Genomic DNA, 55,703 nt, shown 5'->3' with positions numbered 1-55,703 from the left:
AGGTGTTATTCCATTCCTAAAGCACTTCCAGACGGCGGTGAAATCCTGCTCTCAGGGCGGTGTTCGCGGCGGCGCTGCTACAGCGTTCTATCCGATCTGGCATCTGGAAGTTGAAAGTCTGCTGGTGCTGAAAAACAACCGTGGCATTGAAGAGAACCGCGTTCGTCATCTCGACTATGGCGTGATGATTAACCGTCTGATGTATCGCCGCCTGGTGCGCAACGAAAACATTACGCTGTTCAGCCCACACGATGTGCCGGGACTGTACGACGCGTTCTTTGTTGATCAGGACAAGTTCGAAGAGCTGTACCTGAAGTACGAGGCCGACGAGAGCATCCGTAAGAAATCTATCCCGGCCGTCGACCTGTTCTCTACGCTGATGCAGGAGCGTGCCTCCACTGGTCGTGTTTACATTGCCAACGTCGACCACATGAACGATCACGGCGCATTCGTTCCGGAAATTGCACCGGTACACCAGTCCAATCTCTGCATGGAGATCACGCTACCGACCAAGCCACTGGCGTTCACTGACGATCCGAACGGGGAAATCGCGCTTTGCACCCTGTCTGCGTTCAACCTGGGCGCGATCCGCACGCTGGACTCACTGAAAGACGTGGCGTTTTACGCTGTGGCGGCACTGGACTCTCTGCTCGACTATCAGGACTACCCGATGGCTGCTGCAGAAATCCCGGCTAAAGCTCGTCGTAGTCTGGGTATTGGCGTGACCAACTTTGCCTACTATCTGGCGAAGAACGGCTTTAACTACTCTGACGCTGCGGGCAACCAGTTGGTACATGAGACCTTCGAAGCCATTCAGTACTACCTGCTCGATGCGAGCTGCCGACTGGCCGAAGCGAAAGGTGCATGTGACTGGTTCTCCCACACCAAATATGCACAGGGCCAGCTGCCAGTCGACCACTATCGCAAAACGCTGGATACCAACCCGGAGACCTCTTTCGAGCTGAAAATGCCGTGGGAAGAACTGCGTGGCCGTATCCGTGAGCATGGTCTGCGTAACTCCACTCTGACCGCTCAAATGCCGTGTGAGACGTCCAGCCAGATCACCAACTCCACCAATGGTATTGAGCCGCCCCGCGGCCCGGTGTCCGTGAAGTCTTCCAAAGACGGCATCGTGAAGATGGTCGTTCCGGACTTCGCGCAACTGAAAGACCAGTACGAGTACCTGTGGGATATGCCTGATAACCGCGGCTATCTGACTAAGGTGGCCATCATTCAGAAGTTCTTCGATCAGGCCATCTCTGCGAACACCAACTACGACCCGACTCGCTTCCCTGGCGACAAGGTTCCAATGATGAAGCTGCTGGAGGATCTGCTGTTTGCGTATCAGCAAGGTGTGAAGACGCTTTATTACCACAACACGCGTGATGGCGCAGGTAAGCGTGATGACGACGATCAGGTGTCAGAACCTTCCGCTGCGGAGGTTGTTGAGCCAGAAGATGAGTGCGATGGCGCGTGCAAAATCTGATGAGCGTGGGGAGAAATCCCCACCTTTTCATTGAGTTGAGCACCTTATTTAAACCAATAAGATAACAATTTGTTTAAAGCCACTCGATAACATTCAGAGGGAAACACATGACTTATTCTACTTTCCGTTTGGGCGCTAACGACGCAACGAAGGAACCTATGTTCCTCGGCCAGTCTGTCAACGTAGCACGCTACGATCAGCAAAAGTACCGTGACTTCGAAAAGCTGATTGAGAAACAACTCTCGTTCTTCTGGCGCCCTGAAGAAGTCGACATTACCACTGACCGCATCGACTTCAATACCAAGCTGCAAGAGCACGAACGCCATATTTTTCTGAGCAACCTGCGTTACCAGACGCTGTTGGATTCCGTTCAGGGTCGCAGTCCAAACGCAACACTACTGCCGCTGATCTCCATTCCTGAGCTGGAGACATGGGTTGAGACCTGGTCGTTCTCTGAGACGATTCACAGCCGCAGCTATACCCACATTATCCGCGGTATGGTGGATGACCCGAGCATCGTTTTCGACGGCATCGTCACGGACGAAGAGATCATCAGCCGGGCTGTAAGCATCTCAAGCGAATATGACAGACTGTACGAAATGACCTGCGCTCGCCAGCATCTTGGCGAAGACGAATTTGAACGGCTGTATGTCAGCGAGTTTGATGGCAAGCCCTACCCTCTCCAGCGCCAGCTGTTCCGCACACTGGTGTCAGTGAATGCACTGGAGGCGATTCGCTTCTACGTGAGCTTTGCATGTACGTTCGCCTTTGGTGAGCGGAAGCTGCTGGAGGGCAACACGAAGATCATGCGCTTCATCGCGCGCGACGAGGCTCTGCATTGCGAAGGTACTGAACGCATGATCCGCTTTATGCGTACCGGTCGTGAAGGTCTGATGTGGAAGATGATTGCCGCAGAAGAAGAGAGCTTCATCTATCAGACCATGATGGACGTGGCCGGGCAGGAAATGCGCTGGGCTGACTATCTGTTTAAAGACGGCGCAATGATTGGCTTGAATGCCGACATCCTCAAAAGCTATGTGAAATACCGCACCAACCTGGCAATGCGTCGTCTTGGGCTGCGACCGCTGTTCCCGGAAATCAAAGACGATCCACTGGTATGGATGAACAAATGGCTGCTGTCAGACACCCTGCAGATCGCTCCGCAGGAAGCTGAACAAAGCAACTACCTCGTTGGCCAGATTGACTCCGCTGTCGATCGCTCCGGCCTGAGCCAGTTCGCAGACCTTTAAGCCGAGTTTAACCACTTTGTGGCCTGGCGCTGCTGGGTCACAATTGACGTATCAAATGAAGTCCAAAGGAAAGAAAGAAGACATGAAATTTACGAAACTGACCGATCATCTGAAACTTGCCGCAGACAAACTCGTGGGATTTAAGCCAGAGCCTTACGAGTTGAATCCTGGTTTTGGCAAGGCAACGGAAAGCATCTACCTGATGGTTGACCAGTTCCACACACTGTTTCAGCACCCACGCCGTGCCATTCCAGATCCGGCATTACTGCGTCTGCGTGCCAAGCTGATCCACGAAGAAGCTGTTACCGAGGGCATCCCGGCAGCCAAAAATGGGGATATGACGGCACTGCTGGACGCGATGGCTGACTTCCTTTACGTGGGCGTCGGCACAATGGTGGCCATCAAAGGCGGAATCTCTACGGGCATGAGCTACTACACCCAAGAGCAGAGTGTTGATCGCTTCATCCACACCATCATGGTTCCGGGCAACACGGTCTTTGACGATATGGCCATCCCGTTTGAAGAAGCAAAAGAAGCTGCATTAATGCTGAATGCGCTGGCTGACAAACTAGAAGCGAAGCCGATAAGCGATTCCGAATTGGTGCAGGAGCTGCGCCGCGTGATGAACAAAATCTACGTTGCCTGCATGATGACCTACCGCCTGGCTGATTTTCTCGGTATCGATATTGTTGAGCTGGTGGCAGAAATCCATCGCTCCAACATGACCAAGCTGTGGCCGGCTGACGCCGAAGAGCGTCGTGTGGCGGTAGAGAATTGCAAATACGACAAGGAAGACCTGGGCTTCCGCCATGCTGAAGGGACTGACATGATGATTGGCTTCAGAATTTCTGATGGCAAGATCCTCAAATCCCCGACCTACAGCGATGTGGATCTGACTCGCTTTGTTGAGAAGGCGAAATCATCATCTCTTTACGAGATGGTAAAAAAATAATTGTAAGTATCTACTTATCATTATATATTGCCTTGGCGTGTTTTATTGTCCAAGTTCTTAATTGCTCATTGCAATGGTGGCCTAAGAGCCACCATTTTTTTTACTCCCCTCCTAGCCTTACACACTTCTGACAGATAAACTTGTATAAAATAATGTGTATGTACTTACTTATCTTGTGTGAGGTTGATTTTGTCTATCCTACTGAATCGAGACTTTACGAACGGTCAGTTTGCCAGTGGTTCGTATGCCAAAGTGGTTGAAACGGTGCTCAACACTGGCGTTCACGCTGGTGATCGCACCGGAACCGGCACAAAAAGCGTTTCATATGTCCCTTCCTACTACATGCTGACGGGCGGCTCTGTTCCACTTATCTCCGGAAAAGCCGTCAATCTGAAGCCGTTACTGGTTGAGCTGGAGTGGTATCTCAAAGGAACGGGCAACATCCAGTTCCTGAAAGACAATGGCGTCAAAATCTGGGATGCCTGGGCTGATGAAAATGGCGATTTAGGCCCGGTCTATGGCAAGCAATGGCGTCGGTGGGAAGACACCCGCATCGTGAGCCATAGCGAGTATTTGAGCAAAATCGACACGTTCCGTGAGCGCGGGTACAAGGTCGAGGGGTATCTGGGCGTAAGCGAAGATCGCGTTGTGTTGTCCCGTGAAATCGACCAGCTACAGCGTATCGTTCACACGCTTCGCACCAACCCGACAGATCGTCGCATCCTGCTGAATGCCTGGAATGTTGGCGAACTGGAAGATATGAAGCTGCCGCCATGCCATTTCGTGTTTTCACTGTGGAGTCGCGAGCTGGACTTTGAGACCCGACTGACGATGGCCACCGATATTGGCATTCAGCACAACCGCCACGGCCACGAGTCCATTTACACCCAGATGCTGTGTCTTCTGGAAAGAGATGGCGGCATTACTGAGAACATGCTGGACGAGCTGGGCATCCCGAAACGCATTCTGAACTCATGCCTGGTGCAGCGCAGCGTCGATACCTTTGTTGGTATGCCGTTCAACATCGCCGGTTACGGCATTCTCACCCACTTCCTCGCGAAGATCACCGGCCACATGGCTGGCGCATTCGTGCATTTTGGCTTTGACGTTCATCTCTACGACAACCACATGGAAGGCGTTGAGGAACTGATGAAGCGCGAGCCGCCCAAAGAGTCCGACCCGGTTGTCATCTTCCCGCATGAATGGGCCGAACTGGACGACTTCAAATGGGAAGGTGTGCAGGTGTGCGGCTACAGCCCTCTTCCGTGGATCAAGGTTCCAGTGGCGGTGTGATATGGCCAGAGGGATGTATGTGTTGTGTGAAATTGAAGGTGTGCTGGCGAGAGCCAGCCATCGCAAAGCAGTGCCTGATGCGGATGCAGGCGCTCTCATTGCCGGTGATGAACTCATCTTTCCCACCAGCCGCATGTTGCGTGGTTTTGCTCGCTCCGGTGCTGAAGTGGTGCTTATCAGTAGTCGTCCGGAAGCGCTCGAAGGCCCAACCAAACGCTGGCTGAAGGACTTCGGCATTGATTATGACTGGCTCCACCTGGTTCCGCGCGGTGTCAGTTTTGAAACCCATATCAAGCGCACGCTGGCAGAGCACAAAGGCGACTTACTTATCGCCGCACTGGTTCACGATCCGCGTCTGCGTTCTGCGCTGGCAGATTCTCACCAGCGACCAACCATCTATGAGGTAAGCCAATGAAGATGATTGCAGCTGTCGGCCGCAACTATGAAATCGGCATTGGCAACGAACTTCCCTGGCGTTGCCCGACCGATCTGAAACTGTTCAAACAACTCACCAAAAACGCCACTGTCGTGATGGGACGTAAGACGATGGAAAGTCTTAAACGCCCGCTGCCAGAGCGCCATAACCTCGTTTTGACGCGCTCTCGTGGCTATATCCCCAATGGGTTCTACCCCGCTGGCATCGATGACGTTTTGAGACTACCAGATCCGGTCTGGGTGATTGGTGGCGGGCAGATTTACTCGCTCTTTATGCCACACGTAGAAGAGATCTGGCTGTCGCATATTGGCGTGGATGTGCCGGGCGCGGATGCGTTCTTCCCGGCGCCAATGATGCGTTCTTTAGGGTTCGTACCAGTCGAAACGGCTTATACCCAACGTGCAAATGAGGATGAGTCTGGCTTTTTGCAGATCGTATACAGAAGGTCGTAATGGATTACCGGATTGGAATCACTGGCGCACAGGGCAGTGGAAAAACAACCCTGGCAAGGTACATCGATGCGCATTATGGCATTCCGTATGTGGATGCCGGCGTTGGCAAGCTGATGAGCAGTCTGGGGGTGAAGGTTGGCGAGCGTTTGCCCCTTTACGAACGTCTTCAGGTTCAGATGGAGATTGCCAGACACATCGAGATGATCACCCGCGGCGTTGAAGGTTTTGTTATCGACCGCACGCCAGCCGATGTCATGGCTTATACGCTTGACCTGGTCGGCCAGACCAACGAAGACCGCTGCATCGAGCTGGCTCTCGACATTGAGCAGTTTTGCCACAAAGCGGCCATTTCCAACTTCAATGCTATCGCGGGTCTTCGCCCGGGCGTTGAGCTTTCCAGCAAAGATCTCGCGCGTCCCCAGCGAGGATCGCTTGACCGTCTCTATGTTGCTCGCATCGATGCACTTATGTGCGGTGAGCTGACGAAAATCAACACGCTTCCCCAAACCGGCGATCTGCAGGTGTTCGTTATTTCTGAAAAGTGCCGCACGGTTGAAGCGCGAGCCAGATCGGTATTGCGAGTGCTGGACAGAGCCGCTGAAAACATCGAGCGCCGTATAACAGGACGAGTGACCTTCCACTGAATGTTGCTCCCCTGTTGGGCAGTGTGACAATAAGACACGCGAAATGAATCGAGGAAAAACAGAATGATAGACGAACTTCCCCTCTCGGATGAATTAGATCGTAAAGCGATTGAAGCACTGATCCGCATTGCTGACGAACAATCCCGCTCTTTGATGAGTGAACGTGAAGCACGTCTGGCTATCCGCGCAGTGTTTGAGTCCGTTCAAGGGCTTGTTGGGGAAGAGGTTGGCGAAGCCATCAATGTGGCGATGTCGCAGTTCAATGGCGGCACCAAGCGCCCTCTGTTTCCTATGCACCTCAAACTCTCAGGCGGTACGGTTCTGTACGTGTCCGTTTGCCTGGAGACCAACCAAATCCAGATCCTCAACACATCAACGGGCGAATGGCGCGAGCCGGTCGTCTGCGAAAGTGGCGAGGACGCACTGAAAAAGGCTGCTCAGTTTGTGCGTGGCGCACTGCTGAAAGGCGCGAAGAAGCTGTAAGGAGTACGAATGACCACGATTGTCGGTGGCGTCGATATTGAGTCCACAGGGCTGGACTTCACATCCGGCCACAAAATTATCGAAATCGCGATAACCCGTTATGAACTGGAAACCCAGAAGCACATCGACAGCCTTGAGATGCGCTTCAACCCGCGTCGAAGCATAGATCCGAAGGCGCAGGCAGTGCATGGCATTTCACTGGAAGATCTGGCGACGGAACCGCTACTGGCTGACCACGCAGGCAAGATTGCTGCGTACATGGGCGCATGTAGCGCGTTAGTCGCCCATAACGGAGAGGCTTTTGACCTTCCGTTCATTCGCCACGAGTTCGGTAGCTATGGGGTGAAATTGCCAGATATCCCTCTGGTTGACTCCATGCTGGATGGCTTGTGGGCTACCGAGGATGGGAAGCGCCCACGCCTGGAAGAGCTGGCGTTCTCACTTGGGTTCACTTACGACCGTGAGAAGGCCCACAGCGCTCTCTACGATACTGACCTGATGATGCAGTGTTTCTTCAAAGCCCGAGAGAAATACGGCTTCTTCAAACTCCCATTCGAAAGCGCCTGATGGCGCTTTTTCTTTGCCTTCAGTTCTTCTAACTGCCTGTAATTATGACTTTTCCGCCTGATAGGTTTTGCCAAAATACGCTCAACCAAAACGCGGAAACGCACCAACGAAAACATAAGGAGTTAAAAATGAGCGCAGTTACAAACACTGTTAAAAACGATGACCTGGACGAACTGACTGCAATGCTGCAATCTCTCGACGAACCAGTTCAGAAAGCTGCGAAAATGAGCGGGGTCGACGAGATAGACGATCTTCTCTCTGGTCTGGATGATGCAATCGCAAAACCAGTCGAGGCGGTGGCGGATGAAGTCATGAATGCCAGCTCTACCGGCGATCTGAGTAGCGTTCTGGAAGAACTTGAGATTGAGCACGAATCGGTGAAGGTCGAGGAACCAGAGCGTGACCTTGTTGCGGAGATAGTGAACGAGACAGCGCCTGAACTTGACGCTCGAAGTACTGAGACTACCGGTACAGATCCAACCCCTTTACCTTCAGTGGCGTCAGAGCCTAAACCTGAAGAAGAGCAGCCAAAACGCCAGAAGGCAAAATCAGAGCGTACACCGGCCAAACCTCGCTTCACGCTGGAAGGTAAGGACGAATCGTTCTATGCGACAGCCGGTCTGGAAAGTGAGAGCTTTACTGCCGCATTCGAAGGGGCGCCAGTCAAAGCGAAAGACAAGATCTTAAACCTTTTGAACTGGTTTAGTGGTGGGCCGGAAATCAGCGTCTACACGGTAATCGCAATGCGCCATATCCTTGACGCGAACACGGCGACCAGCAATAGCATTAAACTGGCGCTAATGAGCAACCCGGAAAAACCATATCCGCTCAACACCGCTTCGACTCAGGCTGGCCAGATGATGGCTGTGTTTCCAGCTACTGGCATTGCCACCAGGGAAGGTGGAAATCTAACCCTTAATAAAGAGTCGCCGATCGTCAAAAAATTCATAGCGGAGTATTCCATTGGATGATGTTCCCCTACCCGATCTAAAGCCCCCTGAGAGCTTTAGGACGCTGGGTAAGCTAATCGCATACCCAGCATCGATAAAACGCGCCAGAGAGCTTCCCGTTTGCGGATCTGGCGCGTTCTTCTTTGTTTGCTATCCGTTGGATTAAATGAAAAAATAGGTAAGTGTTTACCTATCAGAACAAAGTAATGATCGCAGCCGAAAAAATCAAAAAGCGAGAGCGTGATGCCTCTCTTCGCGACCTTTGGCGCACACCGCAGTGGTTGTTTGTCGCCATCCAACGTTACATAGGCGTAAAGTTCGATGTGGACGTCGCCTGCAACAAAGATAATGCCCTCCTGCCGAACTTTATCGGTGTTGAGCGTGATGCGCTCAAGTGCAGCTGGGGAGAACCTGGCACTGTGGCGTTCCTTAACCCGCCCTACTCCAAAATCACCCCCTGGATAGACGCAGCCATTCGCGAGCAGGCGCGTGGAGTGACGACAGTCATGTTGATACCACAATCCCTCGATACGCAGTGGTACGAGCGTGCGGCTGAATGCGCCAACGAAACCGTCATCTTGTCTGGCGGCCGCGTGGCGTTCGTTGAGCCGGATGTTGAACTTGGGCTGGTGGAGGTGAACATCAACCCTGGTGGTAGCATGTTGCTTATCTTCCGTGGCTACTGTCAGGAAGCTGGGCACACCATCAGCAAGATACCGCTGGCGGTGATGAAAAAGCTGGGTGGTTATGATCCTGCCAATGTTGTCAGGAAGAAGAGACCACGTAAAAAGGCAGCGTAAACACCAGTCTGGGAGTTAGTTTGAGAACCTGCTTCCGTATATATAAATAACTAAGTACTAATTATTAATATATACAGACGCAGGCTTTTTAAGACGTGATTTCCAAACAACTCCCAGACCGTTTTACACCTCCAGAACCCACTGGAACCCCTCTCCAGACGCTCTAGAATCGATTTTATGAACCACAGTAAGGAAAACTATCATGGTATACCCGACGAACGTCGTAGCGCTCGTTGAGAGCGATTTTCTGACCAAAGTACGCGACATGATGAAAGATCGCGATAAGGCTTTCAGTCTCTACGAATGGTCGCTCAAGTGCCTTCACTCAGGTGAGCACAAAGAGCTGGTCGAGCAGCTGTTAGGGGAACTCATCAATGAGGTGTTTGCCCTGAACGTCCAGCTTCATGGTCGAGAAAATAATCAATCGAAATAATCGGTAAGTACTTACCATTTAAAACGCAGATCGCCAGTGATAAAATCTACCGGTAATCCCCCCGAAAAGCCGGTGTGTTCATAAGTAGAATTTTCTCGTAATCTGAACCGGGAGATTTCTATGAAAAAATCACGTTTTACCGACAGCCAGATCATGGCCATCCTCAAGCAAGCAGAAGCAGGAACGCCGGTGGCTGAATTGTGCCGCGAGCATGGCATGAGTAGCGCCAGTTTCTATAAGTGGCGCTCACGCTTTGGCGGGATGGATGCCTCCATGATGGCCCGTCTGAAAGAGCTGGAAGATGAAAACCGCCGCCTTAAAAAGATGTATGCCGAAGAACGACTAAAAGCCGAGATCATTCAGGAGGCTATGGCAAAAAAGTGGTGAAGCCATCGCATCGAAAGCAGATGGCACAGGACGCAGTCAGGAGTCGAAGCGTCAGCATACATTTTGCCTGCCAGTTGTTTGCTGTCAGCGAAAGTTGCTATCGCTATCAGCCTCAGTTGAATGAAGAAAATGTCATTATTGCCGACTGGTTGCTCCGCATCACTGGCAATCAGCGCAACTGGGGATTTGGCCTGTGCTTTTTGTATCTGCGTAACGTAAAAGGCTTTAAGTTCAACCACAAAAGGGTGTACCGAATTTACTGCGAGTTATCGCTGAACATGCGAATAAAGCCGAAAAAACGACTGAAACGGGATAAGCCCGAACCGCTGACGGTACCTAAAAACAGTAATGAATGCTGGTCGATGGACTTCATGCACGATCAATTATCAGATGGTCGCTCAGTCCGTCTGCTGAATATTATCGATGATTTTAACCGTGAGGCACTGGCAATAGAGGTCGATTTTTCTCTGCCGGCAAACCGAGTTGTGCGAACGCTGGAACAGCTCATTGAATGGAAAGGTAAACCCATAGCAATACGATGTGATAATGGACCAGAATATACCAGTAACACGTTGATATCATGGGCTAATGACAGGGGCATCCAGATTAACTTTATTCAGCCCGGCAATCCGCAGCAAAATGCCTATATTGAGCGTTACAACCGTACGGTACGCTATGATTGGCTGGGGCAACACCTGTTTACATCACTGGATGAATTGCAGAACTATGCCACGCAGTGGCAATGGTTTTATAATCATGAACGACCAAATATGGCGTTGAATGGTTTCACGCCGATGCAACATATTCAACGCATGGCCTGATTCTACTTATCACCTCCGTCAAAAATGGGGGTATTACCAACAGCCGAAAGGAACGGTTGCAGTTTATCCGAAGAAGATTGGCTATGTTGAATATATTGATATGGAGAAACTCAGCAAGCTGCTGGCCAATGATCCTCGTCATGTATACCTTGTGGCGCAACCAGGCAGTTTCATTCATCCGTCCATGCCAGCTTTGTACCTGAGTCAGGGCCAGGAGTCATCAATCTGCGCCGATTTACTTGAGACGATCATTGTCTCGGATGTGCGTTCATTTGCTCAGGATCCCCGATTTTGTCTTAGCGTCATGGCCGAAATAGCCTGCAGAGCCCTTTCACCCGCAGTGAACGATCCTGGAACCGCAATCGATGTCATTGGCAGAGGTGTTCGTATACTTTCTGCTTACGCGCAGAATAAGTCTCATGAAATTGAAGTGACCTATCCTTCAGTACACGTTGCGCCACTTCAGAACAACGATCTCCTGGAAGACTTTTTCTCACCTGTCGCACGCGATGGTGCCAGTATGAGAGAGATTCAGATAAGAGTGCTCAAAGGGCTATCTATGCTGAGTACGGGTTGGCCTGAGATGTTTGCTGATGCCGCGCACACTCTGGCAATTGAAACATTAGAGCATGCAAATCGCGCTGACCATATAGACTCCGATAGAGAATTCATAAAATCAATTTATTTTGATTTGTTTTTTGATGAAAACGCTAATAAGCAATCATAGTTGTGGAGCAAGCGATTTGGTTGCTAGCGAGACAAGAACAAAGCGTCTGCATGAGAATGGGCGTCTGCTTTGTATTAGAAGAGAACATACTGAGTCTTCATCACTTTTGCAGCAGGCTTTATCTCTACGTAAGACATCGCCTACAATCAAATATTTCGGTTTAATACCAGGAGAACACTAAATGTAGAAATTATGTCTACTCAGTTCGGAACAGACTACTGTTTTTTTATTCCGTAGCTGAGACCATCATATTTCCTCCAGCAAAGGAGATAAAAATGGAAAAATTATTTACCCCGTTTCAGACCGGTGATACTGACCTGGTAAACCGCGTCGTTATGGCCCCCATGACCCGCTCACGGGCAATGACTAGTGATACCGCTGATGAACTGACCGCAAAATATTATCAGCTGCGTGAATCCGTATGGGGCAAACCGGAGGTCGTCCGTGACGGGCTCAGGGATCTGGTTCGCCGCACGGGCGCAGATGAAATTATGGTGAACTCATGGCAAGGCACTCGTCTTTGCCGCTCTTCAGAAATAATGCTGAGTATTCTACCGGAAAGGCAAAAGGATCATTTACCAAAGATAATGACGAGAAAGTCATTGACGAAGCGGGGAAGGGGTTAAGTCATCAATCCATATCAAAATATCAGACGCCTGTTTACGCTATGCGGGCGTCCGCTTTTCGCTCAGAGCGGACCTTCTGCCCAATGAGCTAGTCCGCTACGCGCCATAAGCGGACAGGCTGTAGTACTAACTGCATTGTAGCTGCGAGATTTCACCATCGATGGCTTCTATAACCTGTTTATAGCGCAGCATGACCTCTTCATGAATCATCATTAATCCGCGGCCGTACTCTGTGGCTAGGATTGTGTATCTTTTCAGGTGTGCAAGATGCTCTTTGTTGCCAGTAATGTCACTGGCAACCTGCGTGGAGTCCAGCCTTTCGATAAGGGCATTATTACCGCGATAGGAATCAATTAGGCTTCTTGCGCTTGTATAAAAAGCCACAATTTTTGATAGTGTTTCTCTATGAACTTCAGGTAGAGATGCCGAGTTAGCTTCATAGAAAGTGAAGTAGTTTTGAGTAATGGGGAAAATGTTATCGAACGGTGAGTTCCGGTCGTATTGTTTGATTTCCTCTTCAATTCTGGCCTTATACAACTTAATCAGTGAGTCTATTTCCTCTCTGACACCCAATAGCGTTGTTATACGCTTCTCTCTGGCCGCTGTTGCCTGCTGTTTTGCCTGCTGTTTCACCTGAGCTGTCACTCCTTTCATCGTGAAACAGCCACCTAAAAGAGCCGCTAAAAATGCGGAGATGAGATCTGAATATTCGTGCCAGAAGGTTAGCATGGCTAAAATTCCATTGGGTTAAATTGTGTCTATTTAACCACATCATGATACGAAGATACCTTCCAAAATGTTGCCATGAACTCGTCTGTTGTCGTCTTGGGTATTAGCACCGTGCTCTCTCGTTATCTAGGGCTTGGTCCAATCCTCTCTCAAAGCAGATCTATTGAACGGCCTGCTCTGATCGCCGCCTACTCCGCAGCCGATATGCCTCACAAGCGTGACATTGGATTTTTGTCACAAAATGATAGGTAAGTATTTACCTATCATTTTAAATCAGGTATCTTACCGTTCGTCAGGATGACGAAGTACCGGTTAGGTACTGTTCTAGGATGGAACGCCAAAAGGCGGCTGGCTTGGCCAGCCGCAACTCTTTCTGACACTGAATGGAATCCAAATGGCACGTCAAACGCCTTTCACTTCTTTCAATAAACGTCCCCGTTCAATTCGCCTGGTTCTGGCCGAGCTGTTTAGCGGTTGTGTTTCTGCACGCCTTGCGGAACTGGAAGAACGAGTGTTTGAGCTGGAGAAGCGCATTGATGCGCAAGCTACCGCCATAGCAAATCTGGGCGCGACAGTAGGCATGGAGAAGGTGCGTGATTCCGTCGCCTCTCGTGTGTTGCGTGAATCCCAGGCACACAAGGACAGTTCTCATGGAAAATTTTCAACGAAATCGACTGAAGCCAATGGCCTACGGAGTAATTTTAGCAACCCTGGCAGCGGTAGCCGTACCAGCCGGTCAGAGTCTGTTGATACCGGACACAACTACTTCCACTACAACCCTGCAGACGACACCACTGCCAGAACGACCCCCTGTCTCTCTGGATGGGATGCTGCTGGACACGATTCCAGCTCGACCTGCAACTCCGGATCTTCCTTCTGCTGTGACTGAGGCTATTGCATGAAATGGAGCTTCCAGAAAGTCATCGAGATGATTGTTGGCTTCGCCATTTTTCTGCTTGGTGGCTGGATCATGAATCTGGTGAAACTCGTGAACGGTGGCGATCTTCAGTTTGATGCCGGAATGACACTTGCGCGTGTCGTGGGAATTTTCGTTGTTCCGGTGGGTAGCATTCTCGGATTTTTTTAACAATGAAGACCTTCAGCGTGGGCGTCCGCCTTTACGTAGCGTTTGCCCACCTTTTCAGTCACGCCATAATAACGCCATCTAGAAAACAACTTGTTTAAAAACATAAGGAAAAAACACATGTGCGAAAAATGCAAAAAAACTAATGCCAAAGTTGAAAGCGTGATTAAAAAAGTTGGTGCGGCCGAACTGGTTGAGATCATGGGTCTTGTGGTTGGTCACGAAGACTACGCCTCCCCTATCGACCGCCTTTTCAGCGCTCTCAAGTTCTCTAGCATGATTGATGATCCTATTGAAATTGTGATGCTGGCGCGTCATTTCGGCGAAGCGTATCTGGAAGAGAAAGAACGCGCCGACAAACTTCAGGCAACTCTGGAAATGGTAAGCAAGCCGAAGTGCTCACCGGATTCAGTCAAGGCAGATGAAACCAACGCCAGCAAAGATCGTGAAATCGCCGGGTTGAAGTCTTCTCTGGCGATGTTGCTGGCCGCTTTCAAACTGATGTCTTCACAGTCTGGGTTCAAAATGCCTGAGCTGAACAGCGACGATCCGATGGCCGTTCGCCAGCTGCTGGGGGCAATGGCCGACCAGCTTGACGACACCAAGAGTCGTCTTGAAGACATGATGCGCGAGCTTACGCATCGCCACGACCTGAACAAACAGCCGCACAAAACGCAGCACGTACACCACTAATTTCTCACCTGCCGACAGGGGGCGAAAGCCCCCCATTTTTACGCCTTAAATCAGCTGCAACGCCTGTGAATGCTGCTTTTACGCCTTTTCTAGTTTGGGAAAATAACACCAACAAGAAAACAATTTGTTTAATGGTGCAATCATGAATACAGCTCTTTCTATCATTGACGCTATCACCCCAAACACTGATATCGACTACCGGCAGGAAATGAACGTCATCCACGAAATTGTGGCCGAGTGCGAGAAAGAGATCGCATTCATGCATCAGGTTCACGACTTCATTTATGGCGACGAACGCCACAACATGATTAACCGCCTACTGCGACTCAACCACCGGCCGGATGACGAGCGCACACGCTTTAACAGAGCCTGGCTGGACAAGGTCGACCTTGAATGGGTGAAACAGAATATCTGGGCCGAGTACTGGAAGAAGGTCACGGATATGACAAACGTTCTGCTGATCATGCCAGCTTCCCGCCGCGACGAGTGGCGTGAGCAGTTCATCGAAGGCAAACAGGAAACCATCAGGACTGACAGAACCGGCTACCAGATGAAGGTTAAGGAGTTCGTTGGCGTGCCGGAGTTCAAAGCAGAAACGGTCATCCCCACGATGCTCAATCTGCTGAATGACAGGCACAAATATCTCTCTGAGCGCGTGTATGGCTTGTTTAAGGCGCTGAGTCCTGCCCACAAGACCAATAAGACGAACGGCTTTAGCGAGCGTCTGATCATCGCCAACTTCATTTCCGAGTTCTGGCGGGACAGCGTGAGCGTGAACTACCGGAAAGAGGACTACATCGACGACCTGCGCGTCATGCTTCATTTCTTCGCGCACAAAGAGTTCATCACCATCAACCGCACAACTGAGATGCTATCAGCTGCGTACCGGGCAAACGACTGCCAGACCGGTGACTGGATGAATGTCGACGGAAACCTGATGCGCGTGAAGATGTTCAAGAACGGCAACGTTCACTTTGAAATACATCCTGACGTGGCCTGGAAGCTGAATGAGGTGCTGGCTTACAGTATGCCTGCAGCAATCCCGGCGCCATGCCGTACTGCACCCAAAACACCGGCACCAAAAGAGTTCGGGTTAATCCAGAAGACGATCTCCGAGCCGGTTCGTACCGCGCTGCGCGACGGGCGATTCAGCAAAGACAAAGGCGTCTGGTACTTCTCTGATTCCAACCTACAGAAGTCACAGGTGGAAGAGCTTGAGCGCACACTGAACTTCATTGGCGGTGTGCAGGAGAAAAAGCACTGGCAGTTCCCGTATGAGATCGGTCATACGCTAAATACGATTGTGGCCACTGGCTTAATACCGGATACAAAATCACACCAGTTCTACCCTACCCCGCGTTTGATAGCGGAGTACGTTGCCAGAGCCATCGAGCTGAAGTCAGGTGAGAAGCTGCTGGAGCCTGAAGCCGGGCGCGGAGATCTGTTGGCCTGCATCGACGCCAATCCGGAAGACGTTACCTGCATAGAAGTCGCACCTCTCTTCGCTGATATCCTGATTGGCAAGGGGTACACAAATACGGTCTGCTGCGACTTCATGAAGTGGTCTGAGGACAACGCAGGCTATCAGTTCGACAAAATCGTCATGAACCCGCCCTACTCTCTTGGCCGTCACAGAGAGCATACGCTGACCGCGCTGGAGCATCTTAAAGTCGGCGGGCGACTGGTGGCAGTACTGCCGGGTGATGCGCCAGCTCTGAACTGGATGACGCTGGATAATTACGTTTATGCCAAAGGGAAGTCGTTTACTGACGAGTTTGAAGACACCGGAATCACTGTAAGCGTATACGTTTTCAAACGCGTAAAATGATAGGTAAATACTTACCTAATTTATGTAAGAATAGAGCCACTTTATCAGAGGTGAACACATGAGCGAAAAATCGAGAATTACATTCGCCAGCGTTAATCAGGCGAAGCTGCCATTTAATTTAGTGCTACAGGGGAACGAAGGAACGCCTGCCGGAACCATCAAAATCGACAAGGAGCTTGTGACGTTCGAAGGTAACTTTGATGAATCGGCGCAGGTTTTTATCGAACATCTGGCACGCCGTTGGAGCCAGCAGTGGAGAGACCTTGAGAAACGCGCCAATGAGTTCGACCGGTTCATGGACGCAATGGACACAGCAAAAGAGGCTCTGTCTGCCGGCACTCCGTTAGCTCTGGAGTCGCTTTTCAAAGGAGAGATGGCCTCTGCGATGTTCGCCACCATGTTCGCAGGTGAGTTCGTCCGCAGCGGCGCCAGAAATTACCTGGAGCTGGGATACAACGTTCCTGAAATGGGCGAGTTTACCGTCACCATCCAGCGCAAAGAAGGCAAGACGCCAGGCGAACGTATCGCTGAACTTGAGGCCGTTGTTGATCAGCGTAACGGCGAGTGTGTTCGTTTGATCAACGAACGTGATGCGCTGCGCGAAGAGCAGCTAAACAAAGGCTCGAACACACGCGCGGCCGCAGACATCTACTTCCAGTTAGTTGAGGAATGCCAGGTCCCACCAGGCGGCTCTTTGGTCGAGTATGTCCGCGAATTGCAGGATAAAGCAGAGAGGTGCGCGGCATGAATGATCTGCCTGTCGAGCGCGTCTCCGCTTTTGTTAAGTCCCCGCTGGATAATCCCCTCACCCGCGGTGAGCAGATGGAGCTGGCAAGGTGGTTTCTGCATATCCATGAGCAGATGGAAGTTTTTAAACAGTTGCCGGATCTGCCCATTACAGACGGCCATGTTCAGCAGGTGATTAACAGCCACGAAAAAGGCTGGGCGATGATTGTGCCGTGCAAAATTACCTACGAGCTGGCTAAGGAAGTGCAGGCTAACAGAGCAAGGAGTAAGGAAGAGTAACTATGAAGTTGGGTAATGCCGTTTCGCTGTTTTTTACAGCATTACTGGAAGGTTTCAATTATCGCTTTTGTCCGGTCTGGGATAAGGCGCTGGATACGCTTATTGAGGAAGGAACGCTGCTTGAGGTGCGAAATGGGATCGCTCTGTTTGAGCGCGATGCCCAGCTATATGAAGTGTTCGTCGGGGCTGGCTTCAACCACTTCGGGCATCTTATTAGCTTGAATACCAAAGCCATCGACGAGAGCGTCATGCGCCGTCCGTCGTTCCGCGTAATGGATAAGCTGCAACGTCATGTAAATGCCGAATTACTCCGTGTAGCCAAAGAAAAAGAACGAGAGCTACAGGCGATGATTGGATCGCTTATCGCAGAGTAAATGAAGGCCACAGTAGTGGCCTTAAACAATTTGTTTTCTAGATTATTAAATTAATGGAATCCCAGGCGAACTAAATCCATTGGGCAGAACAGACCCTCCACACCTTCGATAGACACGCAGTCAGAACGGCGTAATTGTTCTTCTGATTTGCCTTCTCCGCAGATTTCCTTGATGACTCCCGTTGCACCATTCGTTGCCACCATCACTCGGCTGCCGGTAGTGATAGCGTTACGGTTGCGATCATAGGTCTTCATCGTTTCCTCCTTTCACTTGGGTCAAATCAGGTTTCAAAAATTGCCGCTTTTCATGTATGTGCGGTTTGCAAAATCTCAAGTGCCGAAACAAATTGTTTTCACCACCTTGTTATTCCCTTAACCCGCAAAGTTGACCGGTATAGTAATAAATACTACTGTTTGTATATACAGTATTGAGGGCGAAAAAATGGGACTCAAAGACTCAAACTATCAGATCGTTTATAGGGGCGAGACTCTTCAAAATTTCAAACCGGGGCAGTACGTTTTCTTTCAACGATTGAAGGAGTATGGCGGCGGATACTGGTTAGGCAGGACTCATGAAGATGGGTTCGAGTTTTTGCTGGAAGAACCAACCTCGCTTGGAAGGGGTCTTGAGTTTCTGATAACGCACTCAAGCGTGGAGGCCAGATTTATGGAGTTCGTCGACGATGCGGACGACTTCAAACTCACCTAATCATCCCTTAAACATCTTGTTTTCTGCCTTTTGTTATTTTAGATAATAACGCCAACAAGAAAACAAGTTGTTTAAGGAGTTAATCATGTTCGGAACCGCAAAAGACATCATCGAAAAGCTGGAGAACTACCCAGAAGACGAGCCGCTGCTGATGGTAATGTGGCACAAGGAAGATGTAGGTGAAGTGCGACCAGATCTGACTGACAAACAGTGCGTTCAGGTTTTGCGAAAAATCAAAGAGTGCCATGACGCCAGCGTCGGTGTGAATTGGGATGTCATTTCTGACACGGCCGACATTCTGTTTCCAAAGGAGAAGGCATGATGCTGAAAATCACCGAATCGTATAAGACGGCGGTGATCAGCACCGCCCACGTTACACAGCATGACTCTGAGTGTCTGCCTAATATCTGTTTCGACCCACTAACAGATCGTGGACTGAATTGGGTACACGGCACGGAGTACGGATGGATTGTCCGCGCAGGTATGCGTGGCAACGACTGGAAAGAAGAGCTACGTGATTACGGCGTCACATGGCAAACCATCGAGAACATTCAGAAGGTACTGGATGCCGGCTATGACGCGGTTCACTTCGATTGCGACGCCGAGATGGTGGATGGGCTGCCTGCATGGGATTGGTGATCGCCCACCCGTTGAGTAATCAGGTTATATAAGCGAGGAAAATTGGTAACATATGACCACTGTTTTAATCTGATGGAATGGATGTGATGGAAACCCAGAACCAACAAACAAAACCTCTGAAAAATATTTATGCGTGGATATTAGCGTTCCTGCCTCTCTTCTTTGGCGTACCGCCAGACGAGTACTTCAATTACGCAATGGTCATTGGCGGTGTTGCCGTCATCGGTTTGCTGGTGGCCGACAGAATGGCACTCTCAGAAGCAGGCTATGAACCACCGGCCATTTTGTGGGGCGTACTCTTCCTGCCGGTCTATCTCTGGAAGCGTGCGACCATCACAAAAGGGAGTCGGATTCCGTTTATCGTCATTGTCGCTTCGCTGGCTTGCATCATCTTTATCGGCATCCCGCACCAGGAAGAGGTTGCTCTTGAAGAAGCGGCTTGTCCTCTCGTAACGACCATTCTGAAAGAGAATAACGGAACCACAGCGCCGAAATGTATGAAGGTGACAATTCAGGACAAGGTGACGGACAAGTTCTATAAAGCGACGGCTACGCTGGATAACGGCAATGACATTAACGTTACTCTGGAACTGACCGGCGACAGAAACTTTTATGTCCGCGTTCCTGATGCCTATCTGAACAACTAGCGGCTGCAACTCGTTGACATTGGCGGTCACAAATTGAGGATTTCTATAAGAGTCCGTTGATCGCCACTTTCCCCACCCCTCCAACCTGCCCCAGCCCAGGCGTGACAAGGCATTTAAGCCAATTACACCCATAAGAAAACAAATAAATAACACATCAACGAAAAGTCAACGCTTTCCCTTGATTTGGTCTAAAAAGTTGACGTTTTCGCAAGCCATCTCTTATACCCAAAATCCTACGCACCAGAATCCATCTCCCTGCGACCAAAACGTCAAAAACGACTCGTGATACCACCCAAAAACAGACACGCTCAGAAGCGCTCCCGTTGCGTTATATTGGACATCTAAACAAGTTGTTTTCAGGCACAAGAAAACAAGTTAACCACACCCACAGGAAAACCAGAGACGCCATTACCCACAATCCCGGAAACACCCACCTCTTCCTGTCAGGCTACCGAAAAGACCCACCTCTTTGCCCCAGGCTACAGACCACCCACCTAATCTCCCCAGGCAACCGAGAACGCAGCTCGCGCACGCAAACCCCTACACGCCATTACCCAATACACGGAGAAGAACAGCCAGAACGAAACCCCGGACAAACCCAGACCAGAACAGGAACCGTCGCAATCTCGTTTACCCACCATTACCCCGAAAGGGAGCGCAAATTCCTGAATAGCAGGGAACGCCATTACTTCATATGCGGAGAACAACAAAAGCGCCCTACTGCCATTACCCACACTTCCATCTCTTCACGTAAACGAAGAGAGAAGCGCACATGCCATTACTCTATACACGGAGAAGAACACTCACCAAAACGACGAGAACAACCCAGACGAAAACACAGAGAAGAACCACCTCAAGAACAACGAAACCACATACGCCGGTAGAGAGAACAAACCACCCATTTCACCCAAAGGAATACTCGCCGTATAGAGCGTTATCAGGGGGAAGGTTTACACGTCCACAGGAGAGAAAATCCGTAGAGATTTAACTGGAGGTATAAGTGGGAAGGGGAAGAGGGGTATCGCTACTTTCTCCGTAGAAATTCAAGCCATAGTTTTCATCCCCCGTAACGTCCCTATCCACCCCTTCGGTCAGCCTTCGGGCCATCTAGGGAAAAGGCCATGTTCCTTTTCAGGAACGGGGGCATCGCCGCAGGGAAAAGGCTGGCTGCCGGTCGGGAAACGGGTACATCCCAGTTCAGAGCGAGGGACGGCTGCGGGAGTATGCCTTTTCCTCATTCACCTGAATAGTGCGGGAATTGGTGAATCCCGCAGTTGAGCATTGAGACCAGATCAGCTTCGCACGCTCATATCGGGAAGCCAGATCTAGTGTAAAGGGTTACGGGTTTTGGTGGTGAAATCGCCGAGGACGTTTATTCGAAAATCTCACTGCCCTGATTCGCATCGTCCCTGTTGTCCCACAAATCATCGAGCGCCTCTTCTCTTGTCCCGAAGGGGCCGGAGACGACAGGTGCGCTTGAACTGGTATCGTCCAGCTCTGTGTAAATCTGACCGTTAACCAAAATGACGCGTCCGACAGTGATGCCGCCATGTAGCAACTCGCCTCTCTCGGCGTCGATGCTGAAGTACCCGTCTGTGTAGTCTTTAGTGCTCATCACATTCCCTCTGAGTTAGCCAGATACATACATAGCAATAAATCGGCACAAGCACATCAGCCTTTAAGGAATTCTTTTTCCCCGTTTTCTTATTGCGATAATAACACCAACAAGAAAACAACGTGTTTAGACAAAGGAGAAACACATGTACAAGCATCTGAATATCAGCATCACCCTCTGTGGCGAGGAAGAGTCCTCCGAGTGTGAGATCTCCCTCGATGACGTTATCCGTTCCCAGGATGTTGCTGGTCGCGTGGCGACGCTCATCTCTGAAGGATATAGAGAAGGGACGTTTGATTTCCATATCGAGGACAACCCAATGTCCGTCGCGTGGAACTGCACGACGTCAGAAACGAAGTGAGGGTGAAGAGATGATTAAGATGCCTGTGATGGTTGAGGTGTGGAGCGAGGATTCCTTGGCTGAGTGCCTGGATGCTGTGGGGCCGGAGTTGTACCGCAAGTTGTGGTCGTTCGTCCCGGCTGAAGGGGAATCACCCAAAGGGAAGGATATCTGGCATCTGCTCAGTGAAGATGAACAGCGGGAGCTGGTGGACGCGGTACACATCGAGTTCCCGGACGACGAAGATTAAGAGTGAGACCACCAGCACGGTGGCTTTTTGCTGTTTGCAACCTCCGGGGCAGCGCAGCACCGTAACGCTATGCTTTGTAGCCGTTTTCTCGCTGGTATTATTTACACCAACAAGAAAACAAGTTGTTTACGGAGTGAATTATGAAAAACGCGATGATCACCAAACTGAGCGCGGGCCAGCCACGTAAAGAAAAACCAACCGTAATGAGCCAGCTGACCCTGCTCGATATCATCGCCAACGGCACTGCTATTCGCCTGTTCAAAGAGACGCTGGTCTCGTTCGACAATGGTTCCCGCACGCGTTACGTAATGAGTGTGCGTCGCCAGAGTGGAAGAGGGTGGATGGCAAAACAGATCATCTGGCCGGAAGGAGAGCTGGAACAGGCGCTACTGGAAGCGAACAAAGTAGCCCAGCAAGAAATCCAGCGTGCCTCTCTCCTGGCGACAGCCTGACATGTGCAAAAGCGATTAGTCGTCCCTACGACAGCCCCGTCCATCCTTCGGGGCTTTTTTGCTTACCTGTATTGTAAGTGCTTACCTACGACAATAATATAATCAGGTCAACAACAGGGAGACCAAAAATGACTGTAATTCGTGAAAACCTGGTTCTTGATTTGTACTATGCGTCAGAAACAACCTCAGGCGGAAAAGTTGCAAAACTGACCGCTATTCTGCGTGACAGCACGAACGGGACTGAAGTGCTCACCACCACCCTGATCCGCACCGGGACAGAAGAGGATGGGGTGTACACCGTAGGCTTCCAGAGCATCAGCAACGCATCCGAACCAATGCTGCTGAAACTGGAAACGTATTTCCGCGGCGTAAACAAAGAGATGTTTGAGAAGATGATGGTGAAAGCAGACGAGCTGTACACCTCCTACTTGAACCCGAGCAACACCTGGCTTGGACAATACGGTCTGCGCATCGTGTCCAACGAACCGGTTGAAAACTACATCCCGGAAAGCGTATTCGCTTAATCCCTCCAATGGCGCGTACCCCGCGCCATTTTCTTATTCCCGATAACAAAATGTTTTTTGCCTTATCCACATTGCGATAATTACACCAACAAGAAAACAAGATGTTTACGCATGGAGGATATGCACATGACCGATTTCACCATCTCCCCTAAAGCTGAAAACGTATGGCTGGAATCCTGGCTCGACCTGTCGCCGGAAGAGCAGCAGGAAATGGATCACGTTGAACAGGACGAACAATGTGATGCCCGTTTCTTCCGCTTTGAGGACAGCGTTTATGACATTGCCGACTTCATGCGCGATGACCGCTTCCCGGACTGGCACGCAGGCTACCCACTAAATGCCTTCGCCATGCTGATGATCCGCGTGGATGGCTCCGGCGATACCATCGACGTCGGTTTGCTCCACTAAGAGAACGAGGCCACCCACGCTGGTGGCCTTAAATGACCATCCTGTTTCCCGCAGGCTAAAAACACCCACCTCTTGCCGCCAGGCTACCGAACAACTCTCCGACTCCCTGCCGGCCACCAGCTGCCGGAACAGAACGCTTGGACACCTTATGCGCGTAGCGATAATTAAACCAACAAGAAAACAAGTTGTTTAAAGGATTGATGATATGAATTTTATCGCTACTGTTAACACCCCTGCGCATGGCCATATTTCTGTGACGTTCTCTGATAACGAGAAAAGCGTGCTGGGCGCCTGGCGTGACAATGTAGCCATCGAGCTGTCCGGGAAAGAGAAACAGCAGATCACCAATGACATTATCTGCAACCGTCGCCATAAGCGCGTATTTGAGAAAGCGTATGTCTCCACCTCGGGATTTGGCGTATTCATCTTCCCGGTACGCAGCGGTCGCTTCTGCCAGTCAAAACTCATCGAGTTCGCCACGCAGATCGCGCTATGGGTTAAAACAGAATCCGGGTTCGACTTCAGCGAACAGGAAGCAGTGGGGGAGGGAATGCGCATCGCCAACAACGCCATCAAGTGCAAAAACGTCATCTATGAAGCAGGAATCGACTCGTGGAGTATCTCGTGCGGGGACTACGTGAAAGAGGTGTACGGAAAGAACCGCATTCACATCCTGGCTGGCAAGTAAGAGGGGAGGGGCTGGAAACGCCCCTTTCTTTTCGTCCACCAGCTGCCGCAGGGATATTCAGAAACGGCCAGAGGGCTGTCCGGGGAACCGAAGGGAAACGGCCAGGGAATTTTCGGGAAACGGCTGGGTTTGCCTTTATGTAGAAAACAGAGCGGGAGAAGCCCAGAATCCTGCCAGAAAATATCGCAGGGGCGCTGGGGTAGCGCTGGTGGGGTTTCAGCCCCTGAGCCATCCAGATAGCTTTCGCTATGTGATTATGTGAATCCGTGGGTAAACCACTGCAAGCGCGTACACGTCACGCCAACGTGCCAATGATACGCGAGCGCCCACGGATCATGCCAATATTGCCGACACGTCCCGAAGGATAGCGCGGATCACGTCGCCAGATATCGCCAGACGATCACGCCCACGACACGAAAAAATAAGCCACGCGCTAAAACGCTGTAAAACGCGCTATAACGTGTTTTTTATTGTGGGTAATGGGCATGTACCACCACACATAAAAACGCGTTAAATTGGCGCGTTTATGGCGCTTATTTTGGGTCTGTTTTGGCTGACTTCAGACAATAAAAAACGCGCCAACAATGGCGCGTTATGGTGTGCGGATCTTGAAACGAAAAAAGCGCCCACTATGGGCGCTATTGCTTAAATGCTGTTTTGTAGTTTTCCGATCATTTCAGACAAGCGCAAATATTCACGTTTGCGTTTACAGTCTCTTTTGCTGTTAAGCAAATCAGAAAACGTAAAATTTAATTTGTCACGTTGCGCTTTTAAGTCGTCGATTAATTCAAGTTTATAAGCGCGATATTTTGCGCGATACTCCGCGCGGATCTGGTCATAACTAATCATGATTTTTATCCTTAAAACTAGCGCCCATAGTGGGCGCTATATCCATCTAATTACGCTTTGAAAGCATCAGCCAGATAGTTATAAAAATCATTCTTGATAAAGCGATATTGTTGCGATCCGTTTTTCGCTGCGCCCATTCCTTTGATCTTCTCGACCAGTCCGAGACGCTCGCAAAGATTGATCAGCTGGTTGGCTTGAGTGTAGCCAGCGTCCAATTTAATTTCGTTGGCTTTTTTCGCTTCATTCATCAAATCGAAAACAGCGCCATTTGTGAATGTTTCTAATTCATCATTAATCATTTCGATTAATGCGAATACGCGAGATCCGGACATATCAGCGACGGAATAAACGCATTTACCAGACTTGATAGATTTAACCAGATAAACCAATTTTTCGAGTGAATAGCTATTGGTCATAGCTTCGCGGAAAAACACTTCTGGCGCTTGTTTGCTTGCTTTAATCGCGTAGTAAAAGACACCAGCTAATTTCTCATCATTAACAGCGTTTAAAACGTTGTTGGTGAAGTATGCAAGTTTGGTAGTCGCTGCAAGCATGTTAGCTTTATCTGCTTTTGTGTGCGTACCATTCTGATAATGATTGTTATAAGTCTGAGTAGCATTATTGGCTGCAACTTGTAATTCATTAGCGATAACTACAGCAGCGTCGATGATGGATTTTTTAGAGATAGCAACGTTAGACATGATATTAATCCTTATGTAATATTGATAACTTAATTTGTTATTTGTTTATCGTTAGCGTGTTCGCTTTCGATGTGACTAATTATCGATATACAGAAATTAAAATCAAGAGTTTTTTACACGGGAACGAAAAAAAATTTTCTTCAACAAAAATCAAAGTCTTAGAAATAAATCGCGTTTTCTCGAAGGTGTTGCCTAAATAAATTCCCTATTCGGTCATTCACCCTTATATATTTAAAGTGGAATAGGGATTAGGGGAAATAAATATAACGGGAAGTGACACATAAAATAATAACCGGACTTAGCCGGTTATTACCCTTATAGATTTAAAACGGTAAAATCCGTTCGACCCAATCGAACATGACGACTGTCTTCCGACCGTCCCCCATGTTGAGCGTGACCTGGCAAGCGTCAACGCCTGAAGACACACCCTCAATTTCACGGCCATCCGCCATGTAGACCCTTATAGACTTCTGCATCTCATGAGCCTGGCGACAAATTTTGAAGAAATCACGGCGAGATGGCCGATTGTCCACATAGTCTGGGTGTACCGTTGTCCGACCCGTGAAATCGTGCGCAATGCTTTCTGTCACACCTGATTCAATCGTACTGATTCGCTCAAGTGGGAGCCTTATACGATTTTCTTTGTCGAACGGGGCAGGGCAAAGATCGACTTTGTTGCGCGACGACATGAGACCCTGAACGTACATGCAGAACACCTGACCATCTTCCATCGTGACCCTTACAGGAATGAGAGACTTACGCCAGAACATCAGCGCCTTCTCCACGTTGGTGTAATCGCGCGGCCAGACTTCTGCAGGAATCCCGTAGGTGATGTCAGTAATATTCGTCATATCGTCACAGTGTCGTTGGTAGGATATCGATGTCACCTGCGTTGCTGGTGAACACCCGGAAGACTTTCGTCTCGCCAGCTTTGGTGAAGGTCTCGCGTTCCTGACGAGCAGGGTTCAGTGCGCACAGCCCGGCGCCTTCCAGTGAAGCGCCAACAATCCATTGCCCGGCATCAAGATGGAACGTCGCTTTTTCACCGGTCTCAAGTTTCGCAACCGTCTCACCATTGATGAAGATGGATGCGTCACAGCCCGCACCTATCATACCTTTGTCCCTCATAACCACCAGCGTGGTTGGTGCAGACGTCTGGTATTTGAAAACTCTGGCCTGCGGAGCCGGTTTTGCATCAGCTACAGACACAGGGCGGGATGAACATGCACTCAGGAGTAAAACGGGGATGGTAATCAGTGGAAGTAGAACGTGTTTCATGGCTTGAACTAAATCCTTATCACTCAACGAACAAGGCGTCTTGCGACGCCCTTAATGCTTAATCGAGACGTTTGAGAATATCGGCCAGATCTTCTTTGGTCATGCCAGAGGATTCGTAAATCTTCATGACCTTTTCACGGGCCTTTGCAGAAGCCTCTAATGACGTAGCTGCCTTATCAAAATCAGCCATCGTCATGTTGGACAGCACCAGATTGATGATGTCTGCCTTTGACAGCTTAATATTGCGTTCACGCAGTCGATTCTGAAAGGTTTCCAGCTTGTCGTTTGCTTTTTCGGTTAACTGAACCTGGCAGTGTATAGCGCGTTTCTCGCTCATGCTTACTCTCTATTCAAAACAGTGAAATCGAATGTGCTACCCACCGGCAAAACGCTCTCGGCAAACCCAGGCGTCGTATCGATAATGTGCTTCCGCTCATATGAATGCGACATGAGATATTTGTTGCTCACGTCGATAAAGTCGGTAATAAAGCACACGTTAGCCTGATTCTTTTTGGCTCGAAGACCGCGACCAACACGTTGGCGCATCTCAACTTCGGCTTTGCCGCCACCACCCAGAATCACCGCCCCTACGCTTGGAACGTCGACACCAACATCCAGAATGGTTGAACCAATCAGAACATCTATCTTGCCTGCCGCCAGACTGTTGAGCTTTGCTTGTCGGGTAGTCTGGTTTGATTCTCCGTAGATGAAATCGACCTTCAGGCCGCTTTCCTTCATCATTTCCATCAAAATCTGACCATGACGCTTCAAACGAACCAGCGTCATACAGTTCAGACCGTGACTTTTGTACATTAACGCTTCGCGCACAATAGCCTCGTTGCGGCCCAGATTGTAAACGATGCCTAACTGATAGGCTTTCTGGTAAGCCGTACTCATTCCAACCCGAAAGTTCAGGTGTTTCGAAGCAAGTTCGGCCCTAATCCGCACCTCGTCTGGAGTGTACGCGATTTTATGATATAGAAAGTATGGTTTCGCTAAAATACCTCGATCGATCAAATATTTCTCCGTTACCTTTATCTCAATGCGACCGGCAACGGCCATGAGACGCATATTTGCTTCGGTCGAGTCCTTCATGAACGGCGTAGCTGTCAGCGCCAGACGGTAATCGGCATTGATGCACAACCGGGCGATATCGTAGAAGTTTGAACCAGATGATTCGTGTGCCTCTTCCAGAATCAGCAGAGAAACGCTGGACAGAAAGCGCTTAACCAGTTCCCGGCGCTTCAGGTGGTACTGTTTTTTCTCCGGTGATGCGTCGCGCGGTGGCTCTTCGAGAAAACTGGCCAGGGTCTGCACCGTGGCAACGTTGATATGGCGCGAGACCTGGAACTCACCAGATCCAATCACCCCAACTTTCTGACCTTTCAGCCACGGCTCGCCATTCTCCGCGCGGTAGTCGATGGATTTCTGGAAGTTCTCTGCCATCTGGAACATCAGAACCGAGCGCGTGGTTAAAAACAGCGTCATACGACCAATGCGAGCAGCTGCCTTACACGCTACGTTCGATTTACCGCCACCCGTCGCAATCTGGGCAATCATCATCCCTTCTCGCACCAGTGTTTCCACAGTCTGATCCTGATACGCATAGTCCGGGTTATACGGGAATGGGTTAACTACCGGGTTCGGCTTGCCAAGCGCGGGGGCTTTTTCCTTGCGCACATGCACGCATTTGATGCCAGCTTTCAGAAGGTTGGCTGCAACTGGCTTCGCAAACCCAGCCGGGAACGCGTTTTTGCTCCAGTTGAACATCGTGCTGGTTCCTTTCCAGTCACCAGCCTCCACTTCATAGCTCAACATCTCCTGAACGAGCCGTTTCACGTTGTCATCAGCGCCAGAAATCAGCGCATTGACTGCATTCGATACAATCCGAACTGTCATAAACCTCTTTCCTTCGTGCCTTTTGTATGGTAATTGGCTATTATAGTAAGTAAGTACTTATACAATGGATTGTATCAGAATTATGGATGTGAAAATTACGATTCTGCAGGTGGAAGTCGCGAACCTGCGTCCGAATCCCTGGAATACCAACTCCGTTGGGGCGCAAAACTTCGAAAAACTGAAAGGCTCGATCGAAAAATTGGGCTTTTTTAAGCCAATTCTGGCGCGGGAGCTGGACGGGGGCATTTTTGAGATCCTCGGTGGCGAACACCGCTGGCGTGCCGCGATGGAGCAGGGCATTTCAACGGTTCCCGTCATCTCCGTGGGCAAAATTAACGACCTGGTGGCCAAACAGATGTCTCTCGTCGATAACGAACGCTACGGCGAAGACGATCAGGTCGCTTTGCAGCGCTTAATCGAAGAAATCCAGTCTGAAATCGACTACCGGTTGTCCGATATCGCCCCGTATGACGACGAAATGGCGGCAACACTCGCCAAAGCGTCCGTTATCGATCTTGAAGCGCTGGAAGCGCTCTCCCGTGGCGATGACGAGCCGGTCGATGAGGACAAACGCGAGAAAACCGAGCGAGTCGGCGCTGAACACCAGACGATGCGCTTCAAAGTGACGTTTGATGCGTCAGATCGCGTCGCCGACACCATCAAAACCATCATCAAAGAGCAGGGAATCAATACCGGTAACGAAATGGAGAACGCCGGGGAAGCCCTGGTGTGGCTGGTCGACTACTACAAGGAGCGTATGTAATGACCAAAAACTTTGAAATCGTCTATCGAAACCCGGCAGAACTCATCCCGTATGAGATGAACGCCAAAAAACATGACGAACAGCAGATCCGCGACCTGGCGGCCGCCATCAAAAAGCGCGGTTTTGACCAGCCGATCACGGTCGACAAGCACGACGTCATCATTACTGGCCACGGTCGTCGCGAGGCGGCACTTCTGGCTGGTCTGGAGCGTGTGCCGGTCATCGTTCGCGACGATCTGAGCGAAGAAGAAGTGAAGGCGAAGCGTCTGGAAGACAACCGCCTGGCCAGTATTGACTACGACGCCATCAAATTGCAGCAGGAACTGGAATCCCTGGTGCTGGGCGACGTCGAGGTCTTCGGTTTTGAAGAGCGCGAGCTGAACGTGCTTGTCGGCAGCATGACCGAAGAGATGGAAACCGGCTCTCTGGTGCTCGATCTGGGCGAAGAGACGGAACGCCAGAAAGAAGAGCACACCGAGATCAGTCGCGAAGTAGCCTCTGAAGAAGTCCGCGTCATCGACGTATTGGGCTTTAAAACGCTCCCTGCTGGCTCTGCCATTGTGGTTGGGGATTTGCTTGCCCACATGGAAGAAATCACGGGAGAGAGCGGGGTAGACGCTTTCGTGGCATATGCGGAGAAAGTTTCTTCAGGGGAGCTGGCTGCGTGAGCAAATACACCATCAATGTATCGTTTCAGACCCGCGTGAACAAAACCACGCGCACGCTGGAGATTGCCGAATCGTTCGGTCTTGGCCTGGACGAAAAAGAGTGGACGCTTTACGACAATCTGGAGCTGGAAGTGAAGCAGGGCGATGTGGTGTACATCACCGGCCAATCCGGTTCCGGCAAATCCGTTGTGCTGCGCGAACTGCAACGCCAGATGAAGGATGAAGGGCTTTCTGTAGCCTCCATCGATGACTTTACCTTCGACAATGAGGTTAACGTCATCGACCAGCTGGGCAAAACCACCAGCGAAGCGCTGGGGCTGCTGTCTATGGCCGGATTGAATGACGCCTATCTCTTTGTGCGCAAGCCATCCGAGATGTCTGACGGCCAGAAATACCGCCTCAAGATTGCCAAGCTGATCGAGTCAGGCGCCAAAGTCTGGGCAGCCGACGAATTTGGCGCTGTTCTCGACCGTGTAACCGCTCAGGTTGTGGCGTCGAACCTCCAGCGTGCCGCTCGAAAGGTTGGTGCGACGGTAATGGTGGCGACGACCCACGAAGACCTGAAGAACGCGCTGCGCCCGGATATGCAGATTACCAAGCACTACAAAGAACGCGTGAAGGTGGAATATGCCTGATTTGAAGATCGTAGAGCTGAAACCATCGAAAGAGGCAGATAACAACAACCTTGAAGTCATCCGCCTGCTGGAAGAAGCACTCCAGTACGCCAGAGAAGGCAAAAGCCAGAGCCTGGCGCTGCTGATGATTAACAACGACGGCAGTGTTCTGGATTGCTGGCATAACGGTGGGCGTCCATACGTCATGGTTGGGGCGATGGAATCGCTTCGCCTGGACTTCATCAATGCCAATATCGAGCGCAGGTGATCGACATGACAGACATCATCATCAAACGCTACCGCCCGGAAGAGTTCCCGCGTCATCTGGACTTTCTGGAGCGTATGACCGTTACCAAAGGCACGGTTGAAGACTGGCACGCGCTGAAGTCGCTGCACTACAAGACGGATGGTAAGCCGTTCGCGCCAACGTATTATCGCTGCGAACTGGACGACCGGCTGGTGGGCGTCGTGGTTATGGCTTACCCGAAACTGCTGCTGGCGCCTCGCCATCGCATGTTTCCTAAGCTGAAGCCAACCACCAATACCACCGTGGCCAACCAGTATTGGGGCCGGTACGTGAACAACAACTTTGCAGTGATCAGCCGTTCCGTTGTGGACACTCAGTACCGCGGCGTCGGCGTCTCCTATCGAATGATTAACCTGGTTAGCAGGATGCACGACCGGCCAATCATCGAGATCCAGTCGTCGATGAGCAAATACAACCCGTTCGCCATGAAAGCAGGGTTCCAGTTCATCCGTCCGGAGCGTCCGAAGAGCTACGAGAGTGCGTTGCGCGTCTTCCAGCGTCATTTCCGTTCCGACCCTGGTGACAACGAAGCGATCGTCAAAGAGCTGTTCGCCATGAGTGAGTCTCGCCGTCGTCGTGCGCTGCGTGATTTGGTCGCTGACTACCACAAGAACAGTTCCCTGGCCAAAGCCGGGCGTAATCGTGGCACGACGATTCAGGACATTGCCGACAGCCTGGTGGACGAGGCCAGCATCGTGAAGCTGCTCAAGGACATTCACAACCTGAGCTTCACCTCTCCGCTGTATGGCGTGTACCGAAACCCGGACTTTGGTCGTCAGCTGCCGGACACGTTGCCACTGCTGGCATTCGACAAACAGCCTTTGAATAAACCTCTTGAAATTGCATTACCGGCATAAGGATTTGCCATGACGTTGACCGACAAACAAAAAGACATCATCAAAACCATCAATTTAGGCCATGAGCGTGGGCATCTGCTCGATCTGGACGAGCTGCTTGAAGTGCTGCCGTACAAAACGACCAAACAGAGTATGCAGTTCTCTATCCGCGCACTGGTGAAAAAGGGGCTGGTGGAGAAAGGAATGTGCCGCCAGCGCGGTGATTCCGGCTACCACCGTCGCACGCTGGGACTGACCACGTTAGGTCGTGCCAGAGCCAAATTACTGGTGATGTAAGTCGGTCTGGGAGCCAGTTTGAGAGCCTGCTTCCGTATATATAAATACTAAGTGACTTATTAAATATATACGGAAGCAGGCTCTGAATACTCCCCAGCCCGGTTTTAAACACCCAGAAAACAAATTGGTTAGGCACAGAATTAAACAAGTTGTTTAGGAGCGCAAGGATGCGCTCTGAGTGTTTTAGAGGGATCTATGACTGTAGAAAAAGACGAGAGCAAAACTCGCCTGACGCCAGCTGAGTGGGCAGAAGCCGAAGCAAAGTGGACTTCCGGTGAATACACACTCTCCAAGCTGGAGGAAGAGTACGGCATTCGTCGTGAAACGCTCTCCAGACATTTCAAAAAGCGTGGATTAGAGAAAGGCGCGGACTCCGTTGGGAAGATGGTGCGCGAGTCGCTCAAATCCGACGCAGAGCTGCGTGCAAAGGCGCGTGCAGAGAAAATCGAAGAGCGCCGGACTCGTTACGACGATTGGGCGTTCGCACTCGGTCGAATGGTGATGCATGAGGTGGCCACAGCCAAGAAGGACGGCAAGCCACTGGCAACCATCGAAGATGACCTGAAGAGTCTCCAGCGTGCCAGCGGCACACTCGCTAAGTGCTTCGAAATATCCTCGAAAGCGCTCGGTATGGATCGCGCAGAGAACGAAGACGACGAAATCCCGAACCTGGTATTTGGCGAACTTACGCCTTCCCAGGTGGCGCAGCTGCGTAAGGAAGATGATGAGCCGGATCTGATTGATGACGATCTGCTTGAGTCGCTCGAAGAGGAAGCACTGAGCGAAGCAGAGGGCGATTCTGACGCGTCTGGTGATGAAAGTGATGGGAGCGTCTAACTATGGCCATCCCGTCGTCTCTGAGTCTCGTACAGCTGCATTCTGGGCAGATGCAAGTCTTCCAGTCACCACATCGTTTCAAAGTGGTGTGTGCGGGTCGACGCTGGGGTAAATCCCGGTTGTCGATCTCCACCATCATCCGCGCGGCAGCCAAAGAGAAAAAGCAACGTGTCTGGTACGTCGCACCGACTTACCAGATGGCTCGCCAGATCTTGTGGGATGACCTGCAGGAAGTTCTGCCTCGTAAATGGGTTCGTAAGAAAAACGACACCACGATGACCATTGTGCTGAAGAACGGCTCTGAAATCGCGCTGAAAGGTGCGGATAAGCCCGATACGCTTCGTGGTGTGGCACTGCACTTCGTGGTGCTCGATGAATTTCAGGATATGAAGCCTGACACCTGGTACAAGGTACTGCGTCCGACACTGTCCTCTACCCGTGGCGGTGCGCTGATCATCGGTACGCCAAAAGGCTTCTCCGAGTTCCACAAGCTGTGGACTATCGGTCAGAACAAAGATTTGCAACGCAAAGGGCAGTGGAAGAGCTGGCAGTTCGTTACGGCCGATTCTCCGTTCGTACCGAGCGCGGAAATCGAAGCGGCGAAGAACGATATGGACCCTAAATCGTTCGCGCAGGAATACCTGGCCAGCTTCGAAAACATGTCCGGACGCGTTTACTACCCGTTCGACCGCAATGTGCATGTGAAGCCACTCCAGTTCAATCCGAAACTGCCGATCTGGGTTGGTCAGGACTTCAACATCGACCCTATGTCATCGGTCATCCTGCAGCCGCAGCCAAATGGTGAGCTGTGGGCCGTGGACGAGGTTGTGCTGTTCTCTTCCAACACGGCTGAAGTGTGTGATGAGCTGGAGCGTCGTTTCTGGCGCTGGAAGTCTCAGGTCACTATCTTCCCTGACCCGGCAGGTGCGTATCGCCAGCACGCACGCGGTGAATCGGACGTCGATATCTTCAAGGAAAAAGGTTTCCTTCGAGTCGATTATCCGAAGAAGCACCCGCCGATCGCAGACCGTGTTAACGCAGTGAACCGCATGTTGATGAGTGCCTCGGGCGAAACCCGGTTGTACATCGATCCGAAGTGCAAACACCTCATCGACTCGCTGGAGAAGGTGATCTACAAGCCAGGCTCACGCGATATGGATAAGACTGGCGGCATCGAACACAGTGCGGATGCGTTGGGTTATCCGGTTCATCGTAGGTATCCGGTGAAAAATCGTGTTATTCTTGGCGGATCTAGATAGGTAAGTACTTACCTAAACGGAAAGGAAAAGCAAATGGAATTGACTGACAAGCAAATCAAAGACCTTGTGGCACGACGCCACCCTGAATATGAGAAGAAAAAAGAACATTGGGACTTCCTCGCCAGCACCTACGCTGGCGGGCGTGCCTGGTTCAACGACAATATCTTCCGTTACTTCAAAGAGGGCGATCAGGAGTTCAAAGAGCGCCTGGAACGCGCTTATCGCTTCAACCATACGCGCGAAGTGGTAAACCTCATCAACAAATACCTCTTCAAAGAGGTCATTCACCGCAACACTGATGAAGCACCGGAGCAGATCCGCAATTTCTGGAAGCGAGCCACGCGCCAGAACGCCTCCATCGATGCGTTTATGGCGGCTATCGATCTGCAATCATCCATTTATGGCCGTATCTGGGTTGTCGTGGACAGCACGATGAACGTCGATGTTGAGTCTGTTGCAGACGAGAAGAAAAATGATGCGCGTGCCTACGCATACTGGATTTCGCCGCAGCAGCTGCTTGATGTTGCCTGGGATGAAGACGGCAATATGTTGTGGGCGCTAATTGTTGAAATCGCGCGCGACGACGAAGATCCGTTCACTTCAACCGGACAGGAATACCAGCGTTACCGTCTGTGGACGCAAAACGAGTGGTATCTGTTCCGTGAAGAAGTGAAGAAAGGTTCCGGAAATAGCGGTCGCCGTCAGGCCAAAGTCGTTCTGGAGGATAGCGGCCAGCATAATCTGGGCGTGGTGCCGGTGTTCCCGGTGGATTGCATTGGTGAAAGCGAGTCTCCGTATTTCAGCCCGTCGTTGATTGACGATATCGCCTATCTTGATCGCGCCGTGGCCAACTACCTGTCGAACCTTGACGCGATTATTCAGGATCAGACATTCAGCCAGCTGGCGATCCCGGTTCAGTCATTGCTGCCGGGCGATGAAAACCACACCAAAGTGCTCGAAATGGGGACAAAACGCGTCTTCACCTTCGACTCTGAGAGCGGTAATCAGCCATTCTACCTGTCTCCGGACCCGAAACAGGCCCAGATGATTATCACCACGATTAAGACGGTGATTAACGAGATCTACCATTCCGTTGGCGTGGCAGGTGAGCGAACCAAGCAGGATAACGCACAGGGCATCGATAACTCTTCGGGCGCAGCGAAGATGTACGACTTCCAGCGCGTTAACAGTCTGCTGGTGACGAAAGCAGAACGTCTCGAAAGGGCAGAGCGCCAGATGATGCAACTGGCAGCGAAATGGATGGGTGTCGAACTGGATGAAGACCACTCTCTGATCGCATACCCGGAAAGTTTCGACATTCGCGGTCTGACTGACGAGTTTGCCGTTGCCGAGAAACTGTCGCTGCTTCAGGCGCCTGATTCTGTTCGTCGTCATCAGATGGAAATGCTCATCGAGAAGGTCTTCCCGAACATTTCCGATGCGATGCAGAAGGAATTTCAAAAAGATCTCTTGAAATTTCCTCCAAAAAATGATCTTAACACCCTTGAAAATAAGTCAGTACTTACTTATGATCAAGATACAGCCCAAGAAAGCGGGCATGATCAACCCCGAGGGAATGGGGACTCATCTACTCAAGAGACCGAGTGATAAGTAACGAAAAGGAATTTCTATGAATCTGTGGCAAATGCTTATGGCCCGTCGTGGCCTGATGGATGTAGCTGAAGCGCATGAGCGCGGAGGCGCTGGTGGCGGTGCTCCTGCTGGAGACAATGAGCAGGGCAATCAAGACCCAGGCAAACAGGGCGAGCAAAAAGAGCAACCGAAGGGTGACGACGACGAGTATGCCGGTATGACTCAGGAAGAGTTGCTGGCAGAACTGCGTAAGTCCAAGAAAGCCGGTGCTGACCTGCTGAAAGAGAACATGAAGCGCAAGGAGAAAGAGCGCACATTGGCCGATCAGCTGGCTCAGTACGGTGATATTGACCCGGCGCGTGCTCGCCAGCTTCTCGAAGCTGAACAAGCCGCAGAAACCGCACGTCGGGAGGCGGAGCAGGCTGAACTGGAACGCCGTGGTGAGTTCGATGCTGTGAAAAAGCAGATGATCGAAGCGCACCAGGCTGAACTGGCACAGCGCGACGAACGCTACTCCGCTCTGGAGAGCGAGAACGCCGCACTGAAGGCCCAACTGGTCGAAATGACTGTTGGCGCTTCCTTCAGCGGCTCTGCCTTCCTGCGTGACAAAGTTCTGATGACTCCGGCTAAGGCTCGCGTTATCTACGGCTCTCATTTCGAAGTGGGTGAAGACGGTAGTGTTGTGGGCTTTGATAAGCCAGCCGGTCAGAAAGAACGTGCAGTTCTGGTTGACGGTGAAGGCAAACCGTTACCGTTCGAATCCGCGATTGAGCGCATTCTGCGTGCAGATCCGGAAGCTGACGCACTGTTGCGCAGCGAAGCCAAGCAGGGTGCTGGTTCCAATAGCAAACCGACCCACAAAGTAAACCAGCCGAAGAGCAAGTCGACTATGGATAAGTTGACCTCCGGTCTGGGGAAAATCGGACTCAAGTAACATCTTAAATCATAGGGAAATGAAAGATGCCATTACTGCGTGATGAAGCTGAAAAGCTGTCTAACAACGAACTTGAGCAGGGTGTGATCGAGACCATCATCGATCGCGATGACCTGTTCGCTGTTCTGCCTTTCATGAAGATTAATTCTAAGGCATACCTCTACAACCGCGAAGCTACCCTGAGCGAAGCAACCTTCATTGATGTGAACGACACCATCACCGAAGGCGCTGCAACCTTCACCGAACACGTTGCGAAGCTGCGTATCCTGGCAGGCGACGTAGACGTCGACAAATTCCTGGCGACCACTATGTCCGACACCAACAACCAGCTGGCAATCCAGGTTCGTCAGAAGGTGAAAGGTCTGGCTCGCGCATTCCGCCGCAACCTGATTCTGGGCGACTCCAGCACCAACAACAAAGCGTTCGACGGTATTCCGAAGCTGATGCACGACGATCAGAAGATCGACATCGAAGGCGCTTCCATGACCTTCTCCATGTTCGACGAGCTGGTCGACGCGGTGAAAGATCTGGGCGCAGACTGCATCATGATGCGTTCCGAGCACCTGCGTGCTTATCGCGCTCTGCTGCGTACCGTTAGCCTCGGCCCGTCCGAAATCATGATGGAAAACTTCGGTCGTCCGATGCTGTGCCACAACGGTGTACCGTTCATCGTGAACGACTTCATCCCGACTGATTCTGGCAAAGCAAGCATCTACTGCCTGCACCTGTCCGAAGAGAACGGTGTGACTGGTCTGTATGGCGGTGAAAACGCCGGTATCGTTGTTGAGAACATCGGTACTGTTCAGAACAAAGACGCAACCCGTACCCGCGTTAAGTGGTACTGCTCTCTGGCGAACAAGCACGACAAGGCTATCGCCGCGCTGACCAACGTAAAAATTTGATCAGTATAGTAGGTAAGTAATTATCTACTATTTAGGGGTGGGCTATACGCCCACCCTTTTTGTAGGAGCGAGAAATGCCAGAACAAAAGATGAAGATCACGGAAGAGGCGTTTGCGGATTTCACGGGGCATATGTGCCGGGCCGAATTCACCAATTCCATCTCCAACGAGCCTCTGAGCGAGCGCCAGCAGAATCATCTTGCGGCTTGCTTCCGGGCAATTCCGTTCACTCAGTCTGTCACCATTACACCGGCTGCGCCGTCCGTATTGGTGGGTAAAACCGTTCAACTTAGTGCAGGTATCACCATGAGCAAAAGCGCAGATTCATTCACCTGGACGTCGGCCAATGACCAGGTCGCCACAGTCAGCGGTACGGGTCTGGTTACTGGCGTGACTCCGGGAAAAGTGAAGATCACCGCCACCGATAAGCAGACTCAGCTTTCTGCGTCAGTCGAAGTGACCGTTAAGCCTGTCAGCGTGGAGTCCGTTACGGTAACGCCAGACTCTACCTCTGTTGAGAAGGGGAAATCGGTCAAGTTGCGCGTTGATGTACAACCGTCAAACGCAACCAATAAAAGAGTCACCTGGACTTCCAAAAATAGCGACAAAGCGACCGTTGACCAGAACGGTAACGTAGCTGGCGTAGCCGTTGGTACGGCAACCATTGAAGTGGTTTCGCAGGATGGCAGCCATAAAGCTACTGCTACGGTTGAAGTCACTGAGCCTGTCGTTGCTGTTACTGGCGTCTCTGTCGATCCGAGCACCACCAGCGTTGAAGCCAACAAAACGGTACAGCTGACCGCGAACATCGAACCGGCTGGCGCAACCAATAAGCGCGTAACCTGGGCGTCAAAAAATGCCGAGTTCGCGACGGTTGATAGCGCAACTGGACTTGTGACCGGTGTGGCTGCAGGTACTGCCACTATCGAAGTCACCACGGAAGACGGTAGCCACAAAGCCACTGCGACCGTTGAAGTGACCGCAGCACCGGCTGCGTAACCAACACATGGGCGGCGATGCCGCCCATTAAGTGAGAAGAAGAATGAAACCAGCAAAAATTCGTTTATTGGAGCCTCAATTTTTGGGGTACACGGGCATTCTCTGCGGTATCCAGTTTGTCGACGGCATCTCGGTTGCCGAACTGCCATTCATCGATCAGCAGCGGATTTGTGCCTCCATGCGTGCCACTACCGTTGAAGGCAAAAATGTATCTCCTTCTGCCGCGTACAGCAGCCGCAATGATTTAACTGCGGACGACATTGTCGAGACGGCGGCCCCGGATATTGTGCCAATGAAACGTGGTACGGCTGAAGTGGAAGCCAAACCGGTACAGCGCTTTACTCGTGAAGAGCTGGAGTCGATTGCGGACTGTGAAGGTATTGCTGGTCTGCGTCAGATCGGCAACCAGATTGGCGTGAAAGCCAAAGGTATCGTTGAAATGATCGAAGGCATCCTGAAAGCACAGGGCGGTGAGTAATGGCGCAGATCGACACGTACCGTAGCGGGGAAGCAGTTTCCCTGTCGTTTGCATTTAACGTTCTGGATATTGAGTCGGCCACGTATACCGTCAGAGATGGCGCAGGTGCGATCATCGTCGATAACGAACCTCTCGATATTACTGAGGGGCAGATGTCCATTCCGGTTGTCGTGTCGGCCGAACACAACCTTCTTTCAGATAAAGAGCGCGATCTGCGACACGTCATTGTCAAAGCGGTGGCATCCGGGCTGACGCATGAAGAGCGCAAGATGTACGTTCTGCTGAATAGCTTCGAGCTGTCAATTCCAGGCCAGTCATTCGCAACGGTCGCAGACGCCCAGATGCAAGCTATCGATATGCTGAACGGCGACACTCTGTTAGCTGATGGCGAAGGGCTGATGCGCAAACGTCTCATTGAGGCCACCAGACGCGTCAAAACGCTGCCGTTCTCAATCCGCAAAGTCCTGCGTATCGACTTCGACCGGTACGATCGCCCGCAAAACATGCTGAACGTCTATGACATTCCGTGGGGCGCTGACGGGGCATATCGTCACGATCTGATCGATTGGGAGCAGATGACGCCTGAGAAATTCGACGAGTTCCCGGACTACTTCAAACAGGCATTAATGCTGGCCGTGGTTAATGAAGCCTGCGAAATCGCTAACGGTAATGACGTAGCGGCAGCCCGCGAGGACGGCATTCTGTCTGAGTCCATTGGTGAAACGACCAATATGTACCGCACCGGCAAAGCGGCAAATGTGCATGTGGCTCGCAGTACCTGGCGACTGCTGGTCAGTTACATCAATAACCGCATGATTGTTCGCCGTGCGTAACGCCAGTCGCATTATTTACTTCTGGTCGAAAGGCTCAAGACGAGCAATCGCGCCTTCGCCTGGTAATGAGTGCGGCTGCCAACCACAGGGAGAGTGCATGAACATTTCATGGCAAGCAGAGATAGCGATTTACCGTCTGGGTTCGAAGAACGTCTACGGTGAAGCGCAATTGCAGTTCGTCAGGAAGACGAACGTCGGCGTCGTTAAGTTTGAGCAAAGTAACGAGAAATCATCGGTACGTGCGGACAGCTCCGGCAGTCGCGGTAAAGCGGATCTGGAATTGTTCGATGCTGTTCTGGTGATCCCACTTGAGGCCGCAGTACAGCTTGATGACGTTCTCATTCTGGAGGGGCAAAAGCTGAAGGTATCCAGCGTGCATCGTCGCTGGGGACTGCGTGGGTGCCCAGGGCATCTGGAAGTAGGGGCAAACATATGGGTCTGAAGTACGACGCGCATCAGTTTAAGCGTGCTGGCGACAGGCTCAATAACAGCCAGAAAGCCTTTAAGCGTTATCTCATCCGTGACATGGAGAAGCTGGCGCGTCTGGTTGAGCGTCTTGCGCGGGCAATGGCCCCGCTGGAGACTGGCTCACTCGAAAGCGCGATCTTCGCGAGAGTGGTCAAAGAAGGTTATACCGGGCTTCGTATTGAGTTATCGGTATTTGGAGCCAAACCACGCGAAGGGCATCCGGGCGTTGAGGTTGGCGATTATGCGGAGTACATGGAGTTGGGCAAGTATCGTCTCGGCTATCTCTCTCGCATGAAGAGCGTCACCAACCCGCCAGTCGCTGGTGTGAAGCCACGAGTTGGGCCTTTGTTCCTTGAGAGAGCCGTACAGATCAGTGAAAAACAGTTCACTCAGACGATAGCAGAAGCGGCAAGGAAAGCAGGTTTTACGAGAGGTTGATGTGTTTATTGAAGCATTTGCGAGCCTGATGCAGAAGGCGAAGATCGGTACAGTCGGCGCTGACATTTTCTGTCACTACATGCCAGCCAATGTGAAGTCCGGTGTTCTGTTGGTTAATCCCAATACGGGGATCGCTATTGACCATGAGTTGAAAGGCTTTTATCACGACTCTTTCACCGTCATCGTGCGTAATGCGACGATCACAAAGGCGGTGGCGAAAGCCAATAAGATCATGGATATGTTCCCGGTCGAAGAAACCGTGTCAGAGGGCGTTTACTTCCGGTTGGTTCGGCCAATGTCTATGCCGATCACTTATCCCAAAAACGAAGGCTCATTAATTGAAGCGGGTATCCCGATTGAATTTGCGGGCTATTTGTTGAATTAATAAAATAAGTAAGTATATACTTACCATTAGCGCCATGAAGGTGCTGATTTAACGGAAAAAGGAGTTTTCCAACAATGTCCAATACCCATGTAAAAAACATCAAACTTGGCGCCTGCAAAGTGTCGTTTGGTGGCGTTGATCTGGGTTACACCAAAGGCGGTGTTCAGGTTGAGGTTGCGACCGAAACTCTGAAAGTCACCGTAGACCAGCTGGGGCAGACCACCATCTCCGAGCTGGTGCAGGGTCGTAACATCACTATCACTGCGCCGCTGGCCGAGTCTGTGTTGCAGAATATGGTCGATCTGATGCCGGGATCTACCCTGAGCGAAGAAGATAACGCTGTGACCATCACTTCCGCACAGGGCATCAACCTGATCGACGTAGCCAAAGAGCTGGTTCTGACCCCGCAGGATACCACCGACTACGTTCTGACCATCCCGAAAGCTGCGACCGCAGGTAACTTCACCATGACCTACCAGTCTGATGATGTTCGCGTGTTCTCCGTTCAGTTCACCGCTTACCCGGATGACGACGGCGTGCTGGGGAAAATGAGCGGCCCAAAGCCGGTTAAAACCGTCTCTATCTCTCCGGAATCTCCGGAAGTTAAAGCCGGTGAGACCGTGCAGCTGACTGCCCAGATCACCCCTGCAGATGCCGGCGATAAAACCGGTGTGTGGGAATCCGACAATCAGGAGAAAGCAACCGTTGACCAGACTGGTCTGGTTCGCGGAGTAGCTGAAGGTTCGGCAAATATCTCCTTTACCAGCAATAGCGGCGGCAAGAAAGCGACCAAAGCAGTAACGGTTAATTCTGCCGAATAATCGCGACGTAACTAAGCAGAGGCTCAGGAAGAGCCTCTCTTTTAAAAGGACTTTAACCAATGACCAAATTACTCGATCTCGACTCCATTCTGCCTCCGAAGAAAAGCATCAAGTTCGGCGGTCAGGAATACCCCATCGTTGAAATGACTGTTGGCCTGTTCGTCTCCATCAAGCAGATGGAAGGCAAAGACCTTCAGAACATGTCGCCTGTTGAGCAGGTAACTGCTTACGCCGACCTGGTTCGCAAGGTCATCCCATCCGTGCCGGACGCTGTACTGGAAAAACTGACTGTTCCGCAGCTCCAGCAGATCTTCACCTTCGCTATGGAAGTGATTGATGAAGAGAACGAAAAAGCGGCTGGTGAAGGGGCAAAGTAATTTCCCGCGATGAATCCGGGGTAAAGACCGTATCGATAGATCTCGGATTCTATTTCAGTCGTGTAGTTGCTCACTACGCCGTGTCGCCATTAGAGCTGCTGGGCGTCCCTCTAACGATGTTCTGGATGCTCAGTCGCAACATCGACCGTCTGCGCGCGGAAGAGGATGTCCGCAACCTGCAAGTCGCTCGCGCTGCCCAGGCAGATGGCGAGGGCGTGAAGGCGTTCATGGAGGGTTTGCAACTCAGGATTGGAAGACCAGTCGTAACCGATAAAGTCTACGATCCACGCAAGGATAAGGCAGACCCTGACGCCAAAGAGCAACTGATGCAAATTTTTGGCAGAGGATGACAAGGGAATGTCACAAAACGTAGAGTTTATCCTGTCGCTGGAAGACAAGCAGTTTACAGCGTCAATCGACCGGGCGGGTAAGCTACTTACCAGATTCGGGGAGCAGGCCACAAAGCCCGCTCAGAAAATTAACAATCTGGAACGCTCGTTGGGTTCGGTCTCCCGCATCATCGGCGTTCTGGAGTCCAAGCTCGATGCCACGGCAGACAAACTACAGGATGTAGCTGCCGGCTTCGAGCTTGTGTCTGATGTTTCGCGCAAGACGCGAGGCAACATTACCAGCCTCAACTCAGGTCTCAAAACCCTGATTGAGCGCGTCGACACAACCACCTCATCCGTTAATAAACTCACCACATCGCTGCGCAAGGTTCAGTCTGAACTCAACGAGTTTTCCGATTGGGCAACGTTCGCTGGCAAGAGCGCCAGCCGCTTCGGTACGGAAGTAAAAGAAGCCTCTTCATCCGTGAGTGGCATGAATACGCGCCTTAACACCACGACGAAGCGTCTCAGTAATTGGGGCGTCACAACGAGCCAGGCTGCCGAGGGGCTGAAGAAAGTCCGCGATCAGATGGATGCCGTGATTGGCCGCCAGCAACTGATCAGCAAGCCGGTACGTGTGCGCACCAGCGGCTACGGTGAGGGCGGTGGTAATGGTGGCGGTGGTCGACGTGGCGGTACAAATGGCCACGGCGGGCGCGGTGCTGAAAATGGCATGTTCTCTGGTCTGCGCGGCAATATTTTCCTGCTGGGCGAGATTGGTGATGCGGCAAGAACGGTAACTGACATCCTGTTTGGCTGGCAGAAGCCAATCGTCGAAGCCGCCTCCGAAATGGAGCGTATGCGCGTCATGTTGCGCGGGCTGAACAAGGACAAGGCCAACCCTGGTAAAGCAGCCGCAGAGGATATGCAGTACATCGTGGATATGGCGCAAAACGCCCCGTTTGCGATGCAGGCGCTGACCGATTCCTTCGTTAAATTCCGCTCGGCAGGTCTCGATCCTACTGACGGATCGCTGAAAGCACTGGTGGACTCCGTTGCACGCTTCGGCGGCGATAGCGAGCTGCTTAAACGTGCTGCCGTGGCTGTCCAGCAGATGTCCGGTAAGGGCGTCGTGTCGATGGAAGAACTGCGTCAGCAATTAGGTGAAGCCGTTCCTAACGCGATGAAGGCGATGGCAGACGCTGCCGGTATCACTATGGGGGAACTGACCAAAGCAGTCTCCACCGGTACTGTGGAAGCGAAACAGGCGCTATCGCTGATGTTCGTTGGTCTGCGTGCGGAGAACGAAAACGCCGCCAAAGACATGATGCAAACCTACACTGGTGCGCTGGCGCAATTGCAAACCTCCTTTACGCTGTTTGCCGATCGTGTCGGTCAGGCGGGCTATCTGGATTCTCTCTCAAAGGGGATGAAAGAGCTGGCCTCCATCATGAATAGCGCAGAGGGCATTTCGTTCGCTAACTCGCTGGGTTCCGGACTTACCACCGCAATCGACAGCTTACGTGAGCTGGCGCAGTGGCTGGCGAAAAACCAGGAGTTGATTGTCAACCTGGGCAAAGTAGTGGCCGCTATGGTGGCGTTCAAACTGATGCGTGCGGGCATCATGGGCGTGATTGGCACTGCCGGGCAGATGGTTAACACGTTTGCGACGATGTCGACTGTCATCCAGGCGCCGTTCAATCTGGGCGCGACAGCTGTCACCCGCTTTAATCGTGCGGCTCGTATGGGTCTGGCTCCAATCCCATCGCTGATCTTCGCTATCCGTGGCGCGATCACGGGGTTACAGGGGGCATTCGCTGGGCTAACTGCGTTCATCGCAGCAAACCCCATTGGTGCAGCGTTCACCGTCGCTACCGTGGCTGTAGCCGGTCTTATCACGTATATGACCATGCTCCGCAGCGAAACGTCAAAAGTCGTTGACGAGATCCGCAAAATCCCGGAAGCGATGACGGCGGCCAAACGTGCGCAGATGGCAGAGCGTGCGGAAAAGCTCGAAAAAGAGATCATCGCAGACCAGCGAGCGCTCAAAACAGGCGAAAGCGTGAGCTATGTGTCCAACTCTGTTGGCGCTGTCACTCACAAAGAGTCAAAAGCCGATATCGAGGCTCGCCTGAAGAAGAATCAGGAAGAGTACCAGAAGATTACCGGCACCATTGCGCTGGGTGACGGGGCTGTAGCCAAACGTCTGGCTAAAGAGGCAGCAGAATCCCAGATTGAGAAAATCCGGGCCGACAATCAGGTCTTCTCTGCGACATTTGTGAAAGCACGTCAGGAGGCTCTGGACAAGATCCAGAAAATCAATGACGACAAATCACTGTCTGACGATGAGAAGAACAAACTTCTCGCACCGCTCCGTGAAACGGTGAACAAGTCATACCTGGAACCGGCGCAAAAACTGGTCGATTCACTGTCCTCCCGTAAAAACGCGACCGAGAAGCAGATTGCCCACTACAACGATCTGCTCGAAAAAGCGAAGAAAGAGGGCAATACCGAGCAGATTCAGAAGCTACAAGGCAGTATTCGAGGCTATCAGGAGCATCTGGAAGCTGTCGCTCAGGAGTTGACTCAGGCCGAGTTTGAGCGTGATAACGCTGCCAAAACTGGTAAGGGTGTCATGTCCAACCAGGGAACCGTTTTGGGGCTTGGTACGAGCGACAAGGCGGCCCAGAAAGCTCTGGCGCAGTACATGCGCAACCAGATGGACTCCGCAACCTATCAGCGCACGTTGCCAGACGGTACGGCGATGCTGGACTTCGAAGGTAAGCCGATCATTGGGCCGAAGCAGCTCAAAACCCAACTGAACCTGCAGAAAGCCTCCAGCGCCAGCTCTCTGGAGAAAATGAGCGACGAGGAACGTGCAGCAGCGATCGCCGCACTAACCAAAGCGCGTGAGCAGGACGCCGCAGCTGCGGAAAAAGCCGGGCAGCGTACTGCCAATGCTTCTCAGCGTGCCGCACGGAAGGAAGAAAATGCGCAGCGTAAGCTGGCGGCCGGCTACCAGAAAGCGCTGGATAAAGCCGATCAGCTTATGGGGCAGATGGGTGAAAGCTCTAAAGCGACCGTGTCGTTTGACCAGTCTCTACGCGATACCACCAAATCGCTGACCGAACTGGCCAACGCCGTACCGAATGAGTTCATCACTCAGGAGATGATCGACAAAGCCAAGTCACGCCTGGCTGACCTGGCTAACGCGAGCGACGACTATCGCGAGATGTTCAACCGCCGCAACGTCGAGCAGATGATCTCCACCTGGGCGCCGGAATCCGATTCCATCATCAGCGCGGGTTACAAGCCGTCTCGTGAAGAGAAGGTGGCCGATTTCAACGACACCTACAACCGTAACCTGAAAGCGTTGATGGATCTGCGTGACCAGGCTTCTGATCCGAAAATCGTGGCGCTTTACACCAAGCAGATTAACCAGCTGGTGGCGGCAGGCAACACCGCTCTCATCAAAGAGACGGGTACGGCGACACAGAAGCTGGCGCTTGAGTACGAGAATCTGGCCGATCAGCTGGAAAACAGCTGGAGCAACCTGTTCAGCAACATGACGGATACGCTGACCGACTTCGTCATGAAGGGGAAAATGGACTTCTCCAGCCTGGCAGAATCCATCCTCCGCGACATCACCAACATGGTTGTGAAGACGCAGATCACCCTGCCTCTCATGAACATGCTGGGGATGGGAACGACGGCAGCGGGCAGCTCTCAGAGCGGCAATCTGCTTTCTGGTGTCGCATCAGCGGTTGCCAACCAGGGCGTCCGGATGAATGCGGTCAACGGCGATAAGAGCGTGGGTGAGGCGACGAAAGAGACCTCCAGCTCGGTCTCCGGTCTGGGGCAGACCACTCAGCAGACGACCAGCGCGATTGGCTCTGCAACCAACGCGATCGGCAGCTGGGTGAATGGACTGTTCACCAGTACTGAAGCCAAAGACGCGGAAACCAAAGCGGTGAAGACATCCATCTTCTCCATGCAGAACCTTAGCTCTGTCACGGGGGCGCTTTCTGCCGCGTTTGCCATGCTGGGAGCAAACATGTCCGGCTCTGGCAATAAGTGGTTGAGCTTCGGCGCTACCATTGCCTCTGGGCTGGTGTCTGCCTGGGCTGGTGGTGGCTTCGACAACATCGGATCGGGTTCCTCCGGCTCTAACTCCGGGTTCAACAATCTCACCGGATCGGCATCTGATGGTACTGGCGGCATCCCGGCAATTCCGAAGTTCGCCAAAGGCGGCATTTTCGGGAAAGACGGCGTGGTTCCGCTGCGTGCGTACCAGAAAGGTGGCATCGCTGACTCTCCACAGCTGGCGCTGTTTGGTGAAGGGGATATGAACGAAGCCTACGTTCCGCTTCCGGATGGGCGTTCCATCCCGGTTACGCTCAACGCAGAGGGTGTTAAAGGCGGCGGTGGCGGCGTTTTCTCACCTGTCAGCATTGAGATCAACGTCAACAGCGACGGCAGTGTTTCGGAGAACAGCAATTCCGAAGGCGCATGGAGTCAGGCAGCGCAGCGCATGAAGGCGATCGCGCTTGAAACCATCGCTCAGGAGAAGCGGCCAGGCGGTTCGCTCAACCCTAACTCTCAACGTAACTAACCACGGCTGCCCCGGAAGGGGCAGCCTCACAAGGATGTGAGATGGAAAGACTGACTTTTAACTGGTATCCCGACTACGAGTCGGAAAAGACCGTGAAGCCTAACGTGACGGTGCTGAATTTCGGTGACGATTACGAACAGCGCCAGGCCAAAGGTCTCAATCGCATTAAAGAAGAGTGGAGCCTGACATTTACGCGCTCTTACGACGTTATTAATGCCGTCGATGACTTTTTGACGGCACGCGCGGCCGTTGAGTCGTTCTACTGGACGAACCCTCGTGGCAAAAAGATGGTTGTGGTGTGCGACAGCCATACTGTGAAGCGTTACCAGGGCTATCTCGTTCTCACTGCGACCTTCCGACAAATTTATGAAGGATAATTCAACCCACTAGATAAGTAAGCACTTATTTACTATTATCTATAGGCGCTGACAGGATGTTGGCGCCTCTTTATTTCAAGGAAGAAACGATGGGTATTAAAGCTGATATTCAGAGCTTGTCGCCCTCCGCGCTCATTGAGCTGTTCGAACTTGATATGTCGAACACCACCTCTGGGGGCAAGCTGTTTTTCCACGCTGGTACAAACGAACTGATGGAGCCAGTCGTTTGGCAAGGCGTGTCCTACGAACCGTGGCCAATCAAGGCGTCAGGCTTTGATAAGACTGGTCAGGGTACTTTGCCGCGTCCAAAAATCCAGGTCTCCAACTTTGCCGGAACTGTCTCCGCTGAAGTTCAGGCAAACGACGATCTGGTTGGCTGTCGCATCATCCGCAAGATGACGCTGGCGCGTTTTCTCGACGCGGCCAACTTCAAAGACGGGAATCCAACCGCAGATCCAAATCAGCACTTCCCGGATGAGATGTGGTTCATCGAACAGAAGACTCTCGAAACCCATGAGGTTGTCGAGTTTGAGCTGTCGAGTGTGTTCGATCTGATGGGCGTGCAGCTGCCGTACCGCCAGATCATCAAAAACACCTGCCCGTGGAAATACCGCGGTCCAGAGTGCGGCTACACCGGCCCCTATTTCGACAAAAACAACCAGCAAACCACCATGTCAGGCGCGGATTACTGCACGAAACGCTACGACTCATGCAACGCACGCCGTAACTACTTTGCCAATGGCGTAATCCACTTTGGCGGGTTCATTGGAGCAACGCGTTATGGGTAATAGAGCTTTCCCTGAGCTTGGTTCGGACGTTATGCAGGAAATCTATCTGACAGCCATCAAACGCTACCCGAACGAAGCGTGTGGCTTTCTGGTACGTACCACTGGCGAGAAATATCGCTTCATGGAAGCCCGGAACGTGTCGGAAAACCCGGAAAACACGTTTGTTATGCACGCTGACGACATTATCGCAGCGGAAGATGCGGGAGACGTGGTTGCCATCTGGCACTCCCACACTGACGAATCAGCTGAAGCGTCAGACGCCGACCGCGCCGGATGCGAGGCAACGGAAGTTCCGTGGCTGATTCTGGCTGTTCGGAAGAACGTCGAGGGCGATGCGCCATTTCACTTCAGTGAGATGAATGTGATCACCCCAGACGGCTTTGAGATGCCTTATCTGGGGCGGCCCTATGTGTTTGGTGTCTTCGACTGCTGGATGCTGTGCCGCGACTACCTGAAGCGTGAGTTCAACGTCGAGTTGAATCCAAACCCGCACCTGCATATTCCATCGTGGTACACGGGCGATACCGACATTCTCGATCAGAACTACCGCAATGAAGGGCTTGTTCGTCTGGCGCCGGGGACGGAACCCCAGCGTGGTGACGTCTTCTTCATTCAGTACGGAAAGATGCCTGACCACTGCGCGGTGTACATCGGAGACGGAATGATCCTGCACCACCAGATCGACCGTCTGAGCTGTCGCGCTTATTACGGTGGCATGTACCAGAAACACACGACGCACCACCTGCGTCACAGAGACTTACTCAAGGGAGATGAAACGTGTCTGAGTTAGTTCATGTGCAACTTGGTGGCCCGATGGCCAGACATTTCGGCCGCCACTGGCATTTAAAAGTGCGCAACACCAAACAGGCGTTGGATTTGGTCGAAGCCAACCGTCCGGGCTTAAAAGCCTGGATGAAACGCAACATGAAGACCTACGACAGTTACCACATCCAGATCACCAATAAGCAGGGGCATAAGTGGTCGGTTGATGAGAGCGAGTTTCAAATGATGGGGCAGTCCGACAACATCGCGAAGATCCGCATCACGCCGGTTCCTCGCGGTAGTGGCGGTAAGGCTTTTGGTTGGTTCCAGACAGTCGTAGGGGCACTCGTCATGGTTGCCTCATTCTGGTTCCCAGCGCTGGCCCCGCTCGGCTTGTCGCTAATGATGGGAGGTATTTCGCAGTTAATTTCGCCCCAGGCGACCAATGACAGCGTAAGGCAGGCAGATAACTCGAACTCGTTTTATTTCGACGGGCCACAAAACACCACTAACCAGGGCAACCCGGTTCAGCTCATTTATGGCGAGGAAATTCTGGTCGGCTCACAGGTTGTGAGTTCTTCGATCACCATCGACCAGCTTTAGTAAGAAGGGAAATTTTTGAACATGGAACAGTTCAAGAAGAAGAGACTGCCTCTCCTGATTGCAGGTGCTGGCGGTAAGAAAAGCAGTGGCTCCAGCCGCACGCCGGTTGAAGCCGACGATACCGTAAACTCGCGTGCTATGGCGTCCATCCTCGACCTGCTCGGGGAGGGTGTCATTGGCGGGCTGGTGGATGGCGCAAAGTCGATCTTCGTTGATGATCTGCCAATCCTTAACGAAGACGGGTCTCCAAACTTTAGCGGTATCACGTGGGACTTCCGCGATGGTTCACAAGACCAGACGCCGATGTCCGGGTTCGATTTCGTTGAAACGCCGAAGTCAGTCAACATCCAGTTGAAAAGAATGCACGACGTTACGATTGCCATCGATAACGATGAGGCAGACCGTGTCCGCGTCATTCTTAAGTTCCCGTCTCTGCGTAGCATCGACAAAAAGACCGGTGATACCAACGGTACGACCGTGAATTACAAATTCCAGATTGCCAATGGCGATAATGCCTTCAAGGACGCCATCGCAGAAGGGGAGAGCACTTCCGAAATTACGCTGACGGCAAAAAAGACGGGCGTCTACTACCGCAGCTATGAGCTAAAACTGCCCAAGCCAGGTCGTGCCTACAAGGTTCGCGTGCTTCGTCTGACCGATGACAGCAACACTCAGTACATCTTTAACGATACGTGGGTGGACTCTATCGGTGAGATTGTTGATACGCCGATGAACTACCCGAACTCCGCGCTGGTTGGTCTCAAGGTCAACTCAGAGCAGTTCGGCAGCTCGATGCCGTCTCGTTCGTATCTGGTGCGTGGCCTTAAGATCCGAGTCCCGTCCAACTACGACGAGCACACAAACACCTATATCGGCGTATGGGATGGCACATTCAAGCTGTTGTCATCTTCCAACCCTGCCTGGATTCTCTTCGACCTGCTTACCAACGCCCGTTATGGCCTGGGGCAGTACGTTTCTGAGTCCATGATTGACCTCGGGCAGATCTACCAGATTGGGCGCTACTGCGACGAAGAGATTGACGATGGTTTCGGTGGCAAAGAGAAGCGCTTCGCTATCAACACCCAGATCACCAGCCGTCAGGATGCGTACCGACTGATTCAGGATATCGCTGGCGCCTTCCGCGGAATGGTCTTCTGGGCTGGCGGCATGGTTAACGTCATGCAGGATAGTCCGTCAGATCCGGTCATGATGTTCACCAACGCGAACGTCAAAGATGGCATGTTCAGTTACAAGGGATCTGCGCGTAAAGACCGTCCGTCAGTGGCTCTTGTGACCTACAACAACAAGGAAGACGGCTACAAGCAGAACATCGAGTACGTCGAAGACCAGGAGGCGATGCGTCGTTATGGTGAGCGCAAAACCGAAGTGGTTGCGTTCGGCTGTACAAGCCGTGGCCAGGCGCATCGTGTCGGTCTGTGGCTGCTGTATACCGCACGCATGGAGTCCGACGTTATCAGCTTTACGGCAGGGCTGGATGCTTCCTTCCTGATGCCGGGCGAAACGGTGCTGATTCAGAACAAATACCGTGCTGGTAAACGCAACTCTGGCCGCATTGTGGCGTTCACAAAGAACAGCATCACTCTCGACGCACCGGTTACGCTGAATAAGGCTGGTAGCTACATCCGGATCTTGAATCAGGAAGGAGAAATCGTTGAGCGCGATATTCTTGAGACCGGGGAAGACATTACCAAAGTAACCTTCTCCAAAGCGCTCAATTCTGGTGATATGCCGGTTATGAATGGCGTCTGGACGATTACCGAGCCAGATCTGGAACCAATGCGCGTGCGTGTTATCAACGTTGCCCAGGGCGAGGCTCAGGGGACGTTTGACGTTACCGTTGTCCAGAATAACGCATCGAAGTACGAAGCCATCGACAACGGCGCGACGCTGATCCCCGAGAACAACACCGTTCTCGACCCGACTTATTCGAAGCCGACCAACCTGCAGGTGACGGAAGGGACGTATATCTCCAGTCCGGGCAACCTCTCAATCAAGCTCGTTGCCACCTGGGAAGGTAAGTCTGCGGAATATTGGATCAGCTGGCGTCGTTCCGATGAGAACAACGTCTCTAACTGGCAGTCCGCACGCGTTACCGAAGAGCAGTTCGAGATCCTCAATATTGCCGAGAATGGCCAATACGACATTCAGCTCTATGCGGTTTCGTTCAGCGGCAAGAAGACGGACATCATCAGTACCGTTTACCAGGTGAAAGGTACGATGACGCCGCCAGGCTCTCCTACCTCTCTGACGGCCGTTGGTGACTACCGCAACGTGATTCTGAATTGGGTCAACCCGGACTCAATCGACCTCGATCACATCAACGTGTACGCCTCCCAGACCAACGATCTGGAAACGGCAAAGTTGATTGCAGAGGCTGCCAGCACCACGTTCACCCATGCCGGTCTTGGGGATAGCGAGACCTGGTACTATTGGGTTCGCGCGGTGAACAAGCGTGGCATGTTAAGCCCGCCGAACTCCAATCTGGGTACGGAAGCGATGACGCGAGACGTCCTCTCATTCCTTACCGGGAAGATCACCTCTTCCGAGCTGGGACAGGAGCTGCTGGAGGAAATCGACTCTAAAGCCTCTCAGGATGCGGTCGACGCCATCAACAAACAGATGGAAGAAAGCCTGAAAGAGCTTGATCAGTCCGTTGCCGATCTGGACAGCAAACTGGAAGACACCAGCGGTCGGCTTGAACAGGCCCAGAACGACCTCAAAAATGAAGTCTCTGGCACGCTGGACAAGGTCAACGACGCGCTGCAACAGGTTGAGGACTCTAATGCGGCTCTGGTTGAGTTGCAGGAGACCGTTTCCGAGCAGGGCAAAGCCGTTGCAGGTGCTGTGGAAGCGGCACACGCTGCGCTCGACAATGCCTCCGCGCTGATTGCTGAAGAGCGTGAAGCCCGTGTCGAAGGCGATAAGGCAAATGCCAAACAGATTGAGGCAATGAAATCCTCCGTCGATGACAGCGTTGCCGCCGTCGAAGAGATGAAAAAGACCGTTGCCGAAGTCGAACGCGCCAGCGCGGAAGTATCGACCAATATCGAGGCTCTGGCCAAAACCAATATTGACCTCGCTCTGCGTCAGGATGAAGACCAGCACAAGCAAATGGTCAATAACGCGAAGATCGCCACCACTCAGAAGACGTTTGCCGACGATATGTCTGCAATGGCCTCAAAAGTGGAAGAGATCCGCGCAGAAATTGGTGAGGACATCCGGGCATCGATTCTGGAAGAGACAACGGCTCGCGTAGAGGCTGATAAGGCTATTGCGACGCATATCTCCAAGCTGGAAGCCCAGCTCAACGACGATATCTCAGCGGCCATTGTTGCTGAACAAGAGGCGCGTGCGACTGCGGACGAAGCGCTTTCTCGTCAGATCACCACGTTGCAGGCGAAAGTTGAAGGGGATATCAGCGCGGCACTCACTGAAGAGCAGATTGCCCGAGCCACAGCGGATGAGGCGCTATCGAAGCAAATCACCCAACTGAAGGCCCAGACTGGTGAGGATATCAAAGCAGCCGTTGCGGCAGAGACCCAGGCTCGAACCGATGCAGATGGTGCTCTGGCTTCGCAGATCAGTTCGCTGAAGGCTCAGACGGCAGAGGACATCAAGGCTGCCGTTGCCACGGAGACGAAAGCGCGTACCGATGCCGACTCTGCTCTGGCCGGGCAGATCACCAATCTTCAGGCTCAGACCGGCAAAGATATCAACGCTGCTATCACATCCGAAGCCACCGCGCGTGCAAACGCTGACGGTGCTCTCGGTAAGAGAATTGATACGGTTAAGGCTGAAGTTGATGGTAACTCGGCTCTCATCCAGGAGCAGGCGAAGGCCATTGCTGATACCGATAAGAAGGTTTCTGCTGCCTGGACGCTGAAGATGGAAACGTCTACCAGTGGCGGCCAGAAGTACGTTGCAGGTATCGCGCTGGGTATCGACAGCACCGGTCTATCGCAGTTTTTGGTTCAGGCAGACCGTTTTGGCCTGGTAAACTCCGTAAACGGGAAGATCACCACGCCGTTTGTCATAGAGAACGGTGTTGCTTATATGAATGGAGCATGGATTAAAGACGGGACGATCAGTAATGCCAAGATTGGCAACGTGATTCAGTCAAATGACTATGTTTCAGGAAGATCCGGATGGAGTATTCGTAAAGATGGAACAGCCGAGTTTTGCAACGGAACATTCAGGGGAAATGTAGATGCTAATTCTGGCACGCTGAACCACGTCACTATCGCTGACACATGTATCATTAATGGCACGCTAAGAGCTGAAAAGATCATAGGCGATGTTGTTAAAGCAGCGGGTAGGGAGTTTCCTCACTTTAAAAACCCGACAACAGGGGAGTATTTATATGCTAACGGAAGTCTGACCGTCACTGTTCATGACGATCAATCTTTTGACCGACAGATAATTATTCCACCCATTTTATTTTCGGGAAGCTCATATGAAAGTAATACGAGTAACGATGTCTGGGATGAATGTACTTTTAAAGTTACTCATAACGGGTCACTGATTTATCAGGCAACAAGTTCAGGGAAGCAGGAATGTTATAATGCGATTTTTGACATGCCTGCAGGTCGTGGTGCCAAAACACTGACATTTACTGCAAGTACAAGAGGAAACAGTGGAGGTTGGCCTCGATCTCGTGTCAGCGACCTATTAGTGATAGTCGTTAAAAAGAGTACTTCAGGTATTGTTATTAGCTAACTCAATGCGTTAATTGTTATTTTATGCAGTGTAGAAAAGCGTTTTTATAACAAGTAATATAGGTATGTACTTACTTATGGCGGGCATGGATGCCCGTCCTTTCAAGGAGAGAATATGTGGTACAGGGAAGGTACTATCACATTTACACAGGGAAGTGACGCACTTTCTGGCACTGGCACGTACTGGAATGTGACCGCCAACGGCGTTCTGCCGGGCATGATCGTCATCGGCCCTGACAACAAATTGTACGAAATTAAGCGTGTAATCAGCGACACAAGCCTGATTCTCGCGGAGCCGTACACGGGCGAGACCCAGACGGACGTTCCGTGCCGCATCATCACAACCTATGAAGGCGACTTAACGCAGTTCAGCGCACGCTTTACCGCGCTCATGACCCGAATGTCAGCCGACTCGAAGACGATGCGCACCTGGTTGACGGCAGTTGATGAGGTAACGCTTGAGCGTGAAGACGGTACGGAAGTGACCGTGAAGTCGCTGACGCAGATCGTCGATGAGCATAACGCAAACCAGAAATGGTATACGGATAACGCCGACGTTATCAATGCCGCTGGCGACAAGGCCAGGGAAGCTGCTGCCAGTGCCGCGGCCGCTGCGGAAAGCGCCAATACAGCGTCTACCAAAGCCACC

At 51.7% G+C, this 55,703-nt stretch carries 66 protein-coding genes and 3 pseudogenes (2 of these 69 only partly in view); 60 read left to right on the top strand and 9 right to left on the bottom strand.

Going from position 1 to position 55,703, the window contains the following annotated elements; translation table 11 throughout:
- The 15 genes and pseudogenes from nrdA to HV237_RS26390 form a co-directional block, all read left to right on the top strand.
- Positions 1-1,486: the 3' portion of a class 1a ribonucleoside-diphosphate reductase subunit alpha gene (gene nrdA / locus HV237_RS25760; RefSeq protein WP_058671985.1), read on the top strand. It extends 830 nt beyond the left edge of the window; only the last 1,486 of its 2,316 coding nucleotides appear in the window; its start codon lies off the left edge, out of view; it ends in the stop codon at positions 1,484-1,486.
- Between the two features lie 107 nt (positions 1,487-1,593).
- The gene (gene nrdB, locus HV237_RS25755) at positions 1,594-2,736 is read left to right on the top strand and encodes a class Ia ribonucleoside-diphosphate reductase subunit beta (protein WP_058671986.1); all 1,143 of its coding nucleotides are present in this window, start codon (positions 1,594-1,596) and stop codon (positions 2,734-2,736) included.
- Positions 2,737-2,818: 82 nt separating this feature from the next.
- Positions 2,819-3,688: a phosphoribosyl-ATP pyrophosphohydrolase family protein gene (locus HV237_RS25750; protein WP_047722242.1), complete on the top strand. Its 870-nt coding sequence runs from the start codon at positions 2,819-2,821 to the stop codon at positions 3,686-3,688.
- A 189-nt stretch (positions 3,689-3,877) separates the two neighbouring features.
- Positions 3,878-4,981, top strand: a complete 1,104-nt coding sequence (locus tag HV237_RS25745; RefSeq protein WP_022649915.1) for a thymidylate synthase — start codon at positions 3,878-3,880, stop codon at positions 4,979-4,981.
- A 19-nt stretch (positions 4,982-5,000) separates the two neighbouring features.
- Positions 5,001-5,396, top strand: a complete 396-nt coding sequence (locus HV237_RS25740) for a hypothetical protein (RefSeq protein ID WP_160956520.1) — start codon at positions 5,001-5,003, stop codon at positions 5,394-5,396.
- Positions 5,393-5,869 carry a dihydrofolate reductase gene (locus tag HV237_RS25735; RefSeq protein WP_048665155.1) on the top strand — a complete coding sequence of 159 codons (477 nt, stop codon included), beginning with the start codon at positions 5,393-5,395 and terminating at the stop codon, positions 5,867-5,869. Before HV237_RS25740 ends, HV237_RS25735 begins: the two co-directional genes overlap by 4 nt.
- A complete protein-coding gene (locus tag HV237_RS25730) occupies positions 5,869-6,513 on the top strand; it encodes an AAA family ATPase (protein WP_000386471.1) in 645 nt (214 codons plus the stop codon). The genes HV237_RS25735 and HV237_RS25730 overlap by 1 nt, the downstream gene beginning before the upstream one ends.
- 63 nt (positions 6,514-6,576) lie before the next feature.
- Positions 6,577-6,996: a hypothetical protein gene (locus tag HV237_RS25725; RefSeq protein ID WP_004109992.1), complete on the top strand. Its 420-nt coding sequence runs from the start codon at positions 6,577-6,579 to the stop codon at positions 6,994-6,996.
- A 9-nt stretch (positions 6,997-7,005) separates the two neighbouring features.
- Positions 7,006-7,563 (top strand): 3'-5' exonuclease, encoded by a 558-nt coding sequence (locus tag HV237_RS25720; RefSeq protein WP_000208226.1) that lies wholly within the window; start codon positions 7,006-7,008, stop codon positions 7,561-7,563.
- A gap of 128 nt (positions 7,564-7,691) precedes the next feature.
- Positions 7,692-8,534: a hypothetical protein gene (locus HV237_RS25715; RefSeq protein ID WP_049002214.1), complete on the top strand. Its 843-nt coding sequence runs from the start codon at positions 7,692-7,694 to the stop codon at positions 8,532-8,534.
- Between the two features lie 185 nt (positions 8,535-8,719).
- The gene (locus tag HV237_RS25710) at positions 8,720-9,313 is read left to right on the top strand and encodes a phage N-6-adenine-methyltransferase (RefSeq protein ID WP_004109976.1); all 594 of its coding nucleotides are present in this window, start codon (positions 8,720-8,722) and stop codon (positions 9,311-9,313) included.
- A 202-nt stretch (positions 9,314-9,515) separates the two neighbouring features.
- Complete coding sequence (locus HV237_RS25705; protein ID WP_058671987.1) at positions 9,516-9,746, top strand: hypothetical protein; 231 nt, start codon at positions 9,516-9,518, stop codon at positions 9,744-9,746.
- 120 nt (positions 9,747-9,866) lie between these two features.
- A protein-coding gene (locus HV237_RS25700) for an IS3 family transposase (RefSeq protein ID WP_095661766.1) occupies positions 9,867-10,954 on the top strand; the annotation gives its coding sequence in 2 pieces (ribosomal slippage) (positions 9,867-10,119 and positions 10,119-10,954; 1,089 coding nt in all).
- A gap of 37 nt (positions 10,955-10,991) precedes the next feature.
- Positions 10,992-11,681, top strand: a pseudogene (locus HV237_RS25695) (DUF2254 family protein); the annotation flags it as partial.
- Between the two features lie 275 nt (positions 11,682-11,956).
- Positions 11,957-12,100: pseudogene (locus HV237_RS26390) on the top strand (morphinone reductase); the annotation flags it as partial.
- Between the two features lie 333 nt (positions 12,101-12,433).
- Here HV237_RS26390 and HV237_RS25685 read toward each other — a convergent pair.
- Entirely contained in the window at positions 12,434-13,036 is a 603-nt protein-coding gene (locus HV237_RS25685) for a hypothetical protein (RefSeq protein ID WP_052768126.1), read from the bottom strand.
- Between the two features lie 394 nt (positions 13,037-13,430).
- Between HV237_RS25685 and HV237_RS25680 the strand changes: the two genes are divergently transcribed.
- The 7 genes from HV237_RS25680 to HV237_RS25650 all read left to right on the top strand — a co-directional run bounded on the left by HV237_RS25680 (position 13,431) and on the right by HV237_RS25650 (position 18,041).
- On the top strand, positions 13,431-13,925 hold the full coding sequence (locus HV237_RS25680; protein WP_047055014.1) for a hypothetical protein: 495 nt from the start codon (positions 13,431-13,433) through the stop codon (positions 13,923-13,925).
- A gap of 9 nt (positions 13,926-13,934) precedes the next feature.
- On the top strand, positions 13,935-14,123 hold the full coding sequence (locus tag HV237_RS25675; RefSeq protein WP_047055012.1) for a hypothetical protein: 189 nt from the start codon (positions 13,935-13,937) through the stop codon (positions 14,121-14,123).
- A 117-nt stretch (positions 14,124-14,240) separates the two neighbouring features.
- Entirely contained in the window at positions 14,241-14,813 is a 573-nt protein-coding gene (locus HV237_RS25670; protein ID WP_071692168.1) for a hypothetical protein, read from the top strand.
- 142 nt (positions 14,814-14,955) lie between these two features.
- Complete coding sequence (locus tag HV237_RS25665) at positions 14,956-16,641, top strand: DUF4942 domain-containing protein (RefSeq protein WP_165501438.1); 1,686 nt, start codon at positions 14,956-14,958, stop codon at positions 16,639-16,641.
- Positions 16,642-16,699: 58 nt separating this feature from the next.
- Positions 16,700-17,389 carry a hypothetical protein gene (locus HV237_RS25660; RefSeq protein WP_130715060.1) on the top strand — a complete coding sequence of 230 codons (690 nt, stop codon included), beginning with the start codon at positions 16,700-16,702 and terminating at the stop codon, positions 17,387-17,389.
- On the top strand, positions 17,386-17,667 hold the full coding sequence (locus HV237_RS25655) for a hypothetical protein (protein WP_023315997.1): 282 nt from the start codon (positions 17,386-17,388) through the stop codon (positions 17,665-17,667). The genes HV237_RS25660 and HV237_RS25655 overlap by 4 nt, the downstream gene beginning before the upstream one ends.
- A gap of 2 nt (positions 17,668-17,669) precedes the next feature.
- Entirely contained in the window at positions 17,670-18,041 is a 372-nt protein-coding gene (locus HV237_RS25650; RefSeq protein WP_000766011.1) for a hypothetical protein, read from the top strand.
- Between the two features lie 50 nt (positions 18,042-18,091).
- On the opposite strand, the gene ydfZ is transcribed toward HV237_RS25650, so the two are convergent.
- Complete coding sequence (gene ydfZ / locus HV237_RS25645) at positions 18,092-18,295, bottom strand: putative selenium delivery protein YdfZ (RefSeq protein ID WP_006812537.1); 204 nt, start codon at positions 18,293-18,295, stop codon at positions 18,092-18,094.
- Between the two features lie 187 nt (positions 18,296-18,482).
- Here ydfZ and HV237_RS25640 point away from each other — a divergent pair, with 187 nt between their 5' ends.
- The 4 genes from HV237_RS25640 (at position 18,483) to HV237_RS25625 (ending at position 20,035) form a co-directional block, all read left to right on the top strand.
- Positions 18,483-18,749 carry a hypothetical protein gene (locus HV237_RS25640; RefSeq protein WP_024144955.1) on the top strand — a complete coding sequence of 89 codons (267 nt, stop codon included), beginning with the start codon at positions 18,483-18,485 and terminating at the stop codon, positions 18,747-18,749.
- Between the two features lie 85 nt (positions 18,750-18,834).
- On the top strand, positions 18,835-19,071 hold the full coding sequence (locus HV237_RS25635; protein ID WP_130715059.1) for a DUF1380 domain-containing protein: 237 nt from the start codon (positions 18,835-18,837) through the stop codon (positions 19,069-19,071).
- Positions 19,068-19,388 carry a hypothetical protein gene (locus HV237_RS25630; RefSeq protein ID WP_165501437.1) on the top strand — a complete coding sequence of 107 codons (321 nt, stop codon included), beginning with the start codon at positions 19,068-19,070 and terminating at the stop codon, positions 19,386-19,388. Before HV237_RS25635 ends, HV237_RS25630 begins: the two co-directional genes overlap by 4 nt.
- A gap of 86 nt (positions 19,389-19,474) precedes the next feature.
- Positions 19,475-20,035: a hypothetical protein gene (locus HV237_RS25625; RefSeq protein ID WP_071684153.1), complete on the top strand. Its 561-nt coding sequence runs from the start codon at positions 19,475-19,477 to the stop codon at positions 20,033-20,035.
- A 1,372-nt stretch (positions 20,036-21,407) separates the two neighbouring features.
- On the opposite strand, the gene HV237_RS25620 is transcribed toward HV237_RS25625, so the two are convergent.
- Positions 21,408-21,650, bottom strand: a complete 243-nt coding sequence (locus HV237_RS25620) for a hypothetical protein (protein WP_165501436.1) — start codon at positions 21,648-21,650, stop codon at positions 21,408-21,410.
- 145 nt (positions 21,651-21,795) lie between these two features.
- On the opposite strand from HV237_RS25620, the gene HV237_RS25610 reads away from it, so the two are divergent.
- The 7 genes from HV237_RS25610 (at position 21,796) to HV237_RS26320 (ending at position 24,961) form a co-directional block, all read left to right on the top strand.
- Positions 21,796-22,011 carry a hypothetical protein gene (locus tag HV237_RS25610; protein WP_023180886.1) on the top strand — a complete coding sequence of 72 codons (216 nt, stop codon included), beginning with the start codon at positions 21,796-21,798 and terminating at the stop codon, positions 22,009-22,011.
- 13 nt (positions 22,012-22,024) lie between these two features.
- Positions 22,025-22,240, top strand: coding sequence for a hypothetical protein (locus HV237_RS25605; RefSeq protein ID WP_165501443.1), 216 nt, complete (start codon positions 22,025-22,027; stop codon positions 22,238-22,240).
- Positions 22,241-22,380: 140 nt separating this feature from the next.
- A complete protein-coding gene (locus HV237_RS25600) occupies positions 22,381-22,692 on the top strand; it encodes a hypothetical protein (protein WP_006812530.1) in 312 nt (103 codons plus the stop codon).
- Positions 22,693-22,820: 128 nt separating this feature from the next.
- The gene (locus HV237_RS25595; protein ID WP_130715055.1) at positions 22,821-23,216 is read left to right on the top strand and encodes a hypothetical protein; all 396 of its coding nucleotides are present in this window, start codon (positions 22,821-22,823) and stop codon (positions 23,214-23,216) included.
- 126 nt (positions 23,217-23,342) lie between these two features.
- Positions 23,343-23,624, top strand: a complete 282-nt coding sequence (locus HV237_RS25590) for a hypothetical protein (protein ID WP_023180884.1) — start codon at positions 23,343-23,345, stop codon at positions 23,622-23,624.
- Between the two features lie 205 nt (positions 23,625-23,829).
- Positions 23,830-24,312 carry a hypothetical protein gene (locus tag HV237_RS25585; protein WP_130715053.1) on the top strand — a complete coding sequence of 161 codons (483 nt, stop codon included), beginning with the start codon at positions 23,830-23,832 and terminating at the stop codon, positions 24,310-24,312.
- A 526-nt stretch (positions 24,313-24,838) separates the two neighbouring features.
- Positions 24,839-24,961, top strand: coding sequence for a hypothetical protein (locus tag HV237_RS26320; RefSeq protein WP_256435245.1), 123 nt, complete (start codon positions 24,839-24,841; stop codon positions 24,959-24,961).
- Here HV237_RS26320 and HV237_RS25580 read toward each other — a convergent pair.
- The 6 genes from HV237_RS25580 to HV237_RS25555 form a co-directional block, all read right to left on the bottom strand.
- The gene (locus HV237_RS25580; protein WP_016051712.1) at positions 24,958-25,161 is read right to left on the bottom strand and encodes a hypothetical protein; all 204 of its coding nucleotides are present in this window, start codon (positions 25,159-25,161) and stop codon (positions 24,958-24,960) included. The genes HV237_RS26320 and HV237_RS25580 overlap by 4 nt on opposite strands.
- Before the next feature lie 50 nt (positions 25,162-25,211).
- Positions 25,212-25,862, bottom strand: a complete 651-nt coding sequence (locus HV237_RS25575; protein WP_000072873.1) for a hypothetical protein — start codon at positions 25,860-25,862, stop codon at positions 25,212-25,214.
- Positions 25,863-26,185: 323 nt separating this feature from the next.
- Positions 26,186-26,713: a transcriptional regulator gene (locus tag HV237_RS25570; protein WP_131405971.1), complete on the bottom strand. Its 528-nt coding sequence runs from the start codon at positions 26,711-26,713 to the stop codon at positions 26,186-26,188.
- A 4-nt stretch (positions 26,714-26,717) separates the two neighbouring features.
- Positions 26,718-27,140 (bottom strand): hypothetical protein, encoded by a 423-nt coding sequence (locus HV237_RS25565; protein WP_131405970.1) that lies wholly within the window; start codon positions 27,138-27,140, stop codon positions 26,718-26,720.
- Between the two features lie 58 nt (positions 27,141-27,198).
- Positions 27,199-27,477: a hypothetical protein gene (locus tag HV237_RS25560; RefSeq protein WP_001291547.1), complete on the bottom strand. Its 279-nt coding sequence runs from the start codon at positions 27,475-27,477 to the stop codon at positions 27,199-27,201.
- Between the two features lie 2 nt (positions 27,478-27,479).
- Positions 27,480-29,039, bottom strand: a complete 1,560-nt coding sequence (locus HV237_RS25555; protein WP_181541873.1) for a DEAD/DEAH box helicase — start codon at positions 29,037-29,039, stop codon at positions 27,480-27,482.
- Between the two features lie 59 nt (positions 29,040-29,098).
- On the opposite strand from HV237_RS25555, the pseudogene HV237_RS25550 reads away from it, so the two are divergent.
- The 27 genes and pseudogenes from HV237_RS25550 to HV237_RS25420 all read left to right on the top strand — a co-directional run.
- Positions 29,099-29,802 (top strand): annotated as a pseudogene (locus tag HV237_RS25550) (ParB N-terminal domain-containing protein).
- Positions 29,802-30,470 carry a ParB/Srx family N-terminal domain-containing protein gene (locus HV237_RS25545; protein ID WP_000164561.1) on the top strand — a complete coding sequence of 223 codons (669 nt, stop codon included), beginning with the start codon at positions 29,802-29,804 and terminating at the stop codon, positions 30,468-30,470. Before HV237_RS25550 ends, HV237_RS25545 begins: the two are co-directional and overlap by 1 nt.
- Positions 30,467-31,105, top strand: coding sequence for an ATP-binding cassette domain-containing protein (locus tag HV237_RS25540; RefSeq protein ID WP_006812519.1), 639 nt, complete (start codon positions 30,467-30,469; stop codon positions 31,103-31,105). The genes HV237_RS25545 and HV237_RS25540 overlap by 4 nt, the downstream gene beginning before the upstream one ends.
- Complete coding sequence (locus HV237_RS25535; RefSeq protein ID WP_131405969.1) at positions 31,098-31,352, top strand: hypothetical protein; 255 nt, start codon at positions 31,098-31,100, stop codon at positions 31,350-31,352. Before HV237_RS25540 ends, HV237_RS25535 begins: the two co-directional genes overlap by 8 nt.
- Positions 31,353-31,357: 5 nt before the next feature.
- Positions 31,358-32,248, top strand: a complete 891-nt coding sequence (locus tag HV237_RS25530) for a hypothetical protein (protein WP_002211789.1) — start codon at positions 31,358-31,360, stop codon at positions 32,246-32,248.
- A gap of 9 nt (positions 32,249-32,257) precedes the next feature.
- Positions 32,258-32,524 (top strand): hypothetical protein, encoded by a 267-nt coding sequence (locus HV237_RS25525; protein ID WP_000176291.1) that lies wholly within the window; start codon positions 32,258-32,260, stop codon positions 32,522-32,524.
- Positions 32,525-32,719: 195 nt separating this feature from the next.
- Positions 32,720-33,361: a hypothetical protein gene (locus HV237_RS25520; protein WP_023180879.1), complete on the top strand. Its 642-nt coding sequence runs from the start codon at positions 32,720-32,722 to the stop codon at positions 33,359-33,361.
- Between the two features lie 2 nt (positions 33,362-33,363).
- Positions 33,364-34,620 (top strand): phage terminase large subunit, encoded by a 1,257-nt coding sequence (locus HV237_RS25515; RefSeq protein WP_002211787.1) that lies wholly within the window; start codon positions 33,364-33,366, stop codon positions 34,618-34,620.
- A 33-nt stretch (positions 34,621-34,653) separates the two neighbouring features.
- The gene (locus HV237_RS25510) at positions 34,654-36,228 is read left to right on the top strand and encodes a hypothetical protein (protein WP_131381285.1); all 1,575 of its coding nucleotides are present in this window, start codon (positions 34,654-34,656) and stop codon (positions 36,226-36,228) included.
- Positions 36,229-36,250: 22 nt separating this feature from the next.
- Positions 36,251-37,147 (top strand): DUF6651 domain-containing protein, encoded by an 897-nt coding sequence (locus HV237_RS25505; RefSeq protein ID WP_045339224.1) that lies wholly within the window; start codon positions 36,251-36,253, stop codon positions 37,145-37,147.
- 26 nt (positions 37,148-37,173) lie between these two features.
- The gene (locus HV237_RS25500) at positions 37,174-38,049 is read left to right on the top strand and encodes a major capsid protein (protein WP_006812514.1); all 876 of its coding nucleotides are present in this window, start codon (positions 37,174-37,176) and stop codon (positions 38,047-38,049) included.
- Between the two features lie 74 nt (positions 38,050-38,123).
- On the top strand, positions 38,124-39,047 hold the full coding sequence (locus HV237_RS25495; RefSeq protein WP_131405968.1) for an Ig domain-containing protein: 924 nt from the start codon (positions 38,124-38,126) through the stop codon (positions 39,045-39,047).
- A gap of 43 nt (positions 39,048-39,090) precedes the next feature.
- Entirely contained in the window at positions 39,091-39,525 is a 435-nt protein-coding gene (locus HV237_RS25490; RefSeq protein ID WP_000801184.1) for a hypothetical protein, read from the top strand.
- Complete coding sequence (locus HV237_RS25485) at positions 39,525-40,358, top strand: hypothetical protein (protein WP_000057119.1); 834 nt, start codon at positions 39,525-39,527, stop codon at positions 40,356-40,358. Before HV237_RS25490 ends, HV237_RS25485 begins: the two co-directional genes overlap by 1 nt.
- 97 nt (positions 40,359-40,455) lie before the next feature.
- Complete coding sequence (locus HV237_RS25480) at positions 40,456-40,800, top strand: hypothetical protein (protein ID WP_131405967.1); 345 nt, start codon at positions 40,456-40,458, stop codon at positions 40,798-40,800.
- Positions 40,791-41,264 (top strand): hypothetical protein, encoded by a 474-nt coding sequence (locus tag HV237_RS25475; RefSeq protein WP_131405966.1) that lies wholly within the window; start codon positions 40,791-40,793, stop codon positions 41,262-41,264. The genes HV237_RS25480 and HV237_RS25475 overlap by 10 nt, the downstream gene beginning before the upstream one ends.
- 1 nt (position 41,265) lies before the next feature.
- Positions 41,266-41,649 carry a minor capsid protein gene (locus HV237_RS25470; RefSeq protein WP_057102242.1) on the top strand — a complete coding sequence of 128 codons (384 nt, stop codon included), beginning with the start codon at positions 41,266-41,268 and terminating at the stop codon, positions 41,647-41,649.
- 74 nt (positions 41,650-41,723) lie between these two features.
- On the top strand, positions 41,724-42,470 hold the full coding sequence (locus HV237_RS25465) for an Ig domain-containing protein (protein ID WP_131405965.1): 747 nt from the start codon (positions 41,724-41,726) through the stop codon (positions 42,468-42,470).
- 59 nt (positions 42,471-42,529) lie between these two features.
- Positions 42,530-42,847: a hypothetical protein gene (locus HV237_RS25460; protein ID WP_000163862.1), complete on the top strand. Its 318-nt coding sequence runs from the start codon at positions 42,530-42,532 to the stop codon at positions 42,845-42,847.
- Positions 42,848-42,972: 125 nt separating this feature from the next.
- The gene (locus HV237_RS25455) at positions 42,973-43,197 is read left to right on the top strand and encodes a hypothetical protein (protein WP_000952684.1); all 225 of its coding nucleotides are present in this window, start codon (positions 42,973-42,975) and stop codon (positions 43,195-43,197) included.
- A 7-nt stretch (positions 43,198-43,204) separates the two neighbouring features.
- Complete coding sequence (locus HV237_RS25450) at positions 43,205-47,788, top strand: tape measure protein (RefSeq protein WP_131405964.1); 4,584 nt, start codon at positions 43,205-43,207, stop codon at positions 47,786-47,788.
- A 41-nt stretch (positions 47,789-47,829) separates the two neighbouring features.
- Positions 47,830-48,165, top strand: a complete 336-nt coding sequence (locus tag HV237_RS25445; protein WP_000440566.1) for a phage tail protein — start codon at positions 47,830-47,832, stop codon at positions 48,163-48,165.
- A gap of 89 nt (positions 48,166-48,254) precedes the next feature.
- Positions 48,255-48,953 (top strand): phage minor tail protein L, encoded by a 699-nt coding sequence (locus tag HV237_RS25440; protein ID WP_016051624.1) that lies wholly within the window; start codon positions 48,255-48,257, stop codon positions 48,951-48,953.
- Positions 48,946-49,743: a C40 family peptidase gene (locus HV237_RS25435; protein WP_071692144.1), complete on the top strand. Its 798-nt coding sequence runs from the start codon at positions 48,946-48,948 to the stop codon at positions 49,741-49,743. The genes HV237_RS25440 and HV237_RS25435 overlap by 8 nt, the downstream gene beginning before the upstream one ends.
- Positions 49,731-50,318 carry a tail assembly protein gene (locus tag HV237_RS25430; RefSeq protein WP_023316017.1) on the top strand — a complete coding sequence of 196 codons (588 nt, stop codon included), beginning with the start codon at positions 49,731-49,733 and terminating at the stop codon, positions 50,316-50,318. Before HV237_RS25435 ends, HV237_RS25430 begins: the two co-directional genes overlap by 13 nt.
- Before the next feature lie 21 nt (positions 50,319-50,339).
- Positions 50,340-55,055 (top strand): phage tail protein, encoded by a 4,716-nt coding sequence (locus HV237_RS25425; protein ID WP_233622554.1) that lies wholly within the window; start codon positions 50,340-50,342, stop codon positions 55,053-55,055.
- A 114-nt stretch (positions 55,056-55,169) separates the two neighbouring features.
- Positions 55,170-55,703, top strand: the 5' end (the start) of a protein-coding gene (locus HV237_RS25420) for a tail fiber domain-containing protein (RefSeq protein WP_131405962.1). Its footprint extends 3,543 nt past the window's final position; 534 of the gene's 4,077 nt are visible here — the first part of the coding sequence; the start codon lies at positions 55,170-55,172; its stop codon lies beyond the right edge, outside the window.

It is taken from the genome of Citrobacter sp. RHBSTW-00570 (assembly GCF_013739755.1).
GTDB classification, from domain to species: Bacteria; Pseudomonadota; Gammaproteobacteria; order Enterobacterales; family Enterobacteriaceae; genus Citrobacter; species Citrobacter braakii.
This window is presented reverse-complemented; position numbering and strand designations above follow the sequence as displayed.

Bases quoted from the DNA above. Each gene is read 5' to 3' on its own strand.
- HV237_RS25665 (WP_165501438.1), top strand. From the start codon at position 14,956: ATGAATACAGCTCTTTCTATCATTGACGCTATCACCCCAAACACTGAT.
- HV237_RS25435 (WP_071692144.1), top strand. From the start codon at position 48,946: ATGGGTAATAGAGCTTTCCCTGAGCTTGGTTCGGACGTTATGCAGGAA.
- HV237_RS25595 (WP_130715055.1), top strand. From the start codon at position 22,821: ATGACTGTAATTCGTGAAAACCTGGTTCTTGATTTGTACTATGCGTCA.
- HV237_RS25560 (WP_001291547.1), bottom strand. From the start codon at position 27,477: ATGAGCGAGAAACGCGCTATACACTGCCAGGTTCAGTTAACCGAAAAA.
- HV237_RS25575 (WP_000072873.1), bottom strand. From the start codon at position 25,862: ATGTCTAACGTTGCTATCTCTAAAAAATCCATCATCGACGCTGCTGTA.
- HV237_RS25675 (WP_047055012.1), top strand. From the start codon at position 13,935: ATGAAATGGAGCTTCCAGAAAGTCATCGAGATGATTGTTGGCTTCGCC.
- HV237_RS25535 (WP_131405969.1), top strand. From the start codon at position 31,098: ATGCCTGATTTGAAGATCGTAGAGCTGAAACCATCGAAAGAGGCAGAT.
- HV237_RS25650 (WP_000766011.1), top strand. From the start codon at position 17,670: ATGAAGTTGGGTAATGCCGTTTCGCTGTTTTTTACAGCATTACTGGAA.
- HV237_RS25585 (WP_130715053.1), top strand. From the start codon at position 23,830: ATGAATTTTATCGCTACTGTTAACACCCCTGCGCATGGCCATATTTCT.
- nrdB (WP_058671986.1), top strand. From the start codon at position 1,594: ATGACTTATTCTACTTTCCGTTTGGGCGCTAACGACGCAACGAAGGAA.
- HV237_RS25450 (WP_131405964.1), top strand. From the start codon at position 43,205: ATGTCACAAAACGTAGAGTTTATCCTGTCGCTGGAAGACAAGCAGTTT.
- HV237_RS25705 (WP_058671987.1), top strand. From the start codon at position 9,516: ATGGTATACCCGACGAACGTCGTAGCGCTCGTTGAGAGCGATTTTCTG.
- HV237_RS25600 (WP_006812530.1), top strand. From the start codon at position 22,381: ATGAAAAACGCGATGATCACCAAACTGAGCGCGGGCCAGCCACGTAAA.
- HV237_RS25425 (WP_233622554.1), top strand. From the start codon at position 50,340: ATGGAACAGTTCAAGAAGAAGAGACTGCCTCTCCTGATTGCAGGTGCT.
- HV237_RS25655 (WP_023315997.1), top strand. From the start codon at position 17,386: ATGAATGATCTGCCTGTCGAGCGCGTCTCCGCTTTTGTTAAGTCCCCG.
- HV237_RS25630 (WP_165501437.1), top strand. From the start codon at position 19,068: ATGATGCTGAAAATCACCGAATCGTATAAGACGGCGGTGATCAGCACC.
- HV237_RS25670 (WP_071692168.1), top strand. From the start codon at position 14,241: ATGTGCGAAAAATGCAAAAAAACTAATGCCAAAGTTGAAAGCGTGATT.
- HV237_RS25515 (WP_002211787.1), top strand. From the start codon at position 33,364: ATGGCCATCCCGTCGTCTCTGAGTCTCGTACAGCTGCATTCTGGGCAG.
- HV237_RS25735 (WP_048665155.1), top strand. From the start codon at position 5,393: ATGAAGATGATTGCAGCTGTCGGCCGCAACTATGAAATCGGCATTGGC.
- HV237_RS25530 (WP_002211789.1), top strand. From the start codon at position 31,358: ATGACAGACATCATCATCAAACGCTACCGCCCGGAAGAGTTCCCGCGT.
- HV237_RS25485 (WP_000057119.1), top strand. From the start codon at position 39,525: ATGGCGCAGATCGACACGTACCGTAGCGGGGAAGCAGTTTCCCTGTCG.
- HV237_RS25635 (WP_130715059.1), top strand. From the start codon at position 18,835: ATGTTCGGAACCGCAAAAGACATCATCGAAAAGCTGGAGAACTACCCA.
- HV237_RS25455 (WP_000952684.1), top strand. From the start codon at position 42,973: ATGCTCAGTCGCAACATCGACCGTCTGCGCGCGGAAGAGGATGTCCGC.
- HV237_RS25495 (WP_131405968.1), top strand. From the start codon at position 38,124: ATGCCAGAACAAAAGATGAAGATCACGGAAGAGGCGTTTGCGGATTTC.
- ydfZ (WP_006812537.1), bottom strand. From the start codon at position 18,295: ATGAAGACCTATGATCGCAACCGTAACGCTATCACTACCGGCAGCCGA.
- HV237_RS25710 (WP_004109976.1), top strand. From the start codon at position 8,720: ATGATCGCAGCCGAAAAAATCAAAAAGCGAGAGCGTGATGCCTCTCTT.
- HV237_RS25590 (WP_023180884.1), top strand. From the start codon at position 23,343: ATGACCGATTTCACCATCTCCCCTAAAGCTGAAAACGTATGGCTGGAA.
- HV237_RS25730 (WP_000386471.1), top strand. From the start codon at position 5,869: ATGGATTACCGGATTGGAATCACTGGCGCACAGGGCAGTGGAAAAACA.
- HV237_RS25640 (WP_024144955.1), top strand. From the start codon at position 18,483: ATGGGACTCAAAGACTCAAACTATCAGATCGTTTATAGGGGCGAGACT.
- HV237_RS25580 (WP_016051712.1), bottom strand. From the start codon at position 25,161: ATGATTAGTTATGACCAGATCCGCGCGGAGTATCGCGCAAAATATCGC.
- HV237_RS25625 (WP_071684153.1), top strand. From the start codon at position 19,475: ATGGAAACCCAGAACCAACAAACAAAACCTCTGAAAAATATTTATGCG.
- HV237_RS25750 (WP_047722242.1), top strand. From the start codon at position 2,819: ATGAAATTTACGAAACTGACCGATCATCTGAAACTTGCCGCAGACAAA.
- HV237_RS25545 (WP_000164561.1), top strand. From the start codon at position 29,802: ATGACCAAAAACTTTGAAATCGTCTATCGAAACCCGGCAGAACTCATC.
- HV237_RS25685 (WP_052768126.1), bottom strand. From the start codon at position 13,036: ATGCTAACCTTCTGGCACGAATATTCAGATCTCATCTCCGCATTTTTA.
- HV237_RS25460 (WP_000163862.1), top strand. From the start codon at position 42,530: ATGACCAAATTACTCGATCTCGACTCCATTCTGCCTCCGAAGAAAAGC.
- HV237_RS25720 (WP_000208226.1), top strand. From the start codon at position 7,006: ATGACCACGATTGTCGGTGGCGTCGATATTGAGTCCACAGGGCTGGAC.
- HV237_RS25475 (WP_131405966.1), top strand. From the start codon at position 40,791: ATGGGTCTGAAGTACGACGCGCATCAGTTTAAGCGTGCTGGCGACAGG.
- HV237_RS25620 (WP_165501436.1), bottom strand. From the start codon at position 21,650: ATGAGCACTAAAGACTACACAGACGGGTACTTCAGCATCGACGCCGAG.
- HV237_RS25565 (WP_131405970.1), bottom strand. From the start codon at position 27,140: ATGAAACACGTTCTACTTCCACTGATTACCATCCCCGTTTTACTCCTG.
- HV237_RS25505 (WP_045339224.1), top strand. From the start codon at position 36,251: ATGAATCTGTGGCAAATGCTTATGGCCCGTCGTGGCCTGATGGATGTA.
- HV237_RS25520 (WP_023180879.1), top strand. From the start codon at position 32,720: ATGACTGTAGAAAAAGACGAGAGCAAAACTCGCCTGACGCCAGCTGAG.
- HV237_RS25660 (WP_130715060.1), top strand. From the start codon at position 16,700: ATGAGCGAAAAATCGAGAATTACATTCGCCAGCGTTAATCAGGCGAAG.
- HV237_RS25465 (WP_131405965.1), top strand. From the start codon at position 41,724: ATGTCCAATACCCATGTAAAAAACATCAAACTTGGCGCCTGCAAAGTG.
- HV237_RS25445 (WP_000440566.1), top strand. From the start codon at position 47,830: ATGGAAAGACTGACTTTTAACTGGTATCCCGACTACGAGTCGGAAAAG.
- HV237_RS25555 (WP_181541873.1), bottom strand. From the start codon at position 29,039: ATGACAGTTCGGATTGTATCGAATGCAGTCAATGCGCTGATTTCTGGC.
- HV237_RS25715 (WP_049002214.1), top strand. From the start codon at position 7,692: ATGAGCGCAGTTACAAACACTGTTAAAAACGATGACCTGGACGAACTG.
- HV237_RS25510 (WP_131381285.1), top strand. From the start codon at position 34,654: ATGGAATTGACTGACAAGCAAATCAAAGACCTTGTGGCACGACGCCAC.
- HV237_RS25440 (WP_016051624.1), top strand. From the start codon at position 48,255: ATGGGTATTAAAGCTGATATTCAGAGCTTGTCGCCCTCCGCGCTCATT.
- HV237_RS25725 (WP_004109992.1), top strand. From the start codon at position 6,577: ATGATAGACGAACTTCCCCTCTCGGATGAATTAGATCGTAAAGCGATT.
- HV237_RS25500 (WP_006812514.1), top strand. From the start codon at position 37,174: ATGCCATTACTGCGTGATGAAGCTGAAAAGCTGTCTAACAACGAACTT.
- HV237_RS25570 (WP_131405971.1), bottom strand. From the start codon at position 26,713: ATGACGAATATTACTGACATCACCTACGGGATTCCTGCAGAAGTCTGG.
- HV237_RS25490 (WP_000801184.1), top strand. From the start codon at position 39,091: ATGAAACCAGCAAAAATTCGTTTATTGGAGCCTCAATTTTTGGGGTAC.
- HV237_RS25480 (WP_131405967.1), top strand. From the start codon at position 40,456: ATGAACATTTCATGGCAAGCAGAGATAGCGATTTACCGTCTGGGTTCG.
- HV237_RS25525 (WP_000176291.1), top strand. From the start codon at position 32,258: ATGACGTTGACCGACAAACAAAAAGACATCATCAAAACCATCAATTTA.
- HV237_RS26320 (WP_256435245.1), top strand. From the start codon at position 24,839: ATGGCGCTTATTTTGGGTCTGTTTTGGCTGACTTCAGACAATAAAAAA.
- HV237_RS25680 (WP_047055014.1), top strand. From the start codon at position 13,431: ATGGCACGTCAAACGCCTTTCACTTCTTTCAATAAACGTCCCCGTTCA.
- HV237_RS25610 (WP_023180886.1), top strand. From the start codon at position 21,796: ATGTACAAGCATCTGAATATCAGCATCACCCTCTGTGGCGAGGAAGAG.